Origin of the sequence: Bartonella tribocorum CIP 105476 (assembly GCF_000196435.1) — a bacterium.
In the GTDB taxonomy this organism is placed as follows: Bacteria; Pseudomonadota; Alphaproteobacteria; order Rhizobiales; family Rhizobiaceae; genus Bartonella; species Bartonella tribocorum.
Window position 1 is genome coordinate 1,972,844 of sequence record NC_010161.1, and the last position, 57,671, is coordinate 2,030,514.

At 37.5% G+C, this 57,671-nt stretch carries 40 protein-coding genes, 2 tRNA genes and 2 pseudogenes (1 of these 44 cut by a window edge); 20 read left to right on the forward strand and 24 right to left on the reverse strand.

The window, feature by feature from the left end:
• On the reverse strand, positions 1–103 hold the 5' portion of the coding sequence (locus BTR_RS13490) for a phage tail tape measure protein (RefSeq protein WP_244393434.1). Its footprint begins 890 nt before the window's first position; only the first 103 of its 993 coding nucleotides appear in the window; its start codon is at positions 101–103; its stop codon lies off the left edge, out of view.
• Between the two features lie 260 nt (positions 104–363).
• Between BTR_RS13490 and BTR_RS08735 the strand changes: the two genes are divergently transcribed.
• Positions 364–3,882 carry an autotransporter outer membrane beta-barrel domain-containing protein gene (locus tag BTR_RS08735; RefSeq protein WP_012232206.1) on the forward strand — a complete coding sequence of 1,173 codons (3,519 nt, stop codon included), beginning with the start codon at positions 364–366 and terminating at the stop codon, positions 3,880–3,882.
• A gap of 465 nt (positions 3,883–4,347) precedes the next feature.
• Here the strand turns inward: BTR_RS08735 and BTR_RS08740 are convergent, their stop codons facing one another.
• From BTR_RS08740 to BTR_RS08810, 15 genes and pseudogenes are all read right to left on the reverse strand, one after another.
• Positions 4,348–5,130, reverse strand: coding sequence for an ABC transporter ATP-binding protein (locus tag BTR_RS08740; RefSeq protein ID WP_012232207.1), 783 nt, complete (start codon positions 5,128–5,130; stop codon positions 4,348–4,350).
• Entirely contained in the window at positions 5,117–6,001 is an 885-nt protein-coding gene (locus tag BTR_RS08745) for an ABC transporter ATP-binding protein (protein ID WP_012232208.1), read from the reverse strand. The genes BTR_RS08740 and BTR_RS08745 overlap by 14 nt, the downstream gene beginning before the upstream one ends.
• The gene (locus BTR_RS08750; RefSeq protein ID WP_012232209.1) at positions 5,994–6,923 is read right to left on the reverse strand and encodes an ABC transporter permease; all 930 of its coding nucleotides are present in this window, start codon (positions 6,921–6,923) and stop codon (positions 5,994–5,996) included. Before BTR_RS08750 ends, BTR_RS08745 begins: the two co-directional genes overlap by 8 nt.
• A 2-nt stretch (positions 6,924–6,925) precedes the next feature.
• Positions 6,926–7,999, reverse strand: a complete 1,074-nt coding sequence (locus tag BTR_RS08755; protein WP_012232210.1) for an ABC transporter permease — start codon at positions 7,997–7,999, stop codon at positions 6,926–6,928.
• A gap of 112 nt (positions 8,000–8,111) precedes the next feature.
• On the reverse strand, positions 8,112–9,728 hold the full coding sequence (locus tag BTR_RS08760; protein WP_012232211.1) for an ABC transporter substrate-binding protein: 1,617 nt from the start codon (positions 9,726–9,728) through the stop codon (positions 8,112–8,114).
• 363 nt (positions 9,729–10,091) lie between these two features.
• Positions 10,092–11,711 carry an ABC transporter substrate-binding protein gene (locus BTR_RS08765; RefSeq protein WP_012232212.1) on the reverse strand — a complete coding sequence of 540 codons (1,620 nt, stop codon included), beginning with the start codon at positions 11,709–11,711 and terminating at the stop codon, positions 10,092–10,094.
• Positions 11,712–13,389: 1,678 nt separating this feature from the next.
• Complete coding sequence (locus BTR_RS08775) at positions 13,390–14,016, reverse strand: DNA-3-methyladenine glycosylase I (RefSeq protein WP_038473895.1); 627 nt, start codon at positions 14,014–14,016, stop codon at positions 13,390–13,392.
• Entirely contained in the window at positions 13,994–15,424 is a 1,431-nt protein-coding gene (gene xseA / locus BTR_RS08780) for an exodeoxyribonuclease VII large subunit (protein WP_012232214.1), read from the reverse strand. The genes BTR_RS08775 and xseA overlap by 23 nt, the downstream gene beginning before the upstream one ends.
• Before the next feature lie 270 nt (positions 15,425–15,694).
• Positions 15,695–17,320 (reverse strand): ABC transporter substrate-binding protein, encoded by a 1,626-nt coding sequence (locus BTR_RS08785; RefSeq protein WP_012232215.1) that lies wholly within the window; start codon positions 17,318–17,320, stop codon positions 15,695–15,697.
• 100 nt (positions 17,321–17,420) lie between these two features.
• Positions 17,421–17,666 (reverse strand): hypothetical protein, encoded by a 246-nt coding sequence (locus tag BTR_RS08790; RefSeq protein WP_145972900.1) that lies wholly within the window; start codon positions 17,664–17,666, stop codon positions 17,421–17,423.
• A gap of 109 nt (positions 17,667–17,775) precedes the next feature.
• A complete protein-coding gene (locus tag BTR_RS12905) occupies positions 17,776–17,937 on the reverse strand; it encodes a hypothetical protein (protein WP_158305294.1) in 162 nt (53 codons plus the stop codon).
• A 308-nt stretch (positions 17,938–18,245) separates the two neighbouring features.
• Positions 18,246–19,877, reverse strand: coding sequence for an ABC transporter substrate-binding protein (locus BTR_RS08795; protein ID WP_012232216.1), 1,632 nt, complete (start codon positions 19,875–19,877; stop codon positions 18,246–18,248).
• Positions 19,878–20,033: 156 nt separating this feature from the next.
• A pseudogene (locus BTR_RS13845) lies at positions 20,034–20,286 on the reverse strand (exodeoxyribonuclease VII large subunit); the annotation flags it as partial.
• Positions 20,287–20,784: 498 nt separating this feature from the next.
• Positions 20,785–22,416: an ABC transporter substrate-binding protein gene (locus BTR_RS08805; RefSeq protein WP_012232217.1), complete on the reverse strand. Its 1,632-nt coding sequence runs from the start codon at positions 22,414–22,416 to the stop codon at positions 20,785–20,787.
• A gap of 891 nt (positions 22,417–23,307) precedes the next feature.
• Entirely contained in the window at positions 23,308–24,936 is a 1,629-nt protein-coding gene (locus tag BTR_RS08810) for an ABC transporter substrate-binding protein (RefSeq protein ID WP_012232218.1), read from the reverse strand.
• A 1,113-nt stretch (positions 24,937–26,049) separates the two neighbouring features.
• Between BTR_RS08810 and BTR_RS13495 the strand changes: the two genes are divergently transcribed.
• Positions 26,050–26,331 carry a DUF6460 domain-containing protein gene (locus BTR_RS13495; protein ID WP_012232219.1) on the forward strand — a complete coding sequence of 94 codons (282 nt, stop codon included), beginning with the start codon at positions 26,050–26,052 and terminating at the stop codon, positions 26,329–26,331.
• 24 nt (positions 26,332–26,355) lie between these two features.
• Here the strand turns inward: BTR_RS13495 and BTR_RS08825 are convergent, their stop codons facing one another.
• The 3 genes from BTR_RS08825 to BTR_RS08835 all read right to left on the reverse strand — a co-directional run bounded on the left by BTR_RS08825 (position 26,356) and on the right by BTR_RS08835 (position 29,166).
• Positions 26,356–27,165: a TIGR02186 family protein gene (locus BTR_RS08825; protein WP_012232220.1), complete on the reverse strand. Its 810-nt coding sequence runs from the start codon at positions 27,163–27,165 to the stop codon at positions 26,356–26,358.
• A 2-nt stretch (positions 27,166–27,167) separates the two neighbouring features.
• Positions 27,168–28,094, reverse strand: a complete 927-nt coding sequence (locus tag BTR_RS08830; RefSeq protein ID WP_012232221.1) for a sulfite exporter TauE/SafE family protein — start codon at positions 28,092–28,094, stop codon at positions 27,168–27,170.
• 178 nt (positions 28,095–28,272) lie between these two features.
• Positions 28,273–29,166 (reverse strand): hypothetical protein, encoded by an 894-nt coding sequence (locus BTR_RS08835; protein WP_038473903.1) that lies wholly within the window; start codon positions 29,164–29,166, stop codon positions 28,273–28,275.
• A gap of 533 nt (positions 29,167–29,699) precedes the next feature.
• On the opposite strand from BTR_RS08835, the gene BTR_RS08840 reads away from it, so the two are divergent.
• The 7 genes from BTR_RS08840 (at position 29,700) to BTR_RS08870 (ending at position 36,022) form a co-directional block, all read left to right on the forward strand.
• Positions 29,700–30,446 (forward strand): electron transfer flavoprotein subunit beta/FixA family protein, encoded by a 747-nt coding sequence (locus BTR_RS08840; RefSeq protein WP_012232223.1) that lies wholly within the window; start codon positions 29,700–29,702, stop codon positions 30,444–30,446.
• 55 nt (positions 30,447–30,501) lie between these two features.
• Positions 30,502–31,428 carry an electron transfer flavoprotein subunit alpha/FixB family protein gene (locus BTR_RS08845; RefSeq protein ID WP_012232224.1) on the forward strand — a complete coding sequence of 309 codons (927 nt, stop codon included), beginning with the start codon at positions 30,502–30,504 and terminating at the stop codon, positions 31,426–31,428.
• Positions 31,429–31,596: 168 nt separating this feature from the next.
• Positions 31,597–33,258 (forward strand): electron transfer flavoprotein-ubiquinone oxidoreductase, encoded by a 1,662-nt coding sequence (locus BTR_RS08850; protein ID WP_012232225.1) that lies wholly within the window; start codon positions 31,597–31,599, stop codon positions 33,256–33,258.
• Positions 33,259–33,550: 292 nt separating this feature from the next.
• Entirely contained in the window at positions 33,551–34,441 is an 891-nt protein-coding gene (gene rsmI, locus BTR_RS08855; RefSeq protein WP_012232226.1) for a 16S rRNA (cytidine(1402)-2'-O)-methyltransferase, read from the forward strand.
• A gap of 16 nt (positions 34,442–34,457) precedes the next feature.
• Complete coding sequence (locus BTR_RS08860) at positions 34,458–34,826, forward strand: YraN family protein (protein ID WP_171815242.1); 369 nt, start codon at positions 34,458–34,460, stop codon at positions 34,824–34,826.
• A gap of 103 nt (positions 34,827–34,929) precedes the next feature.
• Positions 34,930–35,175 (forward strand): hypothetical protein, encoded by a 246-nt coding sequence (locus BTR_RS08865; protein WP_012232228.1) that lies wholly within the window; start codon positions 34,930–34,932, stop codon positions 35,173–35,175.
• 55 nt (positions 35,176–35,230) lie between these two features.
• Complete coding sequence (locus BTR_RS08870) at positions 35,231–36,022, forward strand: pyrroline-5-carboxylate reductase (protein ID WP_012232229.1); 792 nt, start codon at positions 35,231–35,233, stop codon at positions 36,020–36,022.
• A gap of 854 nt (positions 36,023–36,876) precedes the next feature.
• Here the strand turns inward: BTR_RS08870 and BTR_RS08880 are convergent.
• A complete protein-coding gene (locus BTR_RS08880) occupies positions 36,877–37,938 on the reverse strand; it encodes an Mrp/NBP35 family ATP-binding protein (protein WP_012232231.1) in 1,062 nt (353 codons plus the stop codon).
• A 585-nt stretch (positions 37,939–38,523) separates the two neighbouring features.
• On the opposite strand from BTR_RS08880, the gene rpmH reads away from it, so the two are divergent.
• The 8 genes from rpmH to BTR_RS08920 all read left to right on the forward strand — a co-directional run bounded on the left by rpmH (position 38,524) and on the right by BTR_RS08920 (position 45,543).
• The gene (gene rpmH / locus BTR_RS08885) at positions 38,524–38,658 is read left to right on the forward strand and encodes a 50S ribosomal protein L34 (protein ID WP_005864709.1); all 135 of its coding nucleotides are present in this window, start codon (positions 38,524–38,526) and stop codon (positions 38,656–38,658) included.
• A 116-nt stretch (positions 38,659–38,774) separates the two neighbouring features.
• Positions 38,775–39,167 carry a ribonuclease P protein component gene (rnpA, locus tag BTR_RS08890; RefSeq protein ID WP_012232232.1) on the forward strand — a complete coding sequence of 131 codons (393 nt, stop codon included), beginning with the start codon at positions 38,775–38,777 and terminating at the stop codon, positions 39,165–39,167.
• On the forward strand, positions 39,157–41,019 hold the full coding sequence (gene yidC / locus BTR_RS08895; protein WP_012232233.1) for a membrane protein insertase YidC: 1,863 nt from the start codon (positions 39,157–39,159) through the stop codon (positions 41,017–41,019). The genes rnpA and yidC overlap by 11 nt, the downstream gene beginning before the upstream one ends.
• A complete protein-coding gene (gene yihA / locus BTR_RS08900; RefSeq protein WP_012232234.1) occupies positions 41,016–41,660 on the forward strand; it encodes a ribosome biogenesis GTP-binding protein YihA/YsxC in 645 nt (214 codons plus the stop codon). Before yidC ends, yihA begins: the two co-directional genes overlap by 4 nt.
• Positions 41,661–41,799: 139 nt before the next feature.
• Positions 41,800–42,492, forward strand: a complete 693-nt coding sequence (locus tag BTR_RS08905; RefSeq protein ID WP_012232235.1) for a glutathione S-transferase family protein — start codon at positions 41,800–41,802, stop codon at positions 42,490–42,492.
• Between the two features lie 1,120 nt (positions 42,493–43,612).
• On the forward strand, positions 43,613–44,425 hold the full coding sequence (gene dapB / locus BTR_RS08910) for a 4-hydroxy-tetrahydrodipicolinate reductase (RefSeq protein ID WP_012232236.1): 813 nt from the start codon (positions 43,613–43,615) through the stop codon (positions 44,423–44,425).
• A 23-nt stretch (positions 44,426–44,448) separates the two neighbouring features.
• Positions 44,449–45,069: a 2,3-bisphosphoglycerate-dependent phosphoglycerate mutase gene (locus tag BTR_RS08915; protein WP_012232237.1), complete on the forward strand. Its 621-nt coding sequence runs from the start codon at positions 44,449–44,451 to the stop codon at positions 45,067–45,069.
• Positions 45,070–45,458: 389 nt separating this feature from the next.
• Positions 45,459–45,543, forward strand: a tRNA-Leu gene (locus tag BTR_RS08920).
• A gap of 1,168 nt (positions 45,544–46,711) precedes the next feature.
• On the opposite strand, the gene BTR_RS08930 is transcribed toward BTR_RS08920, so the two are convergent.
• Both BTR_RS08930 and BTR_RS08935 read right to left on the reverse strand, forming a co-directional pair.
• Positions 46,712–47,164, reverse strand: a complete 453-nt coding sequence (locus tag BTR_RS08930) for a hypothetical protein (protein WP_038473920.1) — start codon at positions 47,162–47,164, stop codon at positions 46,712–46,714.
• Positions 47,165–47,409: 245 nt separating this feature from the next.
• Positions 47,410–47,853, reverse strand: coding sequence for a hypothetical protein (locus BTR_RS08935; protein ID WP_244393437.1), 444 nt, complete (start codon positions 47,851–47,853; stop codon positions 47,410–47,412).
• Positions 47,854–49,654: 1,801 nt separating this feature from the next.
• Here BTR_RS08935 and BTR_RS08945 point away from each other — a divergent pair.
• Entirely contained in the window at positions 49,655–50,872 is a 1,218-nt protein-coding gene (locus BTR_RS08945; RefSeq protein WP_012232239.1) for an MFS transporter, read from the forward strand.
• A 1,348-nt stretch (positions 50,873–52,220) separates the two neighbouring features.
• A pseudogene (locus tag BTR_RS13500) lies at positions 52,221–52,399 on the forward strand (tyrosine-type recombinase/integrase); the annotation flags it as partial.
• Between the two features lie 86 nt (positions 52,400–52,485).
• Here BTR_RS13500 and BTR_RS08955 read toward each other — a convergent pair.
• Positions 52,486–52,576 (reverse strand) — tRNA-Ser (locus BTR_RS08955).
• 315 nt (positions 52,577–52,891) lie between these two features.
• Between BTR_RS08955 and BTR_RS08960 the strand changes: the two genes are divergently transcribed.
• On the forward strand, positions 52,892–54,106 hold the full coding sequence (locus BTR_RS08960) for a porin (protein ID WP_012232240.1): 1,215 nt from the start codon (positions 52,892–52,894) through the stop codon (positions 54,104–54,106).
• Positions 54,107–55,934: 1,828 nt separating this feature from the next.
• Here the strand turns inward: BTR_RS08960 and BTR_RS08970 are convergent.
• Complete coding sequence (locus tag BTR_RS08970) at positions 55,935–56,741, reverse strand: N-acetylmuramoyl-L-alanine amidase (RefSeq protein ID WP_012232241.1); 807 nt, start codon at positions 56,739–56,741, stop codon at positions 55,935–55,937.
• Positions 56,742–57,671 lie beyond the last annotated feature (930 nt).

A 57,671-nucleotide genomic window follows, 5' to 3' on the forward strand; every position in this document is an offset into this window, starting at 1 on the left:
GAAGAAGACGCAGCGCACTCCCACCAAGCCCTGCTGCCATTAAACCCAATGAGCGCCCTGAAGCGACTAATCCGCGCCAACTTGCCTTCAGCGTGCGGCTCACAGCCCTCATCTTGATAAAACATGACAGCACGGATCTGCCTTTTACAATGTTTTACTAAATATAAAAAATATTTTTATTTCAATACACTTAATTTAAAGTACATTATGTAATTAGTTTAAATATTCTTTATTTTAAAATTTTCACTTTGACAAAAAAATTAAAATAACTTATCCAAATAAAAAAACAAATATCATTATTCTATTCTTCTTATGAAATCGATGGGGAAATGAATATTGGGGGCTTTCATAAGGAGAGTATTGGTGTATAAAAAATTCCTTCTATCATATACAGCTATAGCAACTATAATACTGTTTAATAGCTCTCTCAGTCTACAAGCTAAAGACCTTGAAGTTTCTGATGGAAAAACAGTAACAGCACATGAAGAAACCTATGATACACTTCATGCAACAAACGGCAGTAAAATCGTCGGTAAACATTTAACGGTAATACACCCAAATGCATACGCCGTAACAGCTGAAGGTGCTAACAGTGCGATTGAGTTATTGGATAACACAACCATTGGAAAAAAAGATTCTGAAGTCCACTTAGGTCTTGAAGCCAAAGACGGTGCAACAATCAAAATGATTGGAGGTTCTATTATAGCTGGCTACACTGGTGCTTCTTTCACTAACAGTAAGAGCAAGGAAAACACACTAGAGAATGTACTTATAACGGATGCAAATGATAGTCTAGATACATATTTAGGAATAGTTACCAAAAACAGCAACCTTACCTTAAAAGGGGTAACCCTTCATGCTTTCAATGCTCTACAAGCAGATGATCACTCTCAAATAACAATATCAGGAGGGGAATTTGATGGAAAGCTTTATGGAGTATCTGCTAAGCAAGGCAGTATCATTGATATAAAAGATAACGCTAATATCTTATCGGATGAGAGTGCTTTATATGCAGATGGACCACAATCAAAAATCACAATGACGGGGGGAACAGTAGCAGGTGGAACTACTCTAGGCACATTGCGTGCAGAAAACGGTGGCCATATTGATGTTACAGATGTTATTATAACATCAACTTTTAAAGGTACTTTTGTAACATCAATAGCGGATATGGGAACCGGTATTTTTGCAGAAAATGAAGGGAGCGTAATTGAATTGCATGGCACAACAATTAAAGATGTTTCAATCGGGCTTGATGTGCACGAGGGTAGCACGGGCAAGATGACCGGAGGCTCCATTACAACTTCGCTCATAGGAGCTGAATACATTGAGAGTAATAGTGATGAAAATAAACTGGAAGATGTGGTGATATCAGGTTTTAAAAATAATGAGACACCATCCTCCGGAGTCGATGTCCTAAAAAAAAGCAAACTCTCTTTGAAAAATGTGACAATTACTCAAACATATTCCGGTGTAGATGCTTTTTTTAATTCTCAAGTAACAGTATCAGGGGGATCAGTTTCTGCAAGTACCCTAGGAGTATCTGCTGTTTCTGACAGCACCATTACTTTAAAAGACAATGTAATAATTACTCAAGTAGATCAAGGCATAAATGCTCATGATCATTCTCAAGTAACAGTATCAGGGGGATTAGTTTCTGCAAGCACCGTAGGAATGTATGCTGAATCTGGCAGTATTATTACTTTAAAAGACAAAGCTGAAATTATCTCATTTAATGGTGGTGGATTATATGCAACCGATCCGCAAACTAAGATTACAATGACAGAAGGTACAGTAAATGCAAAAGAAGCTGCATTATATGCTGAAAACGGCGGGCATATTGATGTTACAAACGTCTCTGTAACAGGGGAAATCGGTGGTTTGCAGCTTGCATCTGTTCTTTCTACTTCTTTAAATGAATCAAATGATCCAAAAAATTATCAAAACGCTGAGATCAATTTGACCAATACAAAGATCCATGTCGACAATGGCACTGGAATTCTCATTGCAACTTTCAGTGATAATACCATTAAAAATATTACCAATCTGTCAATTGGTACAGCCAATCTCATAAATTCAGAAATCCATGCAGATGTTTTATTAGGCAACGGTACTTGGGGAAATCAAGAGTTTTTGGAAGCGATAAATGCAAAAGCAATACCCAACGGTAGCTTCACATTAAATGCAGATCATTCCACTTTAGAAGGCAGAGCAAACATCACAAAAGAGAGAAACGTACGTTTTAACCTCAAAAACGGTACACAATGGTTCTTAAAAAACAGCGCACAAGAAAATGATGCTGATGGTAATCTTCTTGATATCGCTCAAAGAGCACGCTCTGATGTTTCTGTGCTTAATCTCAACAACAGCTCTGTTGTTTTTGCAGAACCAATAGAAGATGGTTATTACCACACATTGCATATAGGTTCGGGAAAACCAGATACCAGAGCGGTCTATAATGCAACAGGCAATGCACAGATTTCTCTCAATAGCCAATGGAGTGATGGGGCACCAATCGCTGACCAAAAAACAGACCGACTTCTGATCAATGGTGATGTATCAGGCAACACGTCAATTTATGTCACGAGACGATCAGGAGGGAATGATGTGAAAGAAAACACTTCCGCTTCTGCCAATGTGCGTGGTCTTTCACTCATTCAAGTTTCTGGAAATGCCCGTGAAGACTCCTTCAAACTAGTTAATGGCTATACCACAAGAAATGGGACACCCAATAAATATACCCTACGTGCCTATGGACCAAATTCAAGCCATGGCAAAGCCAATATAGCGCAAAATTTGTTGGATGAAAAAAATGAAAATTTCTGGGATTTCCGTCTACAACCTGAATTTCTTAATTCTAACCCCGGTTCTGGCTCTCATCCCGGCTCTCCCCCTGATCCTGAACAAAATGTGCAAGCCGTCGTCCCTCAAACGGCAAACTATTTGCTCATGCCAAATGCCCTCTTCTATACGGGATTGATCGATATGGCAAAACAAAATGCGCTGTTAGCCACTATGAGAACATCTGTCTCGGGGAAACAACAAGAAAAACAAAACGGCTTCTTCTTATATACCTACGGAGGAACAGGAACATTATCCTCTGAAAGTGCTCCTCGTAAATATGGTTATAGCGGTGCTCATCTTCGTTATGCCGCTCTCCAAGGGGGTGTGAACTTTGCCGCCCTGGAAGGGCAAAATACCACAACACATTTCGGTCTTATAGGAACCTACGGGCAGCTTTCTTTCACGCCAAAGAATATGAAAGACGCAAGTAAAAGCACGGTGGATAAATGGTCACTTACAGCCTATGGTAGCATACAGCATGACAATGGTTTCTATCTTGATACCCTTTTATCCTATGGAATCCTAAAAGGAGATATCAGCAATGCCATCATTGGCAAAACCGCAAAAGTGAAAAATGCAAAAATGTTGAACATCTCTACAACTATTGGCAAAAAATTTGCCACCGGGATTGCAGGTGTAACCTTTGAACCTCAAGCACAACTTGCCTATCAATATTTGATGTTTGATACCATTTCAGATACTGACAGCTTTAAAGTCAATATGAACAAACATCATCAATGGTTGATCCGTGTTGGAGGACGTGTGAACAAAACCGTTGTCACTGCTGAAAACGGGCGTTCTGTTTCCTTCTATGGAAAAATAAATGTGATCAAAACGTTTGGTGATGATCAAGCAATATATATTGATAAAGCTTATCAACTTGATCCTATGGGCTCTTTGCTTGAAGGTGGACTTGGTATCAGTGCACAATTGTCTCAAAACGTCTCGCTTCATGGTGATGTCAGCTATCAACAAAAGCTCCAGAAAACGGGTATATCGGGAGCAAGCTTTTCAGGCGGCATACGCTATCAGTTTTAAATCAAGGCTGTAAAAACAGCCTATTCAATTTAACAAAAAGGCAGTTTTATAAAGAATAAAACTTAGCATTTTTCGATGAATAATGCCTAAAATTGTAAAAAAGAAAACAAATAAAAACAAAATGATATTGTAAAATAATGAGACGCTTTTCTAGAAAATACGATATTACTCTCTTTTGTTATTTCTCACGAATTTAATGCTTAAAATCCAAAAATAAAGCTTTTGAACATAAAATGATAAGCAAAAAATAGCGCAATATTATCATACAAAAGATGTATGTTATAGGCCACTCGTATATTTCAAAATGGGCGTTCTCATAGGATTGAGAATATTATCGCTCAAACACTACCCAGCAAATTCATGACTAAAAAAATCCTATTATCCCCTTCCCTTTTAACAATGCCGTCAAATATTTCCAGAAACTTCAAAACACATAAAATTGCATTTTCTCTTCTATAAAATTGATCACGCTCTTTGCTCTCTATGAACGATAGGCTCAATACTGGATTCAAAAAATTCTTTTGTATAATCGTGTTGTGCATGGAGATTACGCAATTCATCATTGCTAAGTTCTTCAAGAATAATCCCTTTATGCATAATACCAACGCGTTCACAAATATGTGCAACAACAGCAAGATCATGGGATACCATCAAATAAGTAAGCTTTTTTCTCTCGCGCAACGATTTCAACAAGTTTAAAATTTCAGCCTGTACCGACACATCCAATGCAGATGTTGGCTCATCAAGCAATAAAACTTCTGGCTCGATAATTAAAGCACGTGCAAGAGCAATACGCTGACGCTGTCCTCCAGACAACTCATGAGGATAACGATAAAGAAATGAAGAATCTAAACCAACGGAATCTAAAGCATCCTCCACCCGCTCTCTTTGATTATCCATGCCATGGATTTTAAGCGATTCAGAAAGAACCGTATGGACCATTTTTCTTGGATGCAGCGAAGCATAAGGATCTTGAAACACCATTTGAATACAACGTAAAAAATCCTTATTTCTTTTTTTCTCGACTTCTTGTCCATCAAAAAGAAACTTTCCACTATACTCTGGAATAAGCCCCACTAATGTATTCAAAATAGTTGATTTTCCGCATCCGGATTCACCAATCAAACCATAAGCTTCACCACGCTTAATATGAAAATTAACATTTTTAACAACGGTGACAGCCTTATGCCTATGCCCAAAAGTTACAGATAAATTAGAAACATCAATAATATTCTCACAATTTGTCATGAGGAACCTCCTCAACACCATTAACAATCGTAGGATTATACAACCAATCAGGATCACGCTCCGGAACAGCCAAAACATCAACCGGATTATCAAGCCGTGGCAAACTCGCCAGCAAAGCCTTTGTATAAGGATGACAAGCGTGAGACAAATCAGAAGCAGGTAACTCTTCTAAAATACGGCCCGCATACATCACCAAAATACGATCACAAAAATCAGCAATCATATTTAAATCATGACTAATAAAAATAAGCCCCGTTCCAGACTTTGTCACAAGTTCATCTAATACGGACAAAACTTGTCGTCTGACCGTAATATCAAGCGCAGATGTTGGTTCATCGGCAATAATTAAATCAGGTTTTGGAATGAGCATCATTGCAATCATCACGCGTTGCCCCATCCCCCCAGATATTTCATGAGGAAAGAGACGCATCACATGTTCAGGATCACGAATATGAACAGATTCTAACATAGATATGGTTCGCTCCCGCGCTTCAGCTTTTGAAACACGGTAATGAATACGATACGCCTCCATAATCTGTTCCCCAATCCGTATGAGTGGATTAAGTGAATATTTGGGATCCTGTAAAATCATTGAAATACGCTTACCGCGGATTTTTCGCATCTGAGGTTCACTGGCACGCAATAAATCGACATCCTCAAAGCGCATTTTTTTAGCTTTAACAATGGCTGATTTTGGACTCAGCTTTAGTATTGCGCGTCCAGTCATCGATTTTCCAGATCCGGATTCACCAACAATGCCAATTTTTTCTTTTCCGACAGAAAAGCTAACACCGCGCACAACTTCTGCAACGCCGCGCGTTGTGGGAAAAGAAATACGTAAATCTTCTACTTCTAATAATTTATTATCCATTGCGTGGATCCAATACATCACGAAGACCATCACCTAAAAGGTTGAAAGCAAGACTTGCAAATAATATTGCACAGCCTGGTATTGCTGCCAACCACCAATTTGTCATCATAAATTCCCGCCCAGAAGAAAGCATCGCCCCCCATTCAGGACTTGGAAGTTGTGCTCCCAATCCCAAAAATCCAAGACCAGCAGCTGTTAAAATAATTCCAGACATATCTAAAGTTAATCGTACAATCACTGAAGGAATACACATGGGTGCAACATGAAACAAAATAATCCGTAAAGGAGAAGCCCCCTGCAAGCGGACCACAGAAACATAATCTGAAGAACGTATTGTCAAAGTCTCAGCGCGCGCTAAACGTGCGATTGGTGGCCATGCTGCAATTGAAATTGCAATAGAAGCATTTTCAATTCCTGGTCCCAATGCGGCTGAAAAGGCAAGAGCTAAAATTAACCCTGGAAAAGCAAGAAAAATATCGACAATGCGCATGAGCACAGTATCAACCCAGCCCCCCATATAACCAGATACAGTGCCAACAATAAGCCCTATTGGACCTACAATAATTGTTGTGAGAAAAACAACATAAAGAGTAATACGAGAACCAAAAACAAGACGACTAAAAATGTCACGTCCTAATTCATCTGTCCCAAAATAATGCGCCATAGAGGGGGGCTGCAACCGATGCCCCAGATCATTGCTCAAAAAATCGTGCGTCGCAATCCAAGGAGCAAAAAGTGCGCATATGATAATAATACAAATAATAAACAGGCCAAAGACAGCTGAAAAGTTATGAAAAAACTTCACCAGTGCGTGATAAATTCTTTGTATGTTTGCTTGTATTATGGACTGTGGAACAGGGTCGTTTAACCAAGAGCTCAAAGAAGATGATGATTGCGATTTGTGATGATTACTGACTGTCATATTCAACGTGTCCTTGGATCAAAAATGCGATAAAGCAAATCAGAAAATAAATTAATGGCAACAAAGATAAATCCTACAAGTAAAGTACATCCTACAACTGCATTCATATCTCCAGCGAGAAGAGCATTTGTCAAATAATGCCCAAAACCAGGCCAAGCAAAAACTGTCTCTGTCAAAACAGCCCCTTCTAATAAAAAAGCATAAGAAAGTGCAACAACGGTAATAATCTGAACAGCAGCATTCCGAAAGGCATGCCCCCAAACCGTCCGCGCCCACGATAATCCCTTTACACGTGCTGTAATGATATATTCTTGATTAAGCTGCTCAATCATAAAACCACGGGTCATACGACTAATATAAGCCATAGCACCAAAAGCCAAGATCAAAGCAGGCATAATAATGTGACTAAAGACATTCCCAAAAGCCTCCCATTGTCCTTGGCTCGCGGTATCCCAAAGAAAAAATCCTGTTTTGGGTTCAAAAGAATATTCATAAAGAAAATCAAGTCGCCCTGGACCACCAACCCAGCCAAGCTTGGCATAAAATATCAACAACGCCATAAGCCCAAGCCAAAATGTCGGTGTAGAATAACTCAAAAGTGTAAAAATACGGACAACATAATCAATAAATGAATCGCGATACATTGCTGCAAAAACACCAAAGGGAATTCCAAGAGTTGTGCCAATAACAATAGCAACAGTTGCAAGCTCTAATGTAGCAGGAAATACGCGCATAATATCAGTTAAAACAGGACGTCCAGACGTTAAAGCATCTCCAAAGTCAAATAAAAATACATTATGAAGATACTTCCAATATTGAACAATCAACGGCTTATCAAGACCCAGCTTATAATACATGGCATCATAAGCTTCCTGACTGATATTATCACCAAGAATAGAGAGAACAGGATCGAGAGGAAGAAGATGACCAAGAAAAAAAGTAATCGTCACCAATCCAAGCAGTGTGATAAAAACTGAAATAAGAAGTTTTAATCCCTTGGACAAAAAATCCCATAAAAATAATTTTTTCTGCTTTTCTGATACAGCTCTTTCAGTCTCTGAAAGTGGCAAAACCATTATAAAAATCCCCTCTGTAGCGATAAAACATAAAGCGAATACCTTTTTTTACAGAATGAAACAACCTCTTATTAAGCATGTTCTGCAATCCTTCTTTATAACATGCTTCTTTTTATTTTTCTGCTTCATTGTAGTAAAGTCTGTAACTATTCCAAACCCATTTTTTGACATCAGGTCCCATACCAACGGTATAATATGTCTGAAATAAATAAACCATAGGACCATGCTCTAGCACATAATGCTGTAAAGTACGATATTGCACAATACGCTTATTCGGATTTTGCTCAAACAGAGCATCCATCACCATTTTATTAATATTTTCATCATAATACCCAGCACGCCAAGCCAAATACATATTATGTTTTTTCGTAAATGTTGGATCAGGATTAAACACGTGATTCAATGAAGCAGGATGTCCATCAGGATCAGCACTCCCCCACCCCATAAGTGCAGTATCATAATTCCCGCCCCGTACACGGCTTAACAATTGATTTTGTGCCATTTTTTCAATTGTAAGCTCCACACCAATTTTGCGTGCATTGGCTTGAATAGACTGCGCAACAGACGACATATAACTAAGGCTTCCAACGAGAAGATTAGCTTTAAAACCGTTAGGATAACCTGCTTCAGTCATTAACTGTTTTGCTTTTTTAAAATCTAACTTAAAGGGAAGACCTTCTTTTTCATCCAAAGCACCAGGAACACCTAAAGACATATAAGTTGCCCGCGGAATAGCAATCCCCTTTAAAACAGTTTTTCCAAGACCTTCATAATCAACCAAATAACGAAGTGCCAATCTGACCTTTTCGTTCGCAAAAATTGCATTTTTATTGTTTAACGATAGATAAATAATCTGCGGACGCAAAACACGACTAATTTTGACTGTGCCACCTTTTTTTTCAAGATCTAAAATATCCTCTGAGGAAAGATCTCGCGCTATATCCACATCACCTTTTTCCAAAAGAAATCTTTGACTTGCTGAATCCGCCACATGACGCACGACAATCTGCTTAATTTTAGGCACCTTCCCCCAATAATGCTGTGTAGCCTCTAACACAACTTTATCCCCTGGAGACCAACTTGCCAATTTATAAGGCCCAACACAAGCCGAATGTGTTGCTAAATATTTATTCCCCATATCACCGTTGATACTCTGCGCTTCAATTGTTTTCCGATCAAGCAGAGCTGAAGCATAAGATTGTCCAATAACAGTCAAGATGAGCTGAATAGGATAGGGTTTATCTAATTTTAATTGTAAAGTCTTATCATCAAGAGCTTGAATATTTGTTTCGATATTATCTTTGGTAAACCCATAATCCATTAAAGATTGAGCATAACTCAAACCTAATTTAATAATCCGTCGCATCGACCATACGAGATCTTGCGCCGTTGCTGTTCTTCCATCATCAAACTTTAAATCATCACGAAGATGAAAAACTATTCTTTTACCATCATCTAAAACATCCCAAGATTGTGCCATAGCCGGACGAATTTTTGTAGGATCATGCTCATCATATTGCACGAGTGCACTGCAAATATTCGTCAATAACTCACTTGTCACAACCTCAACGGTTTGCGCTGGATCAAAACTGCTCATTGAATCGATATTCCATGCCATCACTAGTATATCTTTAGATGAAGCACTGAATGCTGATACGATAGCCCCATTTAAAAATCCCATCGTGCTTAATAAAACACAAATTCTTTTCAAGATTCTTTTTTTCCCCATTTTATCTCTTTCTTGTGTCTTCTGATACCTTTTCATACAAAGCGATTATGATTTTGCTCTTTTATCTTTTAAAGAGCAAGGTATAAAACATCAACTTCATTTAATCAAACTAGGCCTCTATAAAGTAATTTTCTGATAGATCAATTGATTATTCAGAATGAAGAGAATCTGTAACCATAAACCCTCCCCAATATAACTTCCTCTCTTTATCCCTCCTTATAAAGTGACCTCAATCATATACGGCAAAATCCCCCACAATTTCATCCTCTTTAAAAAAACTGAAGAGTTCCTATATAGGAGAATATTTTCATCATGCAATGATAATCAAGCTCTTTTTATCTTTGACGACACGAAAAGACACACTCATTTTTCAATTTCATTATAAAAAATACGCGGCGTACTATTCCAAACCCATTTTTTGATATCAGGTGTCATCGCGACAACACTATACTGTTGATAGATAAACGCATAAGGTCCTTTTTGCATCAGTTCACGTTGTAAATCAATATAGAGTTGTGCCCGTTTTTGTGAATCTTTTTGAAATAACGCCTCTTCAACTTTTTGATTCATCTCTGTATCAAAATACCCATTTTTCCAACTAGGATAAGCTGTATTTTTTGCCTCAAACCGATTATCCGGATTATAAACAAGACGTGAAGCCATGGTATGGGGATCCATAGACCCGCTATTCCACCCAATAAAAGACGTATCAAAAGCTCGTGCATCCACCTTTGAAAACAATTGCGTACCTGCTAAACGCTCAATTTTAAGACGCACCCCTGCCTGTGCAGCACTATCTTGAAGGGACTGAGCAAGAGCTGAAGTCGCAGGGGTATTTGCAACAAGAAAATTGGCCTCAAAGCCATTCGGATAACCAGCCTCTGTTAAAAGCTGCTTGGCTTTTTGAATATCAAGCTTAAAGGGCTGCCCTGCGTTTTCATCTAAAGCTCCAAAGTTGCCAAGAGGAATAAAACTTGCCCGTGGAACACCAATATCTTTGAGAATCTTCTTGCCCAAACCTTCATAGTCTATGAGATAGCGCATCGCCAAACGTACTTTTTCCTTAGCAAAAATGGGATTTGTCATGTTGAATCCCCAATACATCATGGTTGGTACCAACACCTTTTCAACTTTTATATTTATTTTTTTTTGCAAATCTGCAAGATCTTCAGAGGTCAAATTACGAGCCACATCAACATCGTGCTTTTGCAACAACAAACGTTGTGTTCCAGGCTCTGCAACATGGCGAATGAGAATCTGCTTTAGTTTTGGGGCTTCTCCCCAATAATGGGCGCTTGCACGCAACAAAAGAGCCTCTCCAGGGAGCCAGCTTTTCAACTGATAAGGACCAACACAAGCAGCATGCGCTTTTAAATACTGATTTCCCAGATCGCCATTTTTTTCATGCTTCATAATTGTCTTACGATCAAGCAAAGCTGTCACACGCGTTGCAACAATATTATTAAGAAGAAGCTTTGCTGGATAAGGCTTATCAAATTTCATCACCACCGTTTTTTCATCAGGAGTTTGCAAAGCATCATCAATATTTTGCTCTGTAATCCCATATTCATTAAACGTTGTCGCATCGGCCATTTTTAATTTGATAACCCGCTTCATCCCCCAAACAAGATCATTGGCGTTAGCCGGTCTGCCATCATTAAACTTCAAACCATCGCGCAAATGAAAGGTAATTACCGTACTGTGATCATCCCCAGAAACATCCCAATGTTTTGCTAATGCTGGAACTATTTTTGTTGGATCATCTTCAGCAGTACTGACCAAATTATCACAAACATTGTAAATAATTTCAGTTGAATAAATATCATTGCTTTGCGCAGGATCAAAGGTCCTAATAGCATCAAGGTTCCAAGCCATGACAAGAGTATCGGTAGGTGTTTTCGCTGAAGCCTGTTGTACAACCAGTACCATAAGGGCAGAAACAAGAAAGCCGCCCATTTTCAATGTTTTTTTCTTCAAGTTCATAAATTTTCCCCTTTATTTTTTATCAATTAATGACACTGAAATGACTGGGAAAATTTATAATCATAAAGATTGAACAAATACGTTCTCATCACCTATACAGAGTCATCGACTTTTAAATTCTATCCATTTTATAAATTCATTGACTGACAGTCTCTATCAAACCATAGCGAACATGGAATATATGTTTTACTAACCAGTATCACATTCTTTTCATAATATCTCTTTGCACACAACAATAAACTCTATCAGCCCCCAATTAATCATCAAAAAGACAAGCCTTGTAGTCCCTTAAAAACAGTAAACTTTTTTAAAAATCATTGTGCAAAGTTTTATGAATGCACTATTCTATTTCTTTAGGCTATATTTAAAATAGAATATGCAAACTTTAAAAATCGCCATCCCCCTCAAATACTCAATTTCAAGATGCGACGCATCTTTACTCCATAATCAAAACTACATTAAAACAGCAAAAAATATAAGAAAATATCTTTTCCAAAACTCTCCTCCCCACAAAAAGCGGCTTAATCTTTTAAAAATTAAGGGGCAAAAATCTTACGTTTTTACCAACAAAGCCCAATGCGTTAATAAAGATAAAGGAACAATGAGAAGAACCTTTCCTTCCAAGCTTTGTTTTCTAAGAGATAAAGCTTGCTATAAAAGAATACACACTAACAGGCTCTTTCTCATTCATCAAAATAAAATTCATTATACGATTCCTTCCAAAGACATAACCATATAAATCCTTCTAAACTTTAGCGTTCCTCATTGCTTTGCCGCTATCAAAATAAAATAGCAAACCACCTGCTGTAACAAAACGTTTAGTTCCAAACAGTAACATACAGAGATTTAACGAAGCAATATAGTGAATACCTGTCTGTTTGAGCTTAAATATCCTCCCCAAAACTGAAGCTCACACGCAGCAAATCCCCTCTCTAATGGAGAAAAGTTATCAGATAATAAAACCTAACACAAGCAGCTAGAATTATTTAACGTCAATTTTTCATCGCTGCGTTTTGTTTTGTGTTGCCTAAACAAGTCTTGAACAATCGACCACGACACAAATAAACCAACAATCATATACCCCAAACAAAATATAACAATGCAACAACAGCACCCTATCTAAAAACCACTTTGCATTCATTAATAAACATGAATAAAATATTCATGACTTATTATAACGTCTATGTCATTAACGGAAATAAACATACCTCTTCTAAACCATTTCAAATGCCAAGTGCTGTCTCAATATTTTAGAGTGAGCAAAGTATGTGAGATGGTACTGGCTCATTCCTTCATAAGCGTAAGACGGTGATACTCAATAGCTTCACCATTATACCCTTCACAATCCTCAATGCGAAAGGGGCTTAAGTCCTTAAGAAATGTTTTTAAAAGACAGCCCGTGAATTGGCAACTGGGTGGCGGCGTCCTGTTTGACATACAAGATATCATCGCTCTCTAACGCCAGATATATGATAGTTAAGATATTGCTCTTTTTTGCATTTGTTTTTTCATTCTCAAAAGTATACTTTTGTTGTTTTAATGACCAACAACAATAAAAAATCATCACTCTTGTATCGTTTGTATGCTGCAATTATCTTATACAATAAAGTTGTATAACCTGCACATTTATGATGATTATCCTATTGATCATTGCCCTTATGACAGAAATTTTACCAATTTACCGACAAAAACACCCTTCAAGATGATCATTGACAATCCCTACAGACTGCATAAAAGCATAACAAATCGTGGGACCAACAAACGTCCAGCCGCGTTTCTTTAAATCTTGAGAGAGACGCAGAGAAGCTGGAGTTATAGGATTTGCCAGCAATGTTTGAAAATCTATCTTTTCATAACGCTCCGATTGTGGTGGCTGAAAAGACCAAAAATAGTGAGACAAGCTCCCCCACTCTGTTATAATTTCCTGTGCTCTCAATGCATTATTAAGCACTGATCGAATTTTCCCCTGATGACGAACAATACCTTTATTCTGCATCAACATTTGCACTTTCACTTCATCATAATGACTAATTTTTTTAAAGTCAAAATCATCAAATGCAACGCGAAAAGAAGAGCATTTTTTTAAAATTGTAAACCAAGAAAGCCCCGCTTGAAAACCTTCAAGACAAATTTTTTCAAACAAAGGGATATCCTCAAAAACAGGTTTTCCCCATTCGTTATCATGATAAGCACAATAAAGTGGATCGGTTCCTGCCCATGCACAACGAACTTTTCCATCCACTCCCTTAAGAAGACCTTCGGCAAGCATAATCTTCACCGTATTAAAACAGAGTTCCTTGATCATCGCTTGGTGACTTTATCTTCTTGTGTTTTGAACGTGCCGCAGAAAAAGGTTCTTGTGTTGCAACATGGATATCGCCATCAAAAAAACGTAAATTTATTTGTCCACTTTCAGGAAACTGCGCCAACCGTTTAATAGGTTTATGGTTTTGCCCCAACACCAAAACAAAACCGCGCTCTAAAATATTCTGATAAGAAGTGCTTTTTAAAAGCCTACATGCCAACTCTAACGCCGAACGTTTTTTTTCTACACTGCGCATAAAAGCACGATAAAGGCGTGCCGTATATTCCTTTGTATGGCGTTGTGCTTTTTCACTCTTTAACAAACGGGGCGAAAGACGGAGATGAAGAGCATGAAAAGAAAAACGTTTTTTATCGTAACTCACACAAAGAGCACGCTGTAATCGACTTGAAATTTCATCAAAACCACGCCGTGGTAGAGAAAAAAGTTGATCAGCAGAGGGAAGACCGCGTCTGGCTGCACACAACTTTTGTTGATGAAAATCAAAAGAACGCGCAAGTCCTTTACGCAAACGTGCCCCAAGTGACGCGACACACACTTCAAGATCAAGCTTGACGGGAACAGCCTTTTCTGCGGCTCCTGTAGGGGTTGGAGCGCGCCAATCAGCAACATAATCAATCAAAGTCCAATCTGTTTCATGCCCAACAGCAGAAATAATGGGCAGATCAGAAGCATAAACAGCACGAACGACAGCTTCATCATTAAACCCCCACAAGTCTTCTAAACTTCCCCCTCCCCGTGCCACAATAATGAGATCAGGTTTTGGAATGTGCCCTTCTGAAGCAAGAGCATTAAAGCCTTCAACAGCAGCAGCCACTTCGCTCCCGCTTGTTTCCCCTTGAACACGGACAGGCCAAACCAAAACATGCAACGGAAAACGATCAGATATACGATGAATAATATCGCGAATAACAGCCCCCGTTGGGGATGTTACAACACCTATAATTCGAGGCATATAAGGCAAAGGTTTTTTCTTTGCTTCATCAAATAAGCCTTCTTCTGCAAATTTTTTCTTACGATTTTCAAGCAGTGTCATCAAAGCACCAACCCCTGTTGGTTCAAGAGCCTCAATGACAATTTGATATTTTGATGACCCTGGATAAGTCGTAAGCTTACCAACAGCAACCACTTCCATCCCTTCTTCAGGAGGAAATTTGAGCTTTTCCATCACGCCACGCCAAATAACAGCTTCCAACCGCGCCTTATCATCTTTTAAAGCAAAATAAGCATGTCCCGAAGCATGCGCTCCACGGTAACCAGAGATCTCTCCACGCACCCGTACATAGCCAAACTTTTCCTCAACAACACGCTTTAAAGCGCCTGCTATTTCGGAAACAGTAAATTCCGCAACATTCGTTCCACTTGTCTTTTCACTCAATAAATTGACCATTTTTCAATTCACGAAAGTTGAAATATTCAGTCTTAACATTCACACATCTTTAATGAGAATAACAGATCTCTTTAAAAGAGAATATTTTAAAAGTACATTCTCTCTATAAGATATCCAGATATTATCCATGATATCCACTATCCATAACATCACTATCCATAACATCGAAGCATTCCCCATATGCTTCAACCTATTGCAAAATCTTTAAATCCTTTGCAATACGTTGAAGATATCATGATTGCGGGCTTTTTGTATTTTACAAGTAAAAAATTATTTTTCAATTTCACCATAAAAAACATGGGGAGCGCTATTCCAAACCCATTTTTTGACATCCGGTGTCATTGCTATCACATTATATTTTTGAAAGATAAACGCATAAGGTCCCTTTTGCATCAATTCACGTTGTAAATCAGCATAGAGTTGTGCCCGTTTTTCTGAATCTTTTTGAAATAACGCCTCTTCAACTTTTTGATTCATCTCTGTATCAAAATACCCATGCTGCCAACTAGGATAGGCTGTATTTTTTGCCTCAAACCGATTATCCGGATTATAAATAAGACGTGAAGCCATGGTATGGGGATCCGTAGATCCACTATTCCACCCAATAAAAGTTGTGTCAAAAGCTCGTGCATCCACCTTTGAAAATAACTGTGTACCCGCCACACGTTCAATTTTAAGACGCACCCCTGCATGAGCAGCATTATCTTGAAGGGACTGAGCAAGAGCTAAAGTAGAAGGGGAATTTGCAACAAGAAAACTCGCCTCAAAGCCATTCGGATAACCAGCCTCTGCTAAAAGTTGCTTGGCTTTTTGAATATCGAGCTTAAAGGGCTGCCCTGCGTTTTCATCTAAAGCTCCAAAGTTGCCAAGAGGAATAAAACTTGCCCGTGGAACACCAACATCTTTGAGAAGCTTCTTGCCAAAACCTTCATAGTCTATGAGATAGCGCATCGCCAAGCGTACTTTTTCCTTAGCAAAAATGGGATTTGTCATGTTGAATCCCCAATACATCATACTTGGCACCAACACCTTTTCAACTTTAACATCTGTTGTTTTTTGCAAATCTGCAAGATCTTCAGAGGTCAAATTACGAGCCACATCAATATCGTGCTTTTGCAACAACAAACGTTGTGTTCCAGGCTCTGCAACATGGCGAATGAGAATCTGCTTTAGTTTCGGGGCTTCTCCCCAATAATGGGCGCTTGCACGCAACAAAAGAGCCTCTCCAGGGCGCCAGCTTTTCAACTGATAAGGACCAACACAAGCAGCATGCGCTTTTAAATACTGATTTCCCAGATCGCCATTTTTTTCATGCTTCATAATTGTCTTACGATCAAGCAAAGCAGTGACATGATTTGCAACAATATTATTAAGAAGAAGTTCTGCTGGATAAGGCTTATCGAATTTCATCACCACCGTTTTTTCATCAACAGCTTGCAAAGCATCATCAACATTTTGCTCTGTAATTCCATATTCATTAAACGTTGTCGCATCGGCCATTTTTAATTTGATAACCCGCTTCATCCCCCAAACAAGATCATGAGCGTTGGCCGGTCTGCCATCATTAAACTCCAAACCATCACGCAAATGAAAGGTAATTACCGTACTGTGATCATCTCCAGAAACATCCCAATGTTTTGCTAATGCTGGAACTATTTTTGTTGGATTATCTGCTGCTGTACTGACCAAATTATCACAAATATTTTCAATAATTTCACTTGCATAAACATCATTGATTTGCGCAGGATCAAAAGTACTGACAGCATCGAGATTCCAAGCCATAACAAGAGTATCAGCCGGTGTTTTTGCTGAAACCTGTTGTACAACCACTCCAACTGCCATAAGAGCAGAAACAAGAGAGCTGCTCCTTTTTAATATTTTTCTTTTCAAATTCATAGATTTCTCCCTCTCAAGTTTATTATGTAAATTTCCCATGCAGAAAAAATGTGCAAAATCATGAAACCAAGCCAACCACAGGCTTTGAAAGACAAAGTTTTTAAATCTTCAAGGACAGCATCATTTGCCACCCATTTCTTCTACCCCCACCTATAGGCTCTCCCCAAACATACAAAACAAAATAATCTGATAGACAATGAACAATCACCAATAACAAAAGCCGCTTCATGATATCTTCATGCCTTTGACTGAAAACTACAGAAAAAGTTTCGTCTTTGTTTTGTTGAACAAGTTTGCCTCTTCTTTTTTCTGACATTTTTTCTCTTCTAGCGTTTTTTAATGTCATCATCACTCTCCCCTATCGGTTTAAGGACATTAATAATAAAAAGCCTTCATAAGAATTTGATGTTTCGATAAAGTAGAAAAATTCATCAACGTGCCAAGTACAACAACCTTTATCCCTTCTTCAAAGAAAGGACTTTAATTTTTTCATCACTCTGTGAAACAGCACCCTCCCATCGCACCTTATCATCTTTCAAGGCAAAAGGAAACATGGGCATAAGTCCCCTAAAAACCTGATATTCCTCATGTCCCCCATAACAAAACTTTTCTTGCATAGAGCAAAATCTTTTCTGCTTTAGCAAGGCTCAATGATGCAACAGTTATTGCACTGATTTTTTTAGACAATAAATTTGATCTCCTTTCCATTCAGCGAAGTTGAAATATTCAATCTTAACATCCATACAGCCCCATCTTTAATGAGATTGCAAAAACTCTTTAAACAGAATGTCTTAAAAAAGCATTCAACAACATATCCCCCTTTTATTCACGATCTTCGACGTATTGCAAAGCTTGAAAACTTATACAAAACGTCGAAGATATCATGAGGATACTCTTTATCTATTTGACAACATTGAAGACACACTTATTTTTCAATTGCATGATAAAAAATACGTGGTGCACTATTCCAAACCCATTTTTTGACATCAGATGTCATCGCTATCGTATGATACGTCTGATAAATAAAAGCATAAGGTCCTTTTTGCATAAATTCACGCTGCAAATCAGCATACATTTGCGCTCGTTTTTGTGGATCTTTTTCAAATAACGCATCCTGAACCTTTTGATTCATAGTTTCATCAAAATACCCATGACACCAACTCGCATAGCCTGTATTTTTTTTCTCAAACCGATTATCAGGATTGTAAATAAGGCGTGAAGCCATTGTATGGGGATCAGCAGAGTCATTATTCCATCCGAAAAAAATCGTATCAAAGGCACGTGCAGACAATTTTGAAAACAACTGCGTACCCACAAAACGTTCAATTTTAAAACGTACTCCAATCTTTTTTGCATTATCTTGGAGAGACTGAGCGATAGGCAAAGCAAAAGGATAAGGAGATGCTCCTGCAAAAATCCTAGCCTCAAAACCGTCCGGATAACCGGCTTCCGTTAAAAGCTGTTTTGCTTTTTGAAGATCAAGTTTAAAAGGTTGTCCTTCTTTCTCATCCAAAGCTCCAAGATTCCCAAGAGGAATAAAGCTTGCCCGTGGAACACCAACATCTTTGAGAAGATTCTTACCGAGTCCTTCATAGTCAATAAGATAGCGCATCGCTAAACGCACTTTTTCATTGGCAAAAATTGGATTTGTCACATTGAACCCCCATATGATCACGGATGGCTCTAACACTCTTTCAACTTTAATATCCGTTGTTGCTTGGAGATCTGCCAAATCCTCTGGCATCAAATTACGTGCAACATCAATATCGTGTTTTTGCAACAATAAACGTTGTGTTCCAGGCTCCGCAACATGGCGAATGAGAATCTTCTTCAATTTAGGCGCCTCCCCCCAATAATTGGAGCTTGCACGCAACAAAATCCCTTCTCCAGGACGCCAGCTACTTATCTGATAAGGACCAACACAAGCAGAATGATTTGCCAAATACCGGTTTCCCATATCACCATTTTTTTCCTGTTTCATGAGTGTCTCACGATCAAGCAAAGCAAGAGTACGAGTAGTGGCAAAATGGCTAAGAATAAGCTCTGCTGGATAAGGTTTATCAAATTTCATCACCACTGTTTTCTCATCCGGGGACTGAAAAGCCTCATCAATATTTTGCTCTGTAATACCATATTCATTAAATGTCGCAGCAGAAGCCATCTTTAATTTAACAATCCGCTTCATGCTCCAAATAAGACCATTGGCATTCGCAGAACGACCATCGTTGAACTTCAAGCCATCGCGCAAATGAAAAGTAATCACCGTATGCTGATCATCACTTAAAACATCCCAACTCTTTGCTAAAGAGGGAATAAGTTTAGCTGCATTATCTTTAGCTGGCTCGACTAAATTATCACAAACATTGACAAGAACTTCATTCCCATAACGGTCATTGATTTGCGCAGGATCAAATGTACTTATTGAATCAAGATTCCAAGCCATCACAAGCGTATCGGCAGGTGTTTTCGCTGAAACTTGTTGCACAAAAATCCCCAGTGCAATAACAGCAAAAATAAGAGAGCTGCTACTTTTCAATATTTTTCCTTTCAAGTTCATAGACTTTTCCTTTTAAAATTTATTGTATAAGTTCCCATGCAACAATAACGTGCAAGAAATAATAAGATCAGACTTAGAAAACATACCTCCTCGAAATAAAATAAAAAAACTCAACAGAAACAGCTCCTTAAAAACCACACAGTCTCTCTAAGCAGGTATAGGCGAAACCAAAATATGCAACGAAAAACGAATCTGAATATAAAACGAAGATATCAAGTATAACAGCACCTGTGGGCGATATTACAGCGCTTACAATTCGGAATCATATCAGGCAAAATTTCCTTTTGCTTCATCAAACAAACCTTCTCCTTCAAATTTCTTTTTTCGATTTTATAAAAAGTGTCGCTAAAACACCAACTCCAGTTGCTTCAAGAGCCTCAATAAAAATTTGATATTTTGATGATCTTAGAAAAATTGTAATTTGCCGAAATTGATCATTTTTCCCCCTTATCGAAGAGGAAATTTGAATTTTTACATCACTCCCCATAACAATAACGCCCTCCAATTGCATTTCATCATCTTTCAAAGCAAAAGGAAACATGGGCATAGGCACCATAAAAACCTGATACTTCTCATTCCCCTACAACAAAACTTTTCTTGCACATCGTAAAGTCTTTACGCCTTTAACAATGCTAAATTCTAAAACAGTTGTTATACGAATTTTTTCAACAAATAAATTGAGCACTTTTCAATTCAGGAAAGTTAAAATATTTAGTCTTAACATCCACGCAAACACATCTTTAATGAAAATACCCCCTTTTTATTTTTAAATAAAAATCTTGAAAAGACACTCAGAAATATATCTTTCGCTTATTATCCACGATCTCCGACGTCTTGCAAAGCTCTAAAGCCTATACAAAACGTCGAATATATCATGACGATACTTTTTTATATTTACAAATAAAGATTATTTTTCAATTGCACTATAAAAAATACGTGGTGCACCATTCCAAACCCATTTTTTGACATCAGGTGTCATCGCGACAATATTATAGACCTGATAGATAAAAGCATAAGGTCCTTTTTGCATAAAATCATGCTGTAAATCAGCATACATTTGTGCCCGTTTCTGTGGATCTTTTTGAAACAACGCGTCTCTCACCTTCTTATTCATATCTTCATCCAAATAACCATGGCACCAACTAAGATAACCTGTTTTTTTAGCCTCAAACCGATTATCAGGATTTAAAATAAGACGTGAAGCCATCGTATGCGGATCCGCAGAAGCATTATTCCATCCTATAAAAATTGTATCAAAACTCCGTGCATAAAGTTTTGAAAACAACTGCGTACCGATAAAATGTTCAATCTTAAAGCGCACACCCACCTTTTTTGCATTGTCTTGGAGTGACTGAGCAATGGGCAAAGCAAAAGGATAAGGAGATTTCCCTGCAAAAATGTTAGCCTCAAAACCATTTGGATAGCCTGCCTCCGTTAAAAGCTGCTTAGCTTTTTGAAGATCAAGTTTAAAGGGTTGTCCTTCTTTTTCATCCAAAGCCCCAAAATTACCAAGAGGAATAAAGCTTGCCCGTGGAATGCCAACATCTTTAAGAAGAGTCTTTCCAAGAGTGTCATAATCGATAAGATAGCGCATTGCCAAACGCACTTTTTCATTGGCAAAAATAGGATTTGTCGTATTAAATCCCCATATGATCATGGATGGCGCCAATATTTTTTCAACTTTAATATCTGTTGTTGCTTGAAGATCTTTTAGATTCTCTGGCGTTAAATTACGTGCCACATCAATATCGTGTTTTTCCAACAATAAACGCTGTGTTCCAGGCTCTGCAATATGACGAATTAAGATCTTCTTTAATTTGGGTGCCTCTCCCCAATAATTAGAACTTGCACGCAACAAAATCCCTTCTCCAGGGCGCCAACTTTCTAACTGATAAGGCCCAACACAAGCAGCATGACTTGCCAGATAGCGATTGCCCATATCACCATCTTGTTCGTGTTTCATAAGTGTTTCACGATCAAGCAAAGCAACAGTGCGATTAGTGGAAATATTGCTCAGAATAAGCTCTGCTGGATAAGGTTTATCAAATTTCATCACCACCGTCTTCTCATCGGGTGCTTGAAAAGCCTCATCAACATTTTGTTCTGTGATACCATATTCATTAAAAGTTGCCGCATTAGACAGCTTTAATTTGACAACCCGCCTCATTCCCCAAACAAGATCATGAGCACCAGCAGGCCGACCATCATTAAACTTCAAATCATCTCGCAAATGAAAAGTAATCTCTGTGCGTTGATCATCGCTTAAAACATCCCAACTCTTTGCCAAAGAAGGAACGATTTTAGTTCCATCATTTTTAGCAGAATCAACCAAATTGTCACAAACATTGACAACAACTTCAGCTCCATACCGGTCATTGAGCTGCGCAGGATCAAATGTACTGATCGCATCGAGATCCCAAGCCATCACAAGGGTATCAGCCGGTGTTTTTGCTGAAACTTGTTCCACAAGCATCCCCAGTGCCATAAAAGTGGAAACAAAAGAACTGATACTTTTCAATATCTTTTTCTTCAAGTTCATAGATTTTTCCTTTTAACGTTTATTGTATAAATTCCCCATGCAGCAAAACGTGCTTAATAATTTAAGTTTAAAGAACTATAGGCTTCTAAAAACCAAGCTTTAAAATCTTTAAGAACAAACACTTATTGCCAATCACTTCTCCTGCCCACACTTATAAGCCAAACCAAAACCACAAAGGAAAATACTCTGATATATAATGAACGCTCACCAACAACAGAGCTTATTCACGATATCATAACGCCTACTATTGAAGACTATAAGACTAAGATTCCTTTTCTCTTTTGTCTCTTGTTTCTTCTAATATTTTTAATGTCATCAAAGCACTCCCCTTCTTGGTTCAAGGACCTTAATAACAAAGAGCCTTCATAAGAATTTGAAACTTTGGTAAAACAGGAAAATCCGCCAATTTGCCAAGTGCAACGACTTTTATTCCTTCTTCAAAAGAAAAATTTGAATTTTTTCATCACTCCCCGTAAAATAACACCCTCCAATTAGCATTTCATCATCTTTCAAAGCAACAGAAAACATGGACACTATTAAAAAACTGATATTCCTCGTGTTTCCCCATAACAAAACTTTTCTTGCACATCGTAAATTCTTTGCTTCTCTAGCAATGCTAACTCCTGCAACAGTTGTTGCACTAATTTTTCAGTAAATAAATTGACCACTTTTCAATTCAGAGAAGTTGAATATTCAGCCTTAACATCCACACAAACACATCTTTAATGAAAATGCCCCCTTTTTATTTTTAAATAAAAATCTTGAAAAGACATTCAATATATCCCTCCCTTATTCACGATCTTCGACGTCTTGCAAAACTTTAAAACTTATGCAAAACGCCGAATATATCATAACGACGCTTTTATCTATTTGACAGCATTGAAGATACGCTTATTTTTCAATTTTACTATAAAAAATTTGTGGCGCACTATTCCAAACCCACTTTTTGACATCCGGTGTCATCGCAATAACAGTATATTTCTGATAGATAAACGCATAAGGTCCTTTTTGCATCAATTCACGTTGTAAATCAGCATAGAGTTGCGCCCGTTTTTGTGAATCTTTTTGAAACAACGCCTCTTCAACTTTTTCATTCATTTCTGTATCAAAATACCCATGCTGCCAACTAGGATAGGCTGTATTTTTTGCCTCAAACCGATTATCCGGATTATAAACAAGACGTGAAGCCATGGTATGAGGATCCGCAGAATCATTATTCCATCCGACAAAAATCGTATCAAAAGCACGTGCATAAAGTTTGGAAAACAACTGTGTCCCTGCCAAACGCTCAATTTTAAGACGCACCCCTGCCTGTGCAGCACTATCTTGAATGGACTGAGCAAGCAACAAAGTATAGGGGGAGGAACTTGAAACAAGAAAATTGGCCTCAAAGCCATTCGGATAACCAGCCTCTGTTAAAAGCTGCTTGGCTTTTTGAATATCAAGCTTAAAGGGCTGTCCTTCTTTTTCATCTAAAGCTCCAAGATTGCCAACAGGAATAAAACTTGCCCGTGGAATACCAACACCTTTGAGAAGCTTCTTGCCGAAACCTTCATAGTCTATAAGATAGCGCATCGCCAAACGTACTTTTTCCTTAGCAAAAATGGGATTTGTCATGTTGAATCCCCAGTACATCATGGATGGCTCTAATACTTCTTCGATTTTAACATCTGTTGTTTTTTGTAGATCTGCAAGATCTTCAGGGGTTAAATTACGAGCAACATCAATATCGTGCTTTTGTAACAATAAACGTTGTGTTCCAGGCTCTGCAACATGGCGAATAAGAATCTGCTTCAGTTTCGGAGCTTTTCCCCAATAATGGGAGCTTGCACGCAACAAAAGAGCTTCTCCAGGGCGCCAACTTTTCAACTGATAAGGACCCACACAAGCAGCATGCGCTTTCAAATACTGATTTCCCAGATCGCCATCTTTTTCATGCTTCATAATTGTCTTGCGATCAAGCAAAGCTGTCGCAGGACTTGCAACAATATTATTAAGAATGAGCTCTGCTGGATAAGGCTTATCAAATTTCATCACTACCGTTTTTTCATCAACAGCTTGCAAAGCATCATCAACATTTTGCTCTGTAATTCCATATTCATTAAAAATTGCGGCATTACCCATCTTCAATTTGACAACCCGCCTCATCCCCCAAACAAGATCATTGGCGTTGGCTGATCTCCCATCATTAAACTTCAAACCATCGCGCAAATGAAAAGTAATCACCGTACTGTGATCACCCCCTGAAACATCCCAATGTGTTGCTAATGCGGGAACCATTTTAGCAGGATTATCTGTAGCACCACTCACCAAATTATCACAAACATTGCGAATAATTTCACTTCCATAAACATCCGTAAGTTGTGCGGGATCAAATGTACTGATTGCATCAATATTCCAAGCCATCACAAGAGTATTAGCCGGTGTTTTTGCTGAGGACTGTTGTACAACCATTCCCAATGCCATAAGAACAGAAACAAGAGAGCCGCTACTTTTCAATATTTTTCTTTTCAAGTTCATAGACTTTTCCTTTTAACGTTTATTGTATAAATTCCCCACGCAATAAGAACGTGCAAAATAACAAGATTAGACGAACCATAGGCTCCAAGAGACAAAGGTTTAAAACTTTCAAACAACACTACCTATCAACTACTCCTCCTGCCATACTTATAAGCTCCCCCCCCAAGATGCACCGAAAAACAATTTAATATACAATAAATGGTATAACCGATAACAAAATCTACGGGTGATATCACAACATCTACCACTGAAAACTACACGACAAAGATTTTGTCTCTCTTGCTTGTCGAGCAAGCTTTCCCCTTCTTTCTTCTAGCATTTTTCGCATTATCAAAGCCCCCGTTAGCACAAGCACCTTAATAATAAAAAGCCTTAACAACAATTTGAGCTTTCAACAAAACAGGAAAATTCACCCATTTTTCAACACCAACCAACTCTCTCCCTCTGCTGCAAGAGGAGTTTTGAATTTTTCCATACTTCCCCGCTAAATAATAAGCCTCTCATTATATATTATTTCAAAATAAATATCTTATTTCAAAATAAAAAGAGCATGAGCCCCACCCCCCCTGATATTCGCTCATGTGCTCGTACAGAACAAAACTTTTTCAACATTCTATTTAATACTTTTGCTCCTTTAACAACACTCAATTCATTGCTTGCATTTTTCAGCAAAAAATATCTTTTCAATTCACTAAGGTTGAAATATCTAAATATAACACCCATATAAGCACACCCTTATCAGAATAGATAGTCTTTTTTTAAGTAAACTGCCTTGAAATATTATTTCTATACACGGGACAATAATAAGTCCGTTACAAAATCTTCAACGAACGAGAACTTTCCCCCTGATGCGAAATATCAAAAAGTTATAAAAAATCCCCTACAATTTCTTAGAAAAAAAAGAAATTTCTTCATTTAACAAAAGAAGTGCCATAAAAATATCGGGAAAAATGCAATAGAACACGCGTGTATTTCAACAACCAGCACTGATATTACACCAGTACTAAGGTGGTGAAAAAATAATAAAAAATAAAAAAACGTTTTTCCTTTATGATAATAACATCACTATACGATGATAATACAACAACACAAAAGATTCGAAAGTATATTTAAATGAACAGAAAGAAAAAATTGTCAAATTCTTTTCATGCATTTCTTGGCGGAACATTTAGTCGCGTCAGTCTAAAATTACTGATCCTTTCATTCTTCATTGGCATCGTAATGAAGTTTTTTGGATGGACACCTCGAAACCTCACACAGAAAATAATAGATTTTCTTCAATCTTTATGGGAAAGGGGATTTATAACGCTTACAAACTTCTTCCATATAACTATGATGGGCGCTATTATTGTTGTGCCTATTTTTCTTATCTCACGCATTTTTCATAAAAAATAAACGCTTTAAATATTTTTCTTAGCGCTAGTCTTTTCGAAAAATCAAACGACATAAAAATCCTGTGCTCACAGCGATAATCACCGCAACAATACCGTATAAGAAACGATACTTATGCGCTGCATAGAAAATTGTATAAGCGATATGTGCTTTAACAATTTCAAGAGTCGTTGTTGCACTATCAACAAACTGCCCATCACGAAAAAGATAAGCACGAGCCTTATAATGTCCAACAGGGATATTGGCTGGTAAACGAAAATGTGCCGTGAAAAGTGTATCAGAACCAAAACGAACACCGCCTACTTCTTCATAATAAAGGCTTTTAGCTTTTTGCAGTTTTATAAGTTCATCGCGAAAAATTTGTATTTTTTTCTGATCTTTCTCATCTGTTTGCAATGGCAAATAGAGTAACCCTAACCCCAAACGTTTATAATCTTCCATGCTGGTAATATCATCAATTTCACGCGTTGTGACCATAGAGTAAAAGAGAGGAACATTTTTAAAAATAAGGGAATCTGTATTAACCCATACACCGGCATTGCGTTTTTTTTCCCGCATGACCATTGTCCGGTTTTGTCCTTCCAAGCTGACAACAACATCATAACGGTTCTGTCGAGAATATAGTGGATCAATATTTTCCAAGACACCAGCAATATAAAGATCACGACCAGAAAAATTTGCATCCACGGTAATCGTATTCGTTGTGACGATAATTTGAACAGTTTCGTGATCAACGTTATCAATGAATGTTGCTGTCGTCCCAACATGTGACCATGTAGAAAAAGAAACAAAACAAAAGCAACCTGCAATGATGCATAAAGAAAATAATCTACCCATTTTTATCTCATAAGAATATCCAGAGAGAAAAGATTATCAGGGCGTACAAATAATTGAAAAGCAAGACGCATACACACAATCAACACCAAACATGCAAGTGCCATACGCAATTGTTCCGCTTTTAGCTTCCGTCCAGCTCGTGTTCCATATTGCGCGCCAATACTTCCTCCGAGCATTAACAAAAAAGCCAAGACAATATCAACCGACTGATGAGTCATACTTTGCAAAACTGTCGTGAAAGAAGACACAAATGTAATTTGAAAAAGTGAAGTCCCTATCACAACATTGGTTGGAACACGCAGCAGGTAAATCAATGCAGGGATCATAAAGAATCCCCCACCAATTCCCATGATAGAAGACAACAACCCCACAATGAGACCAATCCCTAACACTGGAACAATGCTGACATAGATCATAGATGTCCGAAAACGCATTTTAAATGGTAAGCGATGAATCCAGTTATGGCGATGTCGACCTGCAAGACGGACATTGGCTTTTCCTAACCTACGCTTGCGCCTCATATCATACCAACTTTCAACAATCATCAAGCTTCCTATACTTCCAAGAAGAATTACATAAAGAAGCGAAATCATTAAGTCTAATTGACCCAACTTTTTCAAAACAGAAAAAATCTGAATCCCGATTAACGAACCGCCCCCTCCTCCAATCGCCAAAAGAATACCAAGTTTGATATCAAGCGTACGTCGTCTAAAATGTGTAATCGCCCCCGTTACAGAGGATGCAATCATCTGGTTAGCGCCAGTTCCAACAGCAATAGCAGGAGGAATATTATAAAAAATCAATAAAGGTGTGATGAGAAAACCACCACCAATGCCAAAAAGACCTGAAAAAAAACCAGCAACGACTCCCATACCAATCAAGATCAGCATATTGAGTGACATTTCAGCAATTGGTAAATAAATACTCACTGATAGAACCTTTAAGATAATTTGAGGTTTTTGAAAAATTGGAGAATTTTTCCAACTTATCCTCTTTGTCCAATAATCTCTGTTGCGTATTTAAAAGGACAATTTTAATTACTACTGCTTTCGCACAATGACGAATGCGCAAGACATTTCACATCTATTAACATCAACACTATAAAAACTAAAAAAAATGCGCTCCTTTTAAAAAGCTATAAAAACATAACGTTATCGCGACCACAAATGCAACGATTAAAAAACAAAGAAGACTTTTTTTTACGAAATAAGATAAAAATGAGACATGTCCCCGAGACTGCCCCTTTAAGGCAGAAGAAAAATCATCCTCAATGCAAGAATGAGATGCTGGGTAATGGTTAGGTGCTGTTCCCCCCACATCTTTTTCTTTTATCACTGTACGCTCCACTGCTTCTTCAGTCTTTTTAAAAGAAGACTTCAAAGCATCATCACTTGGCAAAAGTGCATCTTTAGACAAAAGCGCATCTCTGGGCAAAAGTGTATCCCTGGGCAAGAAACCTTTATTTTCTCGCTGCAATGCATTTTCAACATTTGTTTGGAGTGGCGTTATACTGTTTTGTCCTGAAAAATTTTGCACCTTTTGAAGGAATAAGCGTTCTTGATTTCCCTCACATTCCATATAAGCAAGTTTTTGTACAACAGAATCAGGTGATTTTGAACGAGACACCCGTCGTGTTGCCGCTGCTTCCTTTAAGATTCTTTTTTCACCCTGCAAACTTTGAATAAGTGTTTTAATCTGCTCTAAAGACTCAAAAAGCCTTTTTTCCCTTTGGCGACGAATATAATGTTCAGCCAAAATAGCGCGACTAATATCATCTAAATAAGATTTAAAATGCTCTTCGACAGATCCCTGCTGGTTCAAAGGACGAGACAAATGCTTCATTTTCATTTGTGCATAAACAGTGCGTAAATTTTGAGCAATGTCTGACATTGTTACTTCCACAGGCGCCTCTATTCTCTCCTTTTGCTCAATAAAAGAAGAAAATTGATCACTCCGAACCTGATTGGTTGTCTGGTCGATCGTATGACCCTTCGTATTCACAAACGCCTACCCCTCATTAACCTCTTTGAAAAGAATCGTTAAGAAATGATAAGAAAGTGTACTCTATTTTAGTAAATAGAGCTTTAAGAACGCCCAAAAACTTTCTTGTTAGAAATATTTTCCCACTATTCATCTAAAATATTTGCCTAATATTCATCTTGAGTATTTGAAAGAAAAATCTTTTCTCCCCTCAAGATTTGAAGCGTAAAATCATTCCCCCATTTTTATTGTTTTCACTTAATTTTTCATTACATAAAACCCTTATTGCGCCATCATAAATAGAGCCTATAAAACGAAAAAAGAATATTCTCACAAGGCAGATTAATTTTTTTACTTTTTATTCAAGCAAATAAGGCAATTATGGCAATGAACAAAGAGATGAAGATTGAAAATGACGACAAGAAAGTACAAGTAAACATAAAAAAGCTTATATGAAAGAAAACACAAGTTATAAATAAGACTTCATTTTAAACAATTTGGTTTCTTACGCGTATTGCTATAAACTTGTGATCATACAAACAAAGAGGATCATCATGAAGATAATTGTCGCTGTCAAACGTGTTGTTGATTATAACATCAAGATACGCGTCAAGCCCGATAGCACAGGCGTTGATCTGTCTCACGTAAAAATGTCTATGAATCCTTTTGACGAGATAGCCGTTGAAGAAGCAATTCGTCAGAAAGAATCTGGTAAAATTTCAGAAGTTGTTCTTGTTTCAATTGGACCAGAAGCCGCCCAAGAAACTTTACGAACAGGACTTGCCATGGGGGCTGATCGCGCCCTTCTTGTCACAACGGATCAAACACTTGAACCTTTAGCAATCGCTAAGGTTCTCAAAGCCATTGTTGATGAAGAAAAACCCGATATGGTCTTTTTAGGAAAACAAGCGATTGATGACGATAGCAATCAAACAGGACAAATGCTCGCCGCGCTTCTTGGTTGGGGACAAGCAACTTTTGCCTCACATTTTAACATAGAAAATAGACATGCTACAGTTACCCGTGAGATCGATAATGGAACACAAACCCTTCATCTTCCCCTTCCCATGGTTATGACGGCCGATCTCCGGCTCAATGAACCACGGTACACCTCTCTCCCCAATATCATGAAAGCAAAAAAGAAAATTATTGAACAAAAAGCTCTTGCTGATCTTAGCATTGATACGAAAGCACGCCTCACAATTTTAAGTGTTGAAGAGCCAAAACCCCGTCAATCTGGAGTTAAAGTTGCTAATGTGGCAGAGCTTGTCAGTGCACTAAAACAAAAAAACTGCATTTAATATTTTCTTAGAGTACTAGAGTAAAAGCAATACGCATATAAAAGGGTAAAAATTTATGGCAATTCTTTTATTGGCCGATCATAATACAGAAGAAACCGCAAAAGCGCTCACCGCCGCGCACGCACTCAAAAGCGATATCGATATTTTGGTTTGCGGAGAAAATATTCAAACGATAGCAGAAAAGAGTGCTAAACTTAATGGTGTGCGGCAAGTTCTTATTGCTGAGGCAGACTATTTAGCCCATCAACTCGCCGAGCCTATGGCAGATACAATCATCTCACTCGCAAATGATAATGATTATGATGTAATCATGGCTCCATCCAGCAGCACTGGAAAAAATGTGATGCCACGCATAGCTGCTCTTCTTGATCTTATGCAAATTTCAGATATTACCGCCGTTCTTTCACCCGACACCTTCAAACGCCCCATTTATGCAGGCAATGCAGTTGAAACTGTTCGCAGTAATGATCCCAAAAAAATTATCACCGTTCGCACAGCTTCTTTCACACCAACAGCTTCCCAAAATAATTCAGCGCCCATTAAAACAATAACACCAGCGCCCAATCCCAATCTTTCTTCTTTCGTAAAAGCAGAAGCCAACAAAAATGATCGTCCTGATCTTACCTCTGCACGTGTTATTATATCAGGCGGGCGTGGTCTTGGTTCACAAGAGAAATTTATGGCTCTTCTTCTTCCTCTTGCAAATAAATTAAATGCGGCTTTAGGAGCTAGCCGCGCAGCAGTTGACGCAGGCTATGCGCCCAATGATTGGCAAATTGGACAAACAGGAAAAGTCGTTGCCCCTGAACTCTATATCGCCGTTGGCATTTCTGGTGCAATCCAACATTTAGCCGGTATAATGGATGCACAAATTATTGTTGCCATTAATAAAGATGAAGAAGCACCCATCATGCAAATTGCCGATTACGCCCTTGTCGGTGATCTCCACCAAATTATTCCAGAATTGGAGAAAGCTTTATAAGCCATGAATGCCTCTCAGCATCTTCAATGCAAAAATCTGAAATTTAACAAAGTCATTGTTATGACAGAACCAACACCAACAGAACTTTTTGCCATGCAAATCGTTGTTTCATCTCTTGTGGGCAATCCACACCAAACTGTTCCAGAATTGGAGAAAGCTTTATAAACCATGAAAGCAGCTCTGCATGATCAGCGTGAAAGTATGGCGTTTGACATCGTCATTGTTGGAGCAGGTCCCGCAGGGCTTTCTGCTGCCATTCGTCTGAAACAAATTAATCCTGAGCTTTCTGTCACAATTGTTGAAAAAGGGACCGAAGTTGGGGCTCATATTCTCTCTGGCGCCGTTGTTGACCCCATTGGTATCGATACACTCTTACCGGAATGGAGAAGTGACCACGATCATCCCTTTACAACCCCTGTTACCCGTGACCAGTTTTTTTTTCTAAAGCCTCACAAAGCGACACGATTGCCCAATATCTTGCACCCCAAAATCTTATCCAATGACGGGTGTTATATCGTTTCACTTGGAAGCGTTTGCCGCTGGCTAAGCAAAAAAGCCGAAGCGCTGGGTGTTGAAATTTATCCTGGGTTTGCCGCAACAGAACCCATCCAGAATGAGAATGGAGCCATCATTGGTGTTCTCACCAGTGATATGGGGCTTAACAAAGATGGAACCCCTGGAAAAAATTATATGCCTGGTATGGCGTTATTGGCAAAATATACTCTGATTGCAGAAGGAGCACGCGGCTCAATTGCAAAACAACTGATACAAACTTTCAACCTTAGCAAAAATTGTGAACCCCAAAAATTTGGTCTTGGTCTCAAAGAACTCTGGGAAATTGAACCACAAAAACACCAACGCGGTTTAGTGCAACATTTCACCGGTTGGCCCTTAGACAATCATACCGGCGGTGGTGGTTTTCTTTATCACCAAGAAAACAATGTCATTTCTGTCGGTTTTGTTGTACACTTAGATTACAAAAACCCTTATCTTTCTCCCTTTGAAGAATTTCAACGTTTTAAAACACATCCAAAACTCTATGAAATCTTCAAAGGTGCAAAGCGTCTTTCCTATGGTGCCCGTGTTATCAGTGAAGGAGGGTGGCAATCTGTACCAAAGCTTACCTTTCCTGGTGGCGCGCTTATTGGCTGCTCTGCTGGCTTTGTTAATGTTCCTCGTATCAAAGGATCACACAATGCCATCTTATCTGGTATCTTAGCCGCCGATAAAATTGCTACCGCTCTTGCGCAAGGACGTATCCATGATGAGATCAAAGAAATCGAAGAGCAATGGCGAAAAGGGCCCATTGGCAAAGATCTTTATAAAGTGCGAAATGCCAAACCGTTTTGGGCAAAATATGGGACAAAATATGGAATTAAACTTGCCGGTTTTGATATGTGGTGGCAACAACTGTTTGGATTTTCCTTATTTAAAACACTCCCCCATGGCAAGGAAGATTATGCCTGTCTTGAACCAGCAGAAAAATTTCAACCCATAGCTTATCCAAAACCCGATGGTGTTGTAACGTTTGACCGCCTTACAAGTGTTGCCCTTTCCAATACGCAGCATGAAGAAAATCAACCTTGTCATTTAAAAATAGCCTCATTAGAAAAACAAAAAGACTCCGAATATGCCGTCTATGGAGGACCTTCCACACGCTATTGCCCCGCCGCTGTCTACGAATGGCTAGAGCATAAGGGGCAGCTCACTTATGTGATTAACGCTTCAAATTGCATACATTGTAAAACGTGCGACATTAAAGATCCCAACCAAAACATCACTTGGATCTGTCCGCAAGGCAACGAGGGCCCCTTCTATCCCAATATGTAACCTCGACCTCATCATTGTTTGTTCTGCTAAAATTGCAATATACAAAACACAATCGATAAAAATATTTTTTCAGATGAGAAATCTATCAATCACCTTCATACATAGGCTCTTTCACGATATAAAAATTATCCTATTGTAAAGTGACCAACGATTTAAGCAAATCAACCCGAGTAAATAAGCCGTTGTCATGATAAAAATGTCCTGATAAAAATTAAGCCAAAATAGCTTATGAGTATGGATAAAATTTTGATAAGATCTTGTGGGAAAGGGTATTTGATGAAGAGAAAAAGGCATGTGTGAGAACGCATATTTTATAGGTGCGCATGCTTATTCGGCCCCCCTCATAGAGCCAGGGCTTTATCTTGTGGCAACACCGATCGGGAATCTTGCAGATATTACGCTTCGTGCTTTGCAAGTGCTGGCAGGCGTTGATATTTTAGCGTGTGAGGATACGCGGGTAACACGTGTTTTGTTGGAACGTTACAGTATTCGAAAAAAAACTTTTCTCTATCATGAATATAACGCGCACAAAGCAGGTCCGAAGCTCTTAGCGGCTTTAGCAGAAAACAAAACGGTAGCGCTTGTTTCAGATGCGGGAACACCACTTATTTCTGATCCTGGATTTCGATTAGTCGAAGAAGCCCGTAAGGCGGGTCATAAAATTATCCCAATCCCTGGAGCATCAGCTCTTTTAGCTGCTCTGATACCAACAGGGCTTCCGACCGATAGCTTTTTCTTTGCAGGTTTTTTAAGTGCACGCAAAGCGCAGCGTCAAAAACGATTAGAACAATTAAAAGAGATTCCAGCAACTTTGATTTTTTATGAATCACCGCATCGTCTTGTTGAAACTTTACAGGATATGGTTACTCTTTTTTCGGCAGATCGACCTGCCGCCATTTGTCGTGAATTAACAAAAAAGTTTGAAACCGTAGATGTTTCTAATTTGGGAAGTTTGTTGGAAAACTATAGAAAACAGACACAGATTCGTGGGGAAATTGTTGTGCTTGTTGGAGAATCATCATCTTCTTGCTTAAATGTGATCAGTGATCAAGAAGTTAATGAAATGTTATTAGAAGGCGCACGGACACATTCCGCGGCTCAAGCAGCAGCTTTGGTTGCAAAAAAGACCGGTTTGAAAAAGCAGGAACTTTTCCAGCGGTTGATTTTTCTAAAAAATGTGTAAAATAATGCATAAGACCATACCAAAAAAACAGAGACAAAAGTCTTTTTATCGGGGAGTTCGTGCAGAAAAATTGGCAGCTTGGTGGTTGCGTTTCAAAGGGTTTCACATTGCTGAAATGCGTTTTAAAACAAAGTGTGGGGAAATTGATTTAATTGCACGACGTGGAAATCTTGTATTAATTGTTGAGGTCAAAGCACGTTCAACGTTGCTGGAAGCAATGGAAGCGGTTTCCCGAATGAATGAAAAGCGAATTGAGGCAGCAGCTGATATTTGGCTCGCACGGCAAAAAGATTATGCCCTTTTGTCTGTACGCTTTGATTTGATTGCAATTTTACCTTGGCGTTGGCCAAAGCATATCCCCGCATTTTTTACATCTGATCGATAAGAGGAGGCCCCGTTTTAACCATGCTCAATAAAAAAACATTTCGCCTTTATGTGTATATGCGTTAAAAAGTGTGTAACAATTTAAGCGCTATAAGGAGCGAAATATGGATGATTATGAAAAGTTTGCAACAGGTTTGCTCATTATTTTTGGAGCGCTGATTATTGGTGGTTTAATGGCAATGCATATTGTACTGATGAATAAACCAGGTTTTTTATTTGCATTAGCCGCAGCTGTTGTTGGTTGGTTTTCTGCTTTTGCCGTTCTATTTGACAAACCAAAAATCTATTTGGGCTTGATTATTCTTGCTATTTTATGTGTTGCTTCCTCAATTAGCATTTATGTGAGTTAAAACACCTAAGCTGTTGATTGAGATTCCTTTTAAAAAGTAAAACTGAGGAATAGAAATGAAACTTGGCTTTTTGGGAACAGGTACAATTAGTGCTTCCATGGTGAATGGCCTCATAACAAGTGCCTTTAATGTTTCCTCCATGATTGTTTCACCGCGCAATGCACAAATAGCAGAGCGTCTTTCACGCACTTATGATGAAGTTATGATTGCTGAAAATAACCAAGCATTGCTCGATATGAGTGATTGTGTTTTTCTTTGTTTACCCAACCAAATTGCAGAAGGCGTTTTGCGCTCTCTTCGCTTTCGTCCAGAACAGCTGGTTATTTCCGTTCTTGCTATGGCAAAAGCCGCAGAAGTGGAAGCGTGGATCAACCATAAAGTTTATCGTGCTGTTCCGTTACCTTTTGTCGCAGAATGCAAAAATTTGACACCCATTTATCCCGATCATCCGTTTTTACGCACTTTATTTGATGCATTGGGGGGCACATTGGTGCTCGAAAAGGAAGAACAGTTTAATCTTTTTATGACAGCGGGTTCTCTTATGGGCGTATATTTTAATTTTATCGAAACAGCCCATCAATGGTTTATAACACAAGGGTTAAACAAACAGCAATCAGCAGAGTTTCTGACCATGATGTTTGGAAATCTTACGGATGAAATGCGTAAAATTATAGCAACGGATCGTTCTACCTCTCTTAATTTTGCACTGCTTGAAAAAGAGTTTTCGACAAAGGGGGGAACAAATGAATTTTTGTCAAATTATTTTTCTCATCAAGGGGGGAAAAGTGCTCTCACAACAGCTCTTGAGGCAACTTTACAAAAAATGAATGCTTCTAAAAAGACTTAACCAACATAATTCTCATCTCAAAGATGAGAATTATGAATCTATTGATTGGGCTCTTTGTAAACATGAATTAATAAAACTATCTGCGATAGGTCTTTCAAGAGTAAGAAAAACGGATTTTTTAACTACCTATCCCTTTAATTTACATCAATAAAAATAAAACTTTCGATTAATCCTCAAGATATTTTTAGAGCGCAAAATCACTTATAAGAAGAAAATTCATCCTTTAATCCTTTAATATTTTAATATTTGAAATGAGAATACTGACAAAATCTTTTTCCATTTTACGTTGTTCTCTTGTCATGAAATAAAAAACGTTTGTTTGTCTATTAAAAAAGGAAGCAACATTGCGATAAAATCGTTTAAAAATAACGTAATAGACTTGCCAACTTTATGCAAAATAGAGGAAAACTTTGAGGGAGAAAAGAGCATAATGGGTATGACTTCTCTCTTTTTATTTAAGGAGAAATGCTATGAGATCTCTACACCTCACAGGAGTTTTTACATTCTATCATTCACAGGCACTCTCGTAAAACGAATGAAACACATTAAGAAATATTCTCTTTTCAAACAAGCGCTTGAATAATAAACATAAATATATTCTTGAGAATTTTGTTGTTGCATAAAAAAACTATCCCGATAAAAACCGCGGACAATGAAAACGTAAAAGAATGCGTTATCTCCACTTCTTAAAGATCTTTCTTTCGATGCTTTTGAACGTAGAAAAATCGAATGAAAAGATGATGATAAAAAATTATTTTCTCCGAATTAGAATTCATCTTCCCCTTACAAAAAGGCAACTATTTTTATATCTTTTATAAGTGTGTTTTAGCAAACTCTTTTTAAAAAACATATATTCAACAGAGTTTATTTTTTATTTGATCAACAATTGTACGATACCGTTGAGCATGCTCGCCATTAGGCTGAACAACAAAAATAGGGTTCCCCTCATCGGAAGAAAATCGTAAAGCTGCATCAAGCGGTATTTCTGCTAAGAACAGGACCTTTCGCCGTTCTGCTTCACCCCGCGCCCCACCATGGCCAAAAATATCGTAGCGTTTTCCTGTATCGGGAGCAATAAAATAACTCATATTCTCAATCAGTCCTAAAATAGGAACATTGACTTTCATGAACATTTCTATCGCTTTCCGTGCATCAACTAAAGCAAGATCCTGAGGCGTAGAAACAACCAACGCACCCGTTAATTGTACCTGTTGCGCAAGCGTTAATTGAGCATCCCCTGTACCCGGTGGCATATCCACAACTAAAACGTCCAAAGGCGCCCATACAACATCGCGTAACAATTGTGTTATAGCGGCCATAACCATAGGACCACGCCATACTACCGGCTTTTCTTCTTCCACCAAAAATCCCATCGACATCAATTTAAGGCCAAATTTTTCAAGAGGTTGAATCTTTTTTCCGCCCATAAGCTGTGGCTTTTGATTAACAAGCCCTGTCAAACGTGGCAAAGATGGACCATAAATATCTGCATCCATTACCCCTGTTTTAAAACCTGCATCTTGTAAAGCTAAAGCGATATTGATCGCCATCGTCGATTTTCCTACCCCTCCTTTTCCAGAAGCAACAGCAATGACATGCCGGACACCTTCTATAGGCATTTTCACAGGCAAGAGATGCGCTCTGCGTCGAGGCACTCCCTTTGTTGTTTTTTCTGCTGTAAGCGTGACAACAACAGATTCCACGCCCTTCAAAGCACACACCAGCTCTTCAGCAGAACGGCGCAACGACTCCCATTCTTGCACACGTCCATCAGGAACTGTAATGGAAAAGAAAACCTTACCATTAGCGATTAATATTTCTGAAAGAAGCCCCAACGATACAATATCGCTTTCAAGATCTGGTCCTTTGATTTTACGTAACACGTTGCGGACAGCCTCACTTGTGATAAGATCCACGCTCTTTCCTCTCTATAAAATACCCCAAAATACCGGCAGGTCATCACCCTAAAATCTCTACTTTACTTAAAGGTTATAAAGTATAAATGACTTACATTTTAGCTCTTTAAAAACACGAAACCACCCTTAAATAAAGAAATTCAGGCACAAAATATGCTATAAAAGCCTATCAGTCACGTTTGAGCGCCAACACTTCAATGAATATTCTGATAAGAGTTTTGTAAAAAACAAAACTGAGAAAAGCTCTTAATATCAAAGTATTTTTTAAATTGAGTATACACTAATCCATCACGCTTTCTTTAATTCTTTAACGTTCTAATCATTTATTTTTTGTAGACTCAATTGTTTTCTATAGACTCAATCGTTACTTTTCTAACACATTTAAAATATTATCCAAAAGTGTCACAAACAGGTATAGGGTGTTTCGTATTTTTTCAAAAGAGAGAAAAACAATCTAAGATTGACTTTTTTTATATTTTTCCTTATGGATTAACAGCCGTATGATGGGGTAAAATTGCTCATCTCGCGCATAATTACTCATAAAACAACGATTAAGAAGGGCCGCACTCCGCGGTATTTAAATAAATGAAACGTACTTACCAACCCTCTAAACTTGTCCGTAAACGCCGCCATGGCTTTCGTGCCCGTATGGCCACAGCTGGAGGACGTAAAGTTATTGCTGCAAGACGTGCTCGTGGCCGTAAGCGGCTCTCTGCTTAACCATTTAAATTTTCACAACCGTTGAGAATTTCTCACCATTTCCTCGTTGTGAAACTTTTGTTATGAACCTCTAATGCCTAATTGCAGGTCTTTAGTGAAATTGCGAAACGTTCTTTATGAAAAAAAAACATCCCTGCCGCATTCGCAAAAGAGCAGATTTTTTGGCTGTCCGTACAGGAGAAAAACGACGGGGTCCTTTATTTTTACTCGAAGTTAAATCTCGTGAACAAACAGCAGAAAAAAAATCGTCTCTTGTTGCGCGTGTAGGCTTCACTGTTACCCGTAAAAACGGTAATGCTGTGAAACGTAATCGTATCAAAAGGCGCTTACGTGAAGCCGTAAGAGTTGGTATAACAAACCACATGGAAGCAGGAACAGACTATGTCATCGTAGCGTATCGTGATGCGTTACATGCGCCTTTCACATCTTTGATTAGTGAATTAAATCGGCGAATAAAACCAAAAACAAAACATCAGCAACGACAACAAGGGTGTACGAATGGAATATAACCGCAATTTCTTTATCGCTATTGGCTTATCTTTCCTAGTGCTCATCGCATGGCAATTCCTTCATGTTGCTCCCAAACAAGCAAAGTTACAAAACCAACAAGCCATCACACAGCAACAGCAATTGTCAAAACAACAATCGCCCCTTTCTTCTGCTACGGTGAATTTTTCTGACGATACCTCAACGCATCCATCAACATCGATCATCGAACAACCAATGACTCCTGAAGTCCGCAAAGCTGTATTAGCCAAGACAGAACGTATTGCGATCAAAACCAATGAACTGGAAGGCTCTATTAATCTTGTTGGTGCACAATTTGATGATCTTCACCTTAAGAAATATCGTGTAACAGTCGATAAAAAATCACCGGAAATTGATTTGCTCAATCCTAAAGGATTCAAAACGACTTACCTTGCTGAATTTGGTTTTGCAAGTGCATCTTTGCCAGCAAAAGCCTTGCCACAACCTGATACACAATGGCAAATAGAGGGAAACAATACCACCCTGACCCCTTCAACACCCATCACTTTGATTTATAATAATGGACAGGGACAAATCTTCCGCCGTACCCTTTTTGTTGATGATTATTACATGTTTACCATTGAGGATTCTATCAGCAATGAAAGTGATCAACCCATATATCTCTCATCCTATGCCCGCGTTGCCCGTGCAGCACCACCAGAACATACAAATGCAACCTATTTGCTTCATGAGGGGATGATCGGTATTGCAGGGGACTCGCTTAAAACTGAAAAATATAAGACCTTAGCAGAGCTTGATCCAAATCCTGATAATGGGCAAAAAAGCATGACTTTTTCCAAAGTGACAGGAGGCTGGATTGGTATTACCGATAAATATTGGGCTGTAGCGGTTATTCCCCAACAAGATAAAGAATATACAAGCCGTTTTATTTATTTTGATCGTTTACAAACGCATTATCAATCTGACTTGCTAGGATCGCTTTTAACGATTGCCCCTAATGAAACAAAAACTGTTACAAATCATCTTTTTGCTGGTGCAAAACAGGTTGAAATCATTAATCACTATCAAAACAACCTAAAAATTAACAAGTTTGCTCTCTTGATTGATTGGGGTTGGTTTGATTTCATCACAAAACCTATGTTTGCCCTCATTGATATTCTTTATAAGCAAACAGGAAATTTTGGTATTGCCATCCTTCTTGTCACAGTGCTCTTAAAAATACTTCTTTTCCCTCTCGCCAATAAATCTTATCAATCTATGGCGCGCATGAAGCTGCTCCAACCGCGTTTGCTAGAGATAAAAGAAAAATATCCCGATGACAAAAACAAACAACAACAAGCAATTATAGAACTGTATAAAACCGAAAAAATTAACCCCCTTGCAGGCTGTTGGCCAATGTTGGTTCAATTTCCAATATTCTTTGCGCTTTATAAAGTTCTCTATATTACCATTGAAATGCGCCATGCTCCTTTCTTTGGCTGGATTCAAGATTTAGCCGCCCCCGATCCAACATCTCTTTTCAACTTGTTTGGTCTTTTGCCCTATACAACACCAGCATTTCTTATGATTGGTGCATGGCCTTTGATTATGGGGATAACGATGTTTTTACAAATGCGTATGAATCCCGCTCCTCAAGACCAAACCCAAGCGATGATCTTCACATGGATGCCTGTCGTCTTTACTTTTATGCTTGCCTCTTTCCCTGTTGGTCTTGTCATCTATTGGGCATGGAACAATATATTGTCGATCATTCAGCAAGGTATCATGATGAAGCGTCAAGGAGCCAAAATTGAGCTTTTTGATAATTTAAAAACCATGTGGAAAAAATCACCCAAAAAAGAAGAGCAGACCCAAAAAGAAGCACAAGAATGACAAGAGATTCTTCCCTTTCTGGAGTTTTTTCTCGCAATTGGATTTTTATTCGTGGCGTTCCCGCAATACGCTTTCTTCCTCCTGAAGGACCACCAGAAATTGCATTTGCAGGACGTTCCAATGTTGGAAAATCATCTTTAATCAATGCACTTGTCCAGCAAAAAGGCTTAGCACGGACCTCAAATACACCAGGACGAACTCAAGAACTTAATTATTTTATCCCCGATGGCTTTAGTGGACAAAGAGGAGATCTTCCTCCTTTCGCAGTCGTCGATATGCCGGGTTATGGTTTTGCTGCTGCTCCGAAAAATCTGGTTGATGCTTGGACAAATTTGATTTTTAGCTATTTACGGGGACGCTCAACACTAAAACGTGTATATCTCTTGATTGATTCACGGCACGGCATTAAAAATAATGATGAAGATGTTCTTGCACTCCTTGATAAAGCAGCTGTTTCTTACCAAATTGTTTTGACAAAAAGCGATAAAATCAAATCAAATGCCTTGGAAAAATTGATTATGATTACACAAACAAAACTTCTCAAACATCCAGCAGCTTATCCTGAGATCCTTGCAACCTCTTCAGAAAAAGCGTACGGTTTAGAAGAATTACGAGCTGCCATTTTGCAAACCATTGCATAAGAGAACACATTCATATTATTAACAATTTATTAAGCATAATTGCTCGCCACTGCTAATGATCTTGTACTTCTATTCAAGCCCCTTTATAAAAAAGATGACTTGAAAGAATTTTTATTAACTCTATTTGATAGTGTAAATTATGCTGACACTTTTTCACTCTCCCCTATCCACTGCTTCGCGCTTCATACGCCTCATTCTTGGGGAATATGGTATAGCCACGCAACTGATTGAAGAATATGAATGGGCTAGAAGACACGAATTTCTCGCTCTCAATCCTGCCGGTCATGTTCCCGTTTTTCTTGATGAACACGAGGTTCCATTATCAGGTCCCTTTGTTATCTGCGAATATTTAGATGAAACCCATGGAAGTTTACGACAAGAAAATAAACTCTTTCCGGAAAACCCTTTAAATCGTGCGGAAGTACGCCGCCTCAATGACTGGTTTTTAAATAAATTTGAAAATGAAGCAACGCGTCATATTGTCCGAGAACGAATCCATAAACGTGAAATGCCCCTCGCCATTGGCGGTGGAGCACCCAATTCACAAATTTTACGCAATGCACGGGCCAATATTCCACCCCATATGAACTATCTCAATTGGCTTTGTGCCTCTCGCGATAGCTTAGTGGGTTCTACCTTGTCCTATGCTGACCTAGCAGCCGCCGCTGCTGTTTCCGTCCTTGACTTTCTAGGGGAAATTGACTGGGAACAATCCCCTGCTGCTAAAGACTGGTACATGCGGATTAAATCACGCCCTTCTTTTCGTTCTCTTTTAACAGATCGTGTTCGTGGAATTGTTGCCAGTGCTCACTATGCCGATCTTGATTTCTAGCTTCCTCTTACAAACAAAAATAAAAACCCATCATATCTCTTATTCCAAGCCTTCTTATAATACACCTAAAAAAATCTTTTTTGCCGTATCACAAAAAGTTCCGTATAGAGATAAAGACATTTAACAAAGTGTTTTAAAGTCTCTCTTTAAAAATAAGAGCTGTAGCACCATTAAAAGCTAAGCAAATAAAATAACCATACCATGTTATCCTCCATTCTTCCCCATATATGAAAAAACGCATTTCATGACATGCATAACTATTTACTCTTAATAGAAAAAAGCTCTATCATGTGTTTTTACAACATAACAATTTTTTCAACGAGCTTCCCTAAAAGGGAGAAAATCCAACCAACGCTCGTGTGTCAACAATTCAATTTTTCAAGCATCTTCCTGTTTTTGACGTCTTTTATGTGTTTTTATTCATAAATAACGCATTGATTAAAAACGATAATTTTTTAATTGAAGCATAAATTTCAAATACTTTTCACGCATAATCCTCCTCACTTAAATCAATTAAAATCTCTTTCTTACCACGTCATAAACGGGATTGGTGTGTGAAAAAATTGTATAAGAAAAGAATAAAATCCCTATGAATCATTTCAAATACCAAAGCAAAGGCTGGCAAAACGTATAATGATACCTAATTTGCACTTTTATGAAGCATAGCGCTGCAGAATAGATTTTATATTATTCATTGGAGATTTTCTCATTATACCATCCACGAGAACTATCGTGAAACGAGTTTAGGAACATTGAAACATATTTCTTTAAAACACACACATGAATTGGCAACATACATGTATTTTATTTGAAGTATTTTATTTTACATGAAGAAATGTGCCTCTATTCAAGAACGGGAGAAATAAAAGCGCCACAGCAATGTGCAATCTCCATGAGACTTTACAAACAAGGCTCACCCTATTCATCACACACTTTAACAAAAAACATCTCTCTATAAATTTTTTAATCTTACCATCACTTACCCTAAACAATAGAATTTTACAGTACAAAAGGATAAGTTAAAGTAGGAATTTTTTTTCTATAAAGATAAAGAACGGTTGGAAAGAAGGTAAGAATTTGCCTATACTACGGTGGTGTAAAGTATTATAAGGAGATAAAAATGCGCCTTACAGTTGTTGGTGCAAATGGAAGAATGGGACGTGAACTCATTACAGCAATCCGGCAAAGGAAAGATGTAGAGCTTTGTGCTGTTCTTGTACGCAAAAACTCACCTTTTGTAGGAAAAGATGCCAGTGTATTAATTGGCTCAGACTCCCTTGGAATTCGCATCACAGACGATCCTGAAAATGCCTTTTCAAGCACAGAAGGTATTGTCGATTTTTCACACCCCCAAGCCAGTCTTCTTTATGCTGACTATGCTGCTCAAAAAAAACTTGTCCATATTATCGGCACCACAGGATTTAGCAAAACAGAAGAAGAAAAAATTGCAGAGTTTGCGAAATATACAACAATTGTCAAATCCGGAAATATGAGCCTTGGAATAAATCTTTTAGCCAACCTTGTAAAGAAAGCGGCCAAAGCATTAGAAGCCGATGATTTTGATATCGAAATTTATGAAATGCATCACGCGAACAAAGTTGATGCCCCTTCTGGAACCGCTCTTCTTCTTGGACAAGCAGCGGCTGAAGGTCGCAATGTTATGCTGCAAGATGTACGTATTAACGAACGCAATGGCTATACAGGGAAACGCGAAAAAGGCTCCATTGGCTTTTCTTGTTCACGGGGTGGAACGGTTATTGGCGAACACAGTGTCATTTTTGCCGGCTCCCATGAGCGCATTGTTCTTTCACATACAGCGCAAGAACGCTCTATCTTTGCCAATGGCGCATTAAAAGCAGCTTCGTGGGCAAAAAACCATGCAAATGGTCTTTATTCAATGCTCGATGTCTTGGGATTAAACGATCAATTTTAAACAATCAAAAGAGGCAATTCATAATGGGACGCACACTTGTACTCATCCGTCACGGACAAAGCGAATGGAATCTCAAAAACCTTTTTACGGGTTGGAAAGACCCTGATTTAACAGAAAAAGGGCATGCAGAAGCGATAGCAGCAGGAAAAAAACTAAAAGAAACTGGTGTGAAGTTTGATATTGCTTATACATCTGCCTTACAGCGTGCCCAAAAAACGGCTCAGCACATTTTAGAGCAAATGGGACAATCAGATTTAGAAATGATCAAAAGCGCCGCCTTGAATGAACGTAATTATGGTGATCTTTCTGGTTTAAATAAAGATGAAGTACGCCAACAATGGGGAGAAGAACAAGTGAAAATGTGGCGCCGCTCCTATACGATTGCGCCTCCTAATGGAGAAAGCCTACGCGATACCGGTGCACGCATTTGGCCTTATTATCTTTACCATATCCAGCCTCATATTTTGCGCTCTCAAACTGTTTTGATCGCAGCACATGGAAACTCTCTTCGTGCTCTTATGATGGCGCTTGAAGGTCTAAACGGCGAAGAAATTATATCTCAAGAATTAGCGACCGGTATTCCTATTATTTATACCTTTAATCCCGATTCAACCATTTCATCAAAGACAATCATCACACCTTAAATTCTTGAAAGTGTAATAGTGTAATGGAGTTAGAGCATGTAATCTAATGCTGTCATACTTTAAAATGAATAGGTTTCTCACCTCCTCACCGTGAAAGATCAATGTTCCTACTCTCTCTCCCATTTGTCATCAGATGAGTTTCTCTTGCAATTATTCATGATCTTTGAAGTTTCTCCACACCGTTCCACTTTCAATATTGTGTTTAACTTCGTTATTTCATACCGGATTAATAAAAAATGAAAATGAGACATCGGTCACATTACACTTTATAATATGCATGATATGCATAAAGGTAGCTTCCACTATCCGTACCCAAAAAAAATGTTTCGATAGTCGTATAGATAATTTTATTGACAGAATTACTTCACACGCTTAGATGATTTTTATAAGCCCAGATGGCGGAATTGGTAGACGCGCAGGTTTCAGGTACCTGTGCCGCAAGGCGTGGAGGTTCGAGTCCTCTTCCGGGCACCATCAAATTTTATATCAGCGGTAACTTCTTTTTTATTTTACACGCGTTCTTTCATGTGAGAGCCATATCAATAAACATAAGAGAATAGGATTTTCCGATATACCTCTTAATTTTTGTGAATCCGGACTTCTTTTCAAAGTATTTTTTGACATCCTTAATGCCCAAAAGAGCTCCCCTTTTAAAAAAATCTCTTTTATGACAATCATTCAACCTCAAAATAGGCATTCAGCCTCAAAATAAAATGAATCTTGAATGTTGAAAAAACTATCCCTCAAATCATAAGGAAAAATTTAACTTCCCTACAAAACCTATTAAATCAAGACAAAAGCCTCTCGATCATAAAGTCTCATGATCATTCATCTGGCTCCTCCCAATAAAAGAGATAATCCCTAAATGTGCTCATGTATTATAATTGACGACCAATATCATAATCTATGAGAGAAAAAATTTTTACGCTTCATTATTTATCATTCAATAAAATACCCTAACTCATTAAACTTCAAATCCAATCAAATTGGAAAATCAGCACAGAATGGTGAACCATAAAAGTTAAAAGAAAATGGATTATATGAGACGATAACGAACAAGAAAAATTCTCTTTCCTGAAATCATTTTTCAAAAAAATTATCTGATAAAAAAGTAGAAGAGAATAAAAACAGAAATACATTTAAAAAAATATATATACACGCATACTTACGCATAAAAAAATGTTCTTTAGTGGTAAACTCAAAAATAGTTTATTACCAATGATATGAGAAAAATTTACTTGTTACAGCAACATGAATCAAGAAAAATCGTAGAAACATAGAGTGTATAATCATCTGTCACGAGAAAAAATTTTAATCACATATCTAAGTTCTGTTTTTTGAATCTTCTTTTCTTGTTTTATCTAAAACATGAGACAATCTATTCAATTATCGGTATTACATATCACCATGATTAAAAACGAATGCCATAAAAAATTCAAAGCATCGTGCCGCTTTTATTGTTCTTTCTCCAATAACCCCTCGATTGCCGTATCTCGTTCTTTAATTACTTTTTCTAATTCTGCAACGACCTTTTTATACAATTTCGAACGCTTCGTATAAGAATAACCAAGCATAATGATTGCTATATGAAAAAGACAACTAATAATTGTACTTATGAAAACAAACAATATCATAAGAGTCATTATTTTTCTCTCCATTTTTGTGCTGCAAAAGCTTTATCTCGCTGCTGAAAAGTGTCTTCTAATTGCTGAAGTGTTCTTTTCAATTTCTTCGTCAATCGTATGTGTAAAATTAAAATAATCGGAATAGCTATACAACAACAGATCAACATAAATAGGCTCAAGATACAGATAAAAGTAAGAATATCAAACTCTCTGACCCCATCCAATACTTGGATAAGGGACTCATCCAATATTTGGGTAATAACCTCATCTAACGTTTGGATAACAGAGTCCACTGCCAAACTGATAATAAATATGCAGAGGATTATTTTATAGTCCTTCGATGAAAGCGCCATAGCTTCTTTAAATGCTAAAACTTTAGATTCTTTTTCAGATGCTGAAGAAACTTCCGAAATCTTATTATCTTGTTTTTGAAGTGTCTCATGCAATGGTTGTGTTTCTTGTATTGTCATACTGGTCTCATTTTATTCTTCATTTTCAGAGCGTGTTTCTCGCGCGTTTTCATCTCTTTTCCATCTCTCTTTTTCCGCTCTTTCACAGTTCCTGTTACACAAAAAACAAAGAGTTCCTATAATAACTGTAACGGATATAATGAGCACAATTGCAAATCCCACCGTTCACTCCTTTTTCAATGAAATCATTGTTCATCGTCTCATGCATTCTTTCCCATTTGCATCAATGAACAACTTTCTATTTCTTATCGCGATATTTTCTTCAGATTTTGAAGCCTGTTATTTAAACGGTCAACTTCGTGATTGAGCCTTTCAAGTTCTTTATTGAGTCCATCAACATGTCCATGATGTTTAGAAATTACTTCTAAAATATGTAATGATTGAGACTGATCTTTAAGCTTATTGGCTTTGTCTAACTCTCGAAAGGCCTCTGTCCTTTTCTTAACATGTTCAAATAGCGTGAAAAACGTCCCGATCCGCTCAAAAATTGCAGCATTTCGCTTTTGAATTATCTCATGCTGATAAGTAATTTGTTTATTGTTTGGCATATTTTTCAGCAATGCCAAATAGAGTTCCTGCTGTTCAAAAGCTATTCTCTCCAAATCCTCTAGCGCTACCCCTAATAACTTCATTGTATCGTTCCATCCCCGTTCCGCATTTTCTTTTTCAAATTTTTCTGAATCTAACATCTGAACAGCATCATCCCGTTCCTTAACGACTTGAGAACAGAATAATTTATCGACCCCGCTATAGCCATATGAGGCGGACACAAGATAGGCGTGCAAAAATATGATAAGCAATAAGCCTTCTCTCAACAGAATTTTTTTTGTAAACATTTTTCTATTTTCTCGTACAAAATACCTTAAAATAAAGACCTAAATTCTCATCAAAAGATTCGTATTGAAGTTTATTCAATCTATTTAAAATAATCTACGATAAAAAAAAGGGATAGATTATACACTAATGAAATATTCTACAAATAAAATAAAGATATAAAAATTAATTTATTCAATAGATTATTTATAAACTTTTCTGTTTAGCTCTATGTCTTTATGGGAGAAGTTTAATGACTTTATACGTAAATTAAAAAGAACTGAATATAATATTGAAAATTAATCAAAAATAGTTTTTTGATTAATAAGTATCCCCCCATGAAATGAGGCAGACACAAAAACAGATAAAATTAATCAATGGTATTGAATGATATAAAGTTACTTTTAATAGAAATTTGTTTTGTATCAGAAGCAGTAAAAAATTGTATCTTTTACAAAAATTCAAATTTATTCATTTTCTATATTACATTTTATGTTATATTCTTTGAGTTAATTAAATATCACAGAATATTAAACTGATAGGATACATTTTTCTCAAGCGGCATTTTTTAGAGAAAATTTGATTTAATCAGTGGGGACAAGCAATGAACGAAGATATAATTTGAAAAGACAGTATAGAGTGTTATTCGTAAAAGAATACCATTTTGGAGAAGGCTAAAGAAATATTTATGATCAATGATATAAGTGAGAGACATGAATTGGGGGGAGGGCGTGATCTTTCTTACAGCGCAGTAGATTAAAAAAGCAGATGAAGTTTAAAATTCACCATTATTCATCATGAGATGAAAAACTTTCATTCCACGTTTGATTTTTTGTTTTGAACTATTTTCTTGTTCTGTCTGTAATATCTGAAGAATATCTTTAATAAGCACTCTTTTAGGGTGTCGTTTCCATGGTCAAAGTAACGGTTATTGAGCTTCCATTCAGGATACTATTTTGCAAAAGGAAATCGTTATTTCAGACTATGGTGAGATTTATATATTGAGTCACGATATATCATGCCCCCTCCTCTTTTATCAGAAATTTAATTCTTAATCGTAATGATATGATCAAAATAACAAACCTCGAGAGACAATCTTTTTAATAAAATGAAAGTAAAGATGAGCTCTGAAAATAACTTTTTTAGACGTAAATTGATATACTGAGAAACAGTCATAGAGTAATGGGGGGAATTACAAATGTTGATGCGTACAAAAAAAGAGATCAAAAAATCACCTAAAACCAATTTATGGATCATTTCGGCTCTTTCACCTGATCAGCAAAGAGAATGGATCAGTGAATGGTGTGTAAAAAATAAACAAACCTCTATAAATTCTGATTATGTCAATGATCTCTCTATCTTGAGTTCATTTTACAGATCTAGACAAAATGATTGCTATGGAAGCAACAGCCCCTCAAATCATTTCCCTCAAAAAATGACGATCTCATTTATGAGGCTTATGTTGCTCCTCATAACCACTTTAAAGTTGCTTCATTCCCTCTCATTATTAATACGCTGTGAAGTTCCATATAGACCAAAGTGCCTTTTAAACTTTGGAGTGGTTATAAAAAACAACTTTTCACGGTTTTTTGAAAGGGGATATGAAACCGCTACCTTTTCACAGAAAAATGTTCTCTTCAGTGCAAATTCTCATTGCACAGTCTATGGAACAACACAATGAACAGAGCACGCACTCTTGCTCTTACCTATGGTGCTTATAATGCAATACGCATGCTCATTGGTGTCTACCATGCGATTTTTTTAATGTCTATGGGGGTCAGTCTCGCGCAATTAGCCCTACTTCAGGTTGTCTTTTCAACAACTATTCTGCTGCTTGATTTTCCTTGCGCTGTTTTAGCGGACAAATATCGACGTAAATATTCCGTTATAGCTGGCGTCTTTATGACGGGAATATTTTATCTTCTCTGCCTTCAAGCGCCCAATATGACGGCGCTTATTATTGCACAAATTCTCTATGCAGCAGGCATTTGCATCATTGTCAGCGCCATTGACGGATGGATTTACCATTCTCTTGGTGATAAACACGATCACTTTTCGCATTATGCGCATCTTTATCACCAAGTTAATTCTTTCGGCAGTATTTTCAGTGGAATTGTGGGCATTGGAACGATTTATTACTCTGGGCAATATTTTATGGGATATATCATTTCATGCCTCATGATGGGATTTATTTTTTTGGTCTTCCTTATTGTTCCGGAAGAAAAGAAATCGGTGATTGAAACACACAAAACAAAGACGATCTTGCAAAATGCTAAGGAAACACTCTGGATCTTTCAAAACACTGTAGGCGGAGCATGGTTTATTTTCCTGATGTGTCTTTTTAGCGCGGGTATTCAGATTATTTATCATTTCTGGCAACCGATCATACTTTCAGGTGGAAAAATTGATCACCTCAACGGTTCACAAATGTTCGTTTTGATGTGCTGTCATATCGGAGCCTTTTCAGCGCAATATTTTTCAAATTTACTGATGTCGAAATATCATGTTCTTGATAAAAAATATAAGAATTCTATAAAGTATTTCTCTTTCTTTTCTGCGCTGATGTGCATAGCGCTCTATTTTTTAGTCCATAACAATCAAACGGCTGCCTCCGTCATTGCCTTCTCTTTAATCCATGGATTTATTTGCACTGTACCCATAGGGGCAAAAAGCTTATTTTTCTCAGAACTAAACCAAACACAAACACAACATATTTCCGGTGTTGTCGGTGCTGTATCTTTTAGCGGAAGAATATTTTCAATTACCGTATTAAGTATTATTTCTTTTCTTCCTGCAAAAGTTCCACCCTCTTATTACCTCATCTTACCAACCCTTACTTTTTTTATGTGTGGTTTGGTTATCATGAAATGGATGAAACACTCTCAAAAGTCTTGATAAGAGGAAAACGATAAAATTATCACATGCAATTTTTTTCTCAAAGATTTTGTCCTAAAAGAGATCTGGGCTTCTTTAGACTCTTGAAACATCTCGCTTTCAACAGACAACGTATCCATAAAGAAATAATTTATAATAATAACTCACAAAACCCGAATATCATTAGATTTTTTAAAGTATTGTTTCATTTTGAATCGATCAAAATCATTTGCTTGCACGCCATAAGCGGAAAGAGCCATATGAGTAAAACCACTTTAGAAAGGAAAGAAGCCTCTTATGAACGTTTATAGGGCTATTACAACATGGAGACAAGTATACAATATGCCGCCTTGTTTTTTCATAAGTATAAAAATGATGTGCTCTGTAAGCTTTATATTATTCACAGGAGCTTTTGCATTTTATACCATTCACGAACACCATTGCGAAATGAGCTGGGGAGTGTTGAGAAATATTTCTTTAAAACCAGCGCATAAATTGGCAACACGCGTATATTCTGTTTAGAACATGCTTTTTTACATTCAGGACGTAATCACAAACGGGATAGACAAAAGTATGAGCCTCATAATCTCCATTATTTAACGGACTCAACTTCTAAAGATTTATGAAGGTTAGTAAAGCCGAATTTATAAGGTGATGAGTGATGATAAGATGGGAACTGATTTCTATCTTTTTCGCTTTGATATTTTTTTTTAAATGAAATAATCCTCCCACTTTTAGAATTTGTTCTCTAACAAGTTACAATATTTTCTCCCCTATTTGACCTACAAAAGCTGATACAATGTTTAAAGCAGTAAACCGTCTTAAATATTTATCTTACATATACTGCTGTGTTAGAAGTCGATATTGATTGACACGCCATAGAAAAAGCAAAAGCTTAGAAAACCACGTCACAAAACAAAAAATATGCCTTCAATAGATTGGAAAAATATAGGGATATAAAACACTTTGTGGAACAACATCCCTCACACATTTAACTTTACGCTTACTTATTCTTATAAGTGTTCGTACAGCTTTCTATATTCATAAAAATCCGTAAACAATCTTTCGCTAAAAAATATGAAACATCCATGTGATGCGACAACAAAGCTTCGCCTTCCTTTATCAACAAAAGCATTTATCAACAACAACATGAGAAATTTTCAAACAAACCACTCTATATTTCTCGCAATAATTTTTTTCACAACTGATCAAACGGCATTTAATATAAATTGGCATGGCGATTTACATAAAACCGATTAGGTTTGAAACATCCTCTATTGGTTTGGCTTTAGTTTACGCCATGAGAAAAAATCTTGTAACTTGCTTCATGAAATATGGAAGGAAACAGGTATAAAAAATCAACACAAAGATTAAAAAACATGGATTGCGAAAATGAGCAGCAATATGCGCGGCTAATGCTGGAGCTATAGTTTCACAAATGAAAGTACTGTTGGTTGGACTGAAGATAAAGTAGCATCATTTTACACCAAAACCGCGGATAGAAAGCATCTAGCAATAAAAGCCAATCAAAAAACGATAAAGAATTGAGAGAAGATAGATAGAAAAATAAGTTAAAAGAATCAAAGGTTTTAAAATTCCCGAACTTTTATATAATGCACACATTTTATTGAAAATGGCGGAGAGGAAGAGATTCGAACTCTCGAGAGCCTTTTGAGCCCTACTCCCTTAGCAGGGGAGCGCCTTCGACCACTCGGCCACCTCTCCAAGGAGAGGCATAAAGGGTATCAAGAGAAAGTTCAAGACATTTTCGATTTTTTTCCCAAATATCTGACATTTTTTTCCTTTGTTGACTCCATAGAAACCAAAAGTTAACAAAACAAAAATTGTGTCTTTTTTATCACATCTTCTCGAATAGTACATGGATACATTACAAAAAGTTCATTTCATATTTGAAACTCTAAAAAGATTAGTATAGCTAGAATGATAAGTACTGCGTATTTTACTTATGCCTTTGTCTTGAATGCATGAGGCAAGTGACATTCTTTAGAACAAAGATTAAACGGACCTCGGAGATCCCATATGAATATTAAATCCCTCTTTTTAAGCTCTACAGCAGCTTTTTTAGCAATTTCTGGAGCACATGCTGCTTCAACAGTTGTTGCCGAACCTGAACCTGTCGAATATGTTCGCGTTTGTGACGCCTACGGAAAAGGATATTTCTATATCCCTGGAACAGAAACCTGCATGCGTTTGTCAGGAAGTGTTCGTACTGATTTCATCGGCGGTGGTAATATCGATGCAACCACTGAAGCTGAGCTGAACCAAAAAAGAAAAACCTATAGTGCATCATCACGGCTTACCCTTGTTTTTCAAGCCGCTTCTGAAACAGAAATGGGAACCCTTCGTTCATATGCGAGAATTTTCTCAAGCTGGGGCAATGGTCAAAATAAAGCTGGGGCACAACTTTCAGCCGCTTACATTGAACTGGGTGGTTTTCGTGTAGGTCTTGATGATACCATTTTCAACAGCTGGACTGGTGGTTATGGAAATGTTCTCAATGATGATAGCATAGCACCTGCCGGTACAACACGCACCAATTTTATTTCCTACACCTTTAATGGAGATACCGGTTTTTCTGCTATTATCGGTGTTGAATTAGGCAATAATGCAGATACTCTTCCTAGCGTAGCTGAGGAAAGAAACTTGCAAGGGAACTATATTGAGAAAGATGGGAAACTTATTCCTATCACGAAGGATACTGCTCCAAGTAAAGCAATTAAAAATTACACCCCCAATGTGGTTTTGGGTATAAAGTTTATGCAAAAATGGGGTGGGTTTTCAGCCGTTGCTGCATATGATGCTTACTACAAAAAGTGGGCTGGAAAAGTTCGTGCAGATTTCAATGTTAACGATCGTTTCAACCTATGGGTAATGGCTGGCTATAAAAATGGTGTTGATTACTACACAGAAAACGCAGCTGGTGAATTGTCACGACAAAGCACAACGATCTATGCAAACTGGGGTGGTAAATGGGCTGCTTGGGCCGGTGCTACTTACAAGCTCACGCCAAAGGCAAATTTGAATGCTCAAGTTTCTTACAGTGCTGTCAAAACCTTTGCGACGTCTGTCAATATTGCATACACGCTGGTTCCAGGTTTTGTGATTACACCTGAATTGACTTATGTTTCTTGGAATGATGACCGCGTTCTAAAGGATGCAAGTGATAATGAAAAACATTTACTCCATGGGAAAAGTGCTTTCCAAGGTATGATTCGTTTACAACGTTCATTCTAATTCTATTAGGCTATAGCTTTGAAAAACTGGCAACATGCGTTGCCAGTTTTTATTTTTGAAATCAAATATCATGAGCCGCCTTTTCTGGTACCGTATTTTCTTATCTTTCTGACAAAAAACAACTTAAGTTTCACAAAAATACTCTCAAGAAACGTAAACCGAATGTGCTTGATAAAAACGACTTCGCACAGTGTTACCCATAAATTAAAAAAATCTCTTCCCCGCTCTTTAAAGCGTACCGCCATTGCTTTATTACCCAACTGATCTTTCTTAATAATCGATATCTAACCTTTGTCATTTAAGACATGATCTTCTCAAGTAAGTCTCACCCTGAATATTCAGTTTCACTGTATTGAACGAGAGCCCCATCCCCCTCAAAAAACAAAGATTCCTCCAGCATCAGTTTGTAAACAATCCGATTGCTCTGGAGAGGCCACTTAGCTGATAACTTATGATTCACTTGCATAAGGCTCTACAGACAAGTCTCATCCTGAATATTGCCACTCTCTATTTTTAAATACTTAAATTAAGTGTTGTGTTCTTTATGTCTGCATCATCACTTTCAATGCGGTGTTTAACAGCATAATAGAATAAAACATTGAAACAAGACAGAACATTGATTTATAATGATAATTCATCGTTATTAAACTTGATTGAGACTCCTGAATACGTACAATTCTCTCATTTCAAATCTCTCCTTGTTGAATCAATCAAAATCACTTTCTTGCACATTCCAAGCGAGTGGGTCATGTGGAAAAAATTGACCAGAAAAGACTAAAAATGACCATAACGAAAGCTTTCAAGAGTTAAAGGTTTGTACAGCAAAATTAGAGGTTGAAAAAATATGTAATGGTATCAAATTGCTCTTTTTTAAAACATAAAGACGGTAGTGTTCAATAAATTTTGTATTATACTATTTATTCACAAGTACTGTCGCAAAATGAGCTTGGAAGCAAGATCCCTCTTTGAAACAAGCATGTAAATTAGCAACACTGCAATGCATTAAAAATCTTGAACATCAAGAAACATATAACGATGCCATTATCCTCTAAAGTAATAAAAGAGAAAATAGATATATCTTCAAAAAACGAGTTCCCCTCCCCTCAAAGGATAAAGATTCCTAGCAGTATCAATCACAGCCCTGTTTCTCTTGCGTCTCATCACATTAATTTATAATTATAATTTATTATTTTGTATATTGAATGAAAGACCTTTAATATCATTAAAAGAACTTTCATTTCCCCCTACTCTAGTGAATCTATCAAAATCATTCTCTTGTACATCACAAGGAAGATTGGCGTATAAATAAAAACTGTACAAGAAATACCTATGAATTGTTCCAAATGTCAAAGATTGTCGCGGAACATTGAGAGCGAGCAACGTGTATAACAGTACCGACTTGCTCTTTTATGAAACGTAAGAATGGTGATGCACAAGAGACGATACTCTTTACGAAGGTGTTTGTAAAATCTGTGCGTGTGACACACACTGAAAAATATTTTTTTAACGAACAGGTAAACATACAATAGGAGTCTATTTTGTTTGAGGCATTCTATCTTGCATAAGCAGCATGCCTCCATTATACACAACAGCTGAACTTTACACGTTTTTAAAGAAAGTAGAATATAAGACAAAGAAACAATAAGGGTTAATCTGTGCAAATCATAAAGTGTTCTATAGAGTTATATTTCCATAAAACGCCTTACAATTTTTAAAACGATAAATGCTCTTTTCTACATAAAGCCAACCAGCAAAAAGTAGGCTCTCTTAAGAAAAAAAAGCGCTCACACGCAATCGTAACCCTATTTTCCATTAAAACACATTGAATTTACGGAAAATATTTATCAACCAATGCATAAAGAATTGCCGCTGTTTCAACATCAAGAATCCCATCATAATTTTCTTGACGAAAATGAAGTTGAAAAGCTCGGACCAAATTTTTGTATCCTATTTCAGTACCTGCAGCTGAAATATCATACCCATAACATTTTAGCTTTGTTAAAACCTCCTCTCTGGAGGGAAAACTCTTAGAGAATTGCTCTTGATAATGACTTTTTAGTTCATCGTCATACCATGCTCCTATACCTGCCCTATAAAGTTCTTTCCACGGAAAAGCTGCTCCCGGATCACTTTTTCTCCCAATGGCAATATCACTATGCCCCACGACATCCGTTGGCATAATGTCAGGATAGCGCTGAAGAATATTCAATGCAAGCTCTTTAACCGCATCAATCTGTATTGGATTATAAGGAGGAAAGCCCACCTCCTCACTACGATAATCCACTAAATCAAAGGTCTCTTCTGGAGCACCAGAATGACCTGTTGCTAAATTAACAATTTCAATCCCAATAGATGCATCATTGAAATGACTATGCCCAGCCCATGAACTCACACCCGCATGCCATGCACACTCATTTTCATCAACCAGATTAAAAATACGCATATCCTTAAATCCTGCCTCACAATACGTCCGCTCTGAAGGATCAGGAACAAGATAGTGTGCACTAACCTTTTCTCCCGTAAGTGCCATAACCGAAGCTTTAAAATCAAGAGACGTATAATGCATAACAAGAAAACGAACGCGACGATTAAAACTCTTGACAGAACGATAACTGTTGTAATCAATCCGATACATAAAAGCCCTTTCTTTTTGGTTTTAAAAGACCACCGCGTATCACAACAGATAGGACACAAAACGTTGAAGAATATTCAATGAATTTGCCGTTTAGACACTAAGAATGACATCAAAAATTTATTCATCTACAGCATCAATATTCTTATTAACAATCAAAATCCATTTTTATTTCTCCTTAACACACGTATAAAATGTTTTTGACAATATCCACAAACACAGCGCATCAAATATTTTCCAAACAATGATCAATCGAAAAGAAAATAAAAGCGCAAAACGATCACTTTTTAAATCTTCACATTTTACAAAAAAGCTGTTCCCGTTATCAAATGGATAAATATATCGCCTTGAAGCAAACACGCAACTATTGTGTCATTTACACAAAAGCATAAAGGAAAAACTTTATGCGATCTTTACAGCGATTTATAACCAATGGACAGCATATATTCGCAACCAACGCTTCACGGACATATTTTTCAATACAATTTGCAATGCTTTCCTGTCCATGATGCTGCTTCTTGTCTTTTCACAACATCTCTTGGCTCATTTACAAAACTTAAGAAATACAAAGTCTCTGGGTTTCTTTCATATGCTCTTAAATAAAAGATAACATATTCATTTATAATGATCATTAATCTTTTTTGTGCATCTTGGAGAAAAGAGCCAAATACAGTCAAATTTCTTTTATCTTAAATCTTTTTATATTGAATGAATCAAAGCCATTCATTTGCACATCAAAAGCAGAAATGAACATAGAGATAAAAAACACTGAAGATAAGAAGTAAAAATACTTCTCATAATAGACAAAAACAACATCGTATGATGCATATATCTTATGCTCTTAATCTCAATAGCAAAATCCATTGCAACATTGGGTGCTAGAAAAGTGACACCACGAAAATCCAATCGAGCATGAACCTTCAGTATTTTCGC

Coding starts and splice junctions, on each gene's coding strand:
- BTR_RS08935 (WP_244393437.1), bottom strand. CDS start 47,853: ATGTTAGATTCAGAAAAATTTGAAAAAGAAAATGCGGAACGGGGATGG.
- BTR_RS08825 (WP_012232220.1), bottom strand. CDS start 27,165: ATGGGTAGATTATTTTCTTTATGCATCATTGCAGGTTGCTTTTGTTTT.
- BTR_RS08785 (WP_012232215.1), bottom strand. CDS start 17,320: ATGAATTTGAAAAGAAAAATATTAAAAAGGAGCAGCTCTCTTGTTTCT.
- BTR_RS08870 (WP_012232229.1), top strand. CDS start 35,231: ATGAAACTTGGCTTTTTGGGAACAGGTACAATTAGTGCTTCCATGGTG.
- BTR_RS08865 (WP_012232228.1), top strand. CDS start 34,930: ATGGATGATTATGAAAAGTTTGCAACAGGTTTGCTCATTATTTTTGGA.
- xseA (WP_012232214.1), bottom strand. CDS start 15,424: ATGGTCAATTTATTGAGTGAAAAGACAAGTGGAACGAATGTTGCGGAA.
- yidC (WP_012232233.1), top strand. CDS start 39,157: ATGGAATATAACCGCAATTTCTTTATCGCTATTGGCTTATCTTTCCTA.
- BTR_RS08960 (WP_012232240.1), top strand. CDS start 52,892: ATGAATATTAAATCCCTCTTTTTAAGCTCTACAGCAGCTTTTTTAGCA.
- BTR_RS08790 (WP_145972900.1), bottom strand. CDS start 17,666: ATGACATTAAAAAACGCTAGAAGAGAAAAAATGTCAGAAAAAAGAAGA.
- BTR_RS08795 (WP_012232216.1), bottom strand. CDS start 19,877: ATGAACTTGAAAGGAAAAATATTGAAAAGTAGCAGCTCTCTTATTTTT.
- BTR_RS08905 (WP_012232235.1), top strand. CDS start 41,800: ATGCTGACACTTTTTCACTCTCCCCTATCCACTGCTTCGCGCTTCATA.
- BTR_RS08805 (WP_012232217.1), bottom strand. CDS start 22,416: ATGAACTTGAAGAAAAAGATATTGAAAAGTATCAGTTCTTTTGTTTCC.
- BTR_RS08845 (WP_012232224.1), top strand. CDS start 30,502: ATGGCAATTCTTTTATTGGCCGATCATAATACAGAAGAAACCGCAAAA.
- rpmH (WP_005864709.1), top strand. CDS start 38,524: ATGAAACGTACTTACCAACCCTCTAAACTTGTCCGTAAACGCCGCCAT.
- rsmI (WP_012232226.1), top strand. CDS start 33,551: ATGTGTGAGAACGCATATTTTATAGGTGCGCATGCTTATTCGGCCCCC.
- BTR_RS08915 (WP_012232237.1), top strand. CDS start 44,449: ATGGGACGCACACTTGTACTCATCCGTCACGGACAAAGCGAATGGAAT.
- BTR_RS08765 (WP_012232212.1), bottom strand. CDS start 11,711: ATGAACTTGAAGAAAAAAACATTGAAAATGGGCGGCTTTCTTGTTTCT.
- BTR_RS08760 (WP_012232211.1), bottom strand. CDS start 9,728: ATGGGGAAAAAAAGAATCTTGAAAAGAATTTGTGTTTTATTAAGCACG.
- rnpA (WP_012232232.1), top strand. CDS start 38,775: ATGAAAAAAAAACATCCCTGCCGCATTCGCAAAAGAGCAGATTTTTTG.
- BTR_RS08930 (WP_038473920.1), bottom strand. CDS start 47,164: ATGACAATACAAGAAACACAACCATTGCATGAGACACTTCAAAAACAA.
- BTR_RS13495 (WP_012232219.1), top strand. CDS start 26,050: ATGAACAGAAAGAAAAAATTGTCAAATTCTTTTCATGCATTTCTTGGC.
- BTR_RS08745 (WP_012232208.1), bottom strand. CDS start 6,001: ATGGATAATAAATTATTAGAAGTAGAAGATTTACGTATTTCTTTTCCC.
- BTR_RS08755 (WP_012232210.1), bottom strand. CDS start 7,999: ATGGTTTTGCCACTTTCAGAGACTGAAAGAGCTGTATCAGAAAAGCAG.
- BTR_RS08810 (WP_012232218.1), bottom strand. CDS start 24,936: ATGAACTTGAAAAGAAAAATATTGAAAAGTAGCGGCTCTCTTGTTTCT.
- BTR_RS12905 (WP_158305294.1), bottom strand. CDS start 17,937: ATGCAAGAAAAGTTTTGTTATGGGGGACATGAGGAATATCAGGTTTTT.
- BTR_RS08945 (WP_012232239.1), top strand. CDS start 49,655: ATGAACAGAGCACGCACTCTTGCTCTTACCTATGGTGCTTATAATGCA.
- dapB (WP_012232236.1), top strand. CDS start 43,613: ATGCGCCTTACAGTTGTTGGTGCAAATGGAAGAATGGGACGTGAACTC.
- BTR_RS08840 (WP_012232223.1), top strand. CDS start 29,700: ATGAAGATAATTGTCGCTGTCAAACGTGTTGTTGATTATAACATCAAG.
- yihA (WP_012232234.1), top strand. CDS start 41,016: ATGACAAGAGATTCTTCCCTTTCTGGAGTTTTTTCTCGCAATTGGATT.
- BTR_RS08740 (WP_012232207.1), bottom strand. CDS start 5,130: ATGACAAATTGTGAGAATATTATTGATGTTTCTAATTTATCTGTAACT.
- BTR_RS08775 (WP_038473895.1), bottom strand. CDS start 14,016: ATGATCAAGGAACTCTGTTTTAATACGGTGAAGATTATGCTTGCCGAA.
- BTR_RS08750 (WP_012232209.1), bottom strand. CDS start 6,923: ATGACAGTCAGTAATCATCACAAATCGCAATCATCATCTTCTTTGAGC.
- BTR_RS08850 (WP_012232225.1), top strand. CDS start 31,597: ATGAAAGCAGCTCTGCATGATCAGCGTGAAAGTATGGCGTTTGACATC.
- BTR_RS08970 (WP_012232241.1), bottom strand. CDS start 56,741: ATGTATCGGATTGATTACAACAGTTATCGTTCTGTCAAGAGTTTTAAT.